Below are 57,671 nucleotides of genomic sequence, written 5' to 3' on the forward strand. Positions count from 1 at the left end.
TCATGCATGTTAGCTAACTCTTCAAAGTGATAGATGGGCACCCCTTCTATGGTTTTCCCAACCACCTCAGGGTCAACATCAAAGGCAGCAACCACTTTCAGACCAAACTGCTTCAGGCCATGATCATGCAACAATGCTTTTCCCAAACTTCCAACTCCAAACAAATACGCTTCGTCAACCACTGTAAAGCCAAGAAAATTCTCCAGAACCTCTATAAGTGGCTCTACCTCATACCCCACACGGGTTTTACCAACAATACTTGTGTACGATAAATCTTTAGTAACCTGCGTTGGGTCAACCCCCATATCTCTGGCGATAAGTGTGGAGGAGATGTGTTTTAGACCTTCTTTTTGTGCTAGCTTGAGATAAGCCAAATAACAAGGCATACGTCGCAAAGCTGGCTCTGGTACCAGGTTATTTTTTTTACGATTTGTTAGCGGCATGGTGATTTTTGATCAATTTAACAATCATACAAAATTAATTAAGTTTTTGAATGTTAAGCTATTCATTAATTAAAAATGATACAATATCTTACTTTCAATCTCAATTAACAGTGTGGTAAAATATAAAAATCAATTCAAACACCATTTTAAGATGCCATCTTTTTTAAATCTTTTTCAAGTAGCCCATCCCGATTTTTACTATTAATCATATGATAATCAAAATAATAAAACACTGAACTATCGGCACCAATTAATATTTTATAGCAGCGGGCCTTATATTTGGTTCCTTCTGGACCTACTTTATGCATAAACACAACCGTATCGTCTTTTCGTCCGATGGCATCTTCGACTTCCTCCTGAGTCACAATTTGCACCTTATAAGGATAAGTCTTTTTTAATTTAGCCAGGGTGTTAATTTCTGGTGTTAAATCCTCCTTTACCAGGTACAAGGTTTTATCCTCCAGACTCTTAACATTCTTATTGTAATACTTAAATGCATTGGCTTTAATGAGTTCGGGACGCTCTGACATCAGATGCACATGATCCTGAATAAACCGGATAAATGCCTCTAACTTATAGGCATACCTGGTATCATCCACACGCAGGTAGGAAAGCGGTAACGAACACAAATCGGGCAAATCTTTGACCTCAGTATTTGGCTGACCGAGCAACAGGCTTAAGAAATTATAACGTGCTTTAGTTCTATCTGCACTAAAAGTTGCCACAGTTGTTAGTAAAAACGAATAGGACGGGTTATGTTTTTTAGCTTCAAACTCCTTATTGGTAATAAACTCAAAATCGGTAAGTGTCCACACAGACTCCATCACCTCTTTAATTTTAAAATTAAAATCACTCATAGGGTTAGCATCCATCACCACCAGTGTTTTTGTTTTTAACAAAGCCTGATAGTCATGTGCCGCTGGCAAATGTTCTTTTGCAAAAGCCAGGTGCACCAGTAATAGGCAGCAAACAGTCATCAATATCGTTTTCATCATATCATTTTTTGTATTCTTACGCTTTTAAACCTACAAACGGTTACATCAAATTGCATATATTTGTTCTATAAAGCTAAAACTAAAAGAATGCGCACACAGGTAAGCTGTTCATTTGTTACGACTTACACCTTACCTTGAAATTCAAGCTCTTAAAACATAAATACCATCAGCGAATAGATAAGCTATTGCAGGAGCCAGAAGGGTTTAGCTGAGCTTAAAGCGCGTTTTTTTACAGGTGGTCAAATAAAAGGTTTTGACCAGGCGAAAGGTGCTTTTGTTTAATTTGAAATTAAAAAAATACTCATAGATGAAATTATTAAACACATTTCTCACTTTGTTTAAAATTGACAATAGGGATAAAGTTGATGATGAAGGCCAAAACTCACTTTTAATCAATAACCTCATTAATTTTTTTCTTTTTTGCATTGTCTTTACCGAGGGGATAATCAGTCTGCGAAATGAGAATAATTTTTTCGCATTTCCTCTTCTGTCCTTAAGCCTGGTATTTGCCTTCCACTTTGTGTATTTAACGCGGAATTCCATGGCTAAAGGCATGCAACATTCTCTTTTCTTCTTCTCCAGCGTTACCTTTTTGTATTTTGTAACTTTTGGCAGCAGCACAGGCATTGACATCATTTGGTCCGCTCTGTTTCCCCCTTTTATCATTTCACTGATCGGAATGAAAAGAGGTACAATGCTATCGTTTATTTATCTGCTCATTATAGCAGTTGTTGTTTTGCTGATTAATGAATATGAGTTAATCCCGTTCGCCAGGAAGTATACCTTAACGGAGAAAGTCGTATTTCTGACCTTTTATCTGGTATTTTTTATCACCACCTATGCCATCCACTTTACCTATACCGAAATAATTTTACGCAAGGAGCGTCGCGTGCTGGACTCACAAAATTTCACAAGAACGCAGGAAGAATTAATTTCAAAACTATCGCACCAAATTAGAACACCTTTAAGCAATATTACCGGCATTATTGATATACTGGAAAAAACTTCACTGAGTGACGATCAGCGCGACTACATCAATACCATCCATGCTTCATCAAACAACCTGGTAAACGTTGTTAACAATATGGTAGCCGCCTCCACCACCAACTTCAACCAAATACCGGAAGAAGAAGTTAGCTTTAACCTTTATTCAACCATAAACAATACCATCAAGCTTTTTCAGGACGATCAGGGGAAAAAGAAATTTAGCTTATCACTGTCGGCCGATATACCAAACAACTTAATTGGCAACAGCATCAAAATTAAGCAGGTATTCCTTAACCTTTTAAATAGCCTGCTGAAATACAATAAGGCGGAACTAAAAACCATTACTATTGAGGTGACCCGAAAAGAATTGCTACCTGATAAAATTGTTCTGACATTTAGAATACTCAGCAACACAGTGGTGCCTATTCCTAAATCGGAACTGGGAGAAAATGCTTCGATACACACTTCAGAGGTAATTCACCTAAACCGTTCAAGATACATCAACCTGCTTGACCTGGGCATTACGCAGAAAATTATTGAAATGGATGGCAACACCATTGAAATAATGCCCGATTCTGTTGGAACAACCATTGAGTTTACTGCATCATTTAAGGAAAATAAGAAGAGTCATTCAGTTGAAAGCATAAAACCTCCAACCAAGCAGTCTGAGAGCTATTTTAAGCCCATAGTTGACATCAGAGATGCAAACATCCTGCTGGTAGAAGATAACTTTAGCAACCAGCAGATAATTATTCTATACATTAAAGATGAAGTGAAAAAGATTGAGGTGGCCTTTAATGGGAAAGAAGCGCTTGACAAGTTTGGCAAAGTAAAATACGATTTAATCCTCATGGATGTGCAAATGCCCATTATGGATGGGTTTAAGGCCACCGAAAAAATCAGGCAGATTGAAAAGAGTACCGGCACGCATACGCCAATCATAGCTGTTACCGCCAACGCATTTCCGGAGGACAAAGAAAAATGCCTGGCCTCTGGCATGGACGATTATATCAGCAAACCTTTTCAGCCAGAAGATTTGATTCGAAAAATAAAGAAACACTTAAGCTGATTAATAAAAGTGCCAACGTTTACATTCTGATGGTCTGCACCGGCCATCAGAACAAAATGTTATATTTTCCGACACATCCTTTAGCATTTATTACTTTTTTTCGGCTTTGGGTTAAAAAAAGTCAACCCGCTGTTAATTACTGTTAAAGCGGCTTGCATTTAACGTGAACCCTTGTATGTTTGTACGTTAAGTAATCTAACCAAACAAAATTGAATAAGATGGAAATGAAGAAGGAAACGGATATAACTCTAAAACTAAAACGCAAAATATTAATTTACTCAATTATTGAAGTGGCACTGATTATTACACTGCTGGGCTTTATTATGTTTCTCATAATTGTTCTGATGAGCTAAGCTTTATAAAACCAATGTAAGCACTTTATCGGCCAGAATTTTTCCACCCATTTTTGTTATTAGCCTCCATTGGCCAGCCTTATCAGCATAAGGTTCCCACACAGTATCACCGAGAAAAAACTCATAATCATTTGAGTTGACATAGTACTCGCCTTCAAATGCAGGTTCAATTTCCCCTTTATCGTTTTTAAAAGGCGGATGTTCGATCCTGTACTCAACAACCTGTCCCTTAGCTCCTTTAATTTTTAAAACATATCCGAATTCGACATCAGGCTTAATCTGAATGATATCGGTAATATTCTGCAGTTTTGGCAAGTCTTTTGAGCCCCTTTCCCAATTACTATACTCGCCATAACTATACAGTTCCCAGCTTATTTTTTTCTTTGCCATGTCACTCCCTGCACTACTAATTTTCAAGCGAATACCTAATCTGGTCAAGCATCAAAGGAATATCTCCGGAGTCAATCCCATGCTTTTTTAGATAAGGAATATCGGCATTAAAGGTTTCGAGAAATTGGTTAAACGAATGCCCCGCGAGCTGAATACTCTTTTGGTAATAAGATAATGCCTCTTTCCGTTTTTTACGACACCAAAGCGTGTGCCCCAGATTAATCAGGTCGTGTTTATTTTTTTCCGCCACAATCAGTTGATGATAGTATTTTTCGGCCTGTTCAAATTTCCCCTCAACAAATGAACACCAGGCAATAGGCCTCCACACCTTGTTGTTTCCCGGATCGAGGTATTCTACCTTAAAATAGTACTTCAGAGCTTCTTTAAAATCTTCCATTTCTAACAAGCAATGCCCAATAGAGACTTGCGTATGCAGGTTATCCGGCCCCAGTTTCTCTGCCTCCTTGTAATACTCAAGTGCTTTTTGAGGGTTTTTAAGGTGACGGTAGCACAGGGCAATCTTCTTTTTATTCCAGAGACTTTCTGCGCCGGTAAGCTCGGCCTGCAGGTAATAATGTAAGGCTTTCTCGTAATTATTTAGCTGCTGATGGCAGTAGGCTACTTTTTGAGTGATGTCATTAACACCAGTTTGCTTTTCATTCACTTTAATAAAAATCTCGAGAGCATCCTCAAAATAGTTCTTTTTAAAGAAGTATTCGCCAATCTCTCTCAAAGAGTTAGCATCATCCATCAATTGCCTGAAGAACCAACGGTTATGGAAATCCATCTTTTGATCAAAAATATCTGCAAACTGGTGTTTTTGCGGATGCACTTTTAGCAGGCGGTATAAATCCTGAATAAACTGATTACTCGCCACCAATTTCTTTTGATTAGCCTGCAACAGCTTTTCATCCTTCTCAATATCCACCATCTGTTCTATCTCAGCCGAAAACATTTGTGCCATCATTTCCTTTTGCATACCCGGCATGTGCGGAATACTCAATATCAAAGAGTACTTATCTGAATTGCATAAAAAGCGCGATGTGGCGAGTCCGCTGAGTAAGGTTTCATTGGCAAACACAGCATCCTCCTTATACAAGGCATTTTGCACATCGGGCTGAGTTGGATAGAAAGGGAGCAACCAATTGGCTATTTCATTAAAAAATGAGAAATGTTTAAGGTGCTTAAACGTGGTCAGAAACACATCGGCACCTTCCATTTGCCATTGTGTCAGCTCCTCCATTTTATTTAATAAATTAGGCGAGTCTTTAAATACATCCTCCCAATCGGGATTTTTTCCTTCTGCCAGATTATCACTAATCAGATTATCTAAATCCAGCTTATCATTCAGCTTTGGATGCAGCTTTACGACTTCGGGTATAATTTCATCATTCAGCTTTTGCGAAATCCGCTCCGTTTCCCTGGTTCGGATGAGCTGGATGGCAATACTCTGAATAAGGGCCTGATGATTCCCCTCCTCAATCATCATGAATAACTGAGTATACAACTCGGGATACAATGGCAGACGCGCATCGTATTGATTCAGCGCCAGTAAAAGTGACGTTAAAGCACGTGCATTAACCTCATCTTCAGGATGATTACTCAACTCTATCAGCAACTGAATGTAGTCGTAGGAAAATCCATTCATCAACGATAGATTGACAGCCCCAACGAGCATCGCCTTATAATGTAACGGAATTGAACTTTCGAACAGCAGCCCTTTGAGCATACTTTTATTGTTTCGTCCTATTGCCGATGATGACCAAACAAGGTTGAAGAGCTTATCGATCAGCTGCCGAAACTCCTGCTTATTCTCCGCCGCTGCATCCACAACTTTTTGCAATTCAATGGTACTCCACTCAGCAGTAATATCATTTATTACTTTCTGAAAACTGTTCTCATTGTTTTGCTTTCGGTATTCATAAATCAGATCATTGGAATATTTACTCAACAAAAGCTCGCTCACCTTATCGGCCAACTGGTAAACATCGCGCACTAAATGGTTGTAAATCTTTTGGCGCTCCGGGTCGGAAATCCCCTCAACGGTATATTTAAGAATGTTTTTATAGGTAAACTCAATGTTATAATGATCGTCAATTAGAGTACTGTTTTGGGACTCGATCACCATCAGGCGGATCATATCCAAACAGTCTTTAATATTTTTCCGAGCCAGAAGCTCACAGATGGTATTATGCTTTGCTTTTATTTCTTTTGCATTCATCATAACTTGACTATTTAGTCGATTCTAATTTCAAAATTACATCAAAACCTGATGATTTGGAAGTTCCTCCCTGCAAACGAATAAACAATAGCTTATTTACTTCGTACTCCAGAGTAATGGTTTCGGGGGTTATTTCATCATCTTCTGTTTCGCCAAAACCTCGCTGATAAATCACAAACAAATCATTGGTTATATACTTGCCTACTACAAATGCGGCACTGGTCCAGTTTTCTGTCGCATTCACCTCAATCATATCCAATTTAAAACGTTGACCAATGGTGGAGTTTAAAGAAGACGTCACCATGTTGGCTAACATATTCGTTCCCACCGACCCAACAATGCCATTTTGCCCGGCATAGCTAAGCTCATCCAATGTTTTACCAAACACCATGATAGAAACAGCATCGGATTGAGAAATTGAACTATCATCTAAAGTAAAACTGATATTTGGTTCTGACAAGCGTTCGGTAACTGATAATTTTAAAGAGTGTTTTTTCCGGTCGCTACCCCTAAACACATATTCTGCAATAATATTAAGGCGGGGATCTGTTTTTTCGCCTCCCATAAAGGTAATAACTCCTTCCTCAATATTAAATTTTCGCCCGTAAAGAATATAGTTGCCACGAATAATTTCCACATCTCCAAAAAGCTCAAAATAGTCGCCATTTTTGGCAATATCAAAATCACCGCCAATTTCGAGATTCATATTATCCCCTTTAATCCAGGTACTTCGTGGAATTTCTATGGTCAATCGCCCTTTTAGTTTTTTCAATAATAGCGGTACTTTATCGGTGTCGATGGGATCTGTTTTTTCAATGGTTGTATCCGATTTTTCGGTGGCTAGAACCAATAATGGAGCGTCCAGTTCATCCACCTTCTTCTGCTCACCATCCATAAGGCCCGGAATATAAAACGACGAACGATTTACCAGCACCTCTCCACCAAACTGCGGATAGCCGGCTGAATCTGTTTTATAGTAAGGGTTACCACTAATGTTAATATCGTAATTCCGGTGATTCACCAGGTGAAAATTATTGATACTTGTTATCACATTTGCAGCGTCTACCCTGCCAGACACGATAGTCGTGTCGAAAAGCAGGTAGCCTTTGCTTGCAAAATACCCCTTATCAGACCCTATGAAAAGGGTATCGATTTTTATTTCTTGCCCATCGAATACTAAAGCAGCTGAAACATTGTTGTAATATAAGCCGGCTTGATGATTAAACACATTACCTTCATGCAATTCCATCTGCCCATAAAACAAAGGCTTACTGAACTGTCCTTTAGCCTCAATACTTCCATTTACTTTTGCGCTTGCCTTCCTATAACTATATTCGGGTATGTCCGGTGTACTCAGCATTAGGGAATCAACTACCAGGGTGGCTTCAAAAGTCTCAGGGTAATCGAGAGCAAAGCTATTGGTAGAATCGAGACGAATTTTTGCAGGCAGGCTCATACGGGCATGCACACTGCTATCCAGCTGAGGCAACCAGGTGCTTACACTGAACGTATCAGCTTTATAGCCCAACTCTCCAGTGACCGTTGGCAAAGCCATATCCCCAAAAACCGGATCCTGAACACGATAAGTACCTTTTAAAAAGAGGTTCTCAGGATTACCCAGCAGAGAAGTATGAATGGACAAAACTCCTTTTACAGAATCTTTTTGATTCAACAACCCATTTAACTGTTGCAGGTTGAAATGCTCAATCCCCAATTCAAAATTGAGCGAATCAGTGAGACCAAGAGTTCCATGTGCCATCATCCTGAATGCACTATCCTGCTCATCTCTTATGGAGAAATTATCGATGGACAAGGTTTTACCATAAAAATGCCCTTGCTGAATGGTATCGGTTAACTGATAATTAGCAAAGGGAGAAGCTAAAGCAGCTGATGATAAACAAACGTGAATGGTATCTCCCAGCATCAGCTCCGATTCGATGGCACCGTCGAGCAAATTGGCTTTGCTAAAGCTTACAGACGACCACAAACGTCGATTGAGAAAATTGAAATCACAACTCACTGAATCCAGCAAAGGCGATTCGCCAACTATGTTTGTCACAAATAAATGTCCCGCTGCGGCAAGCGAGTCGTTTTGGCTGTAAGCGCCTTCAAAAACACCTTTTATTGTATCCACTGCGACTGACTGGTATAAAACATCATCAAAGTGCAATAGGCCTGAGTAGTTAAACGCTTCGGGCGAACCATTGAGAGAAACCTTTGCAAATCCGTTGGTGAAATCGAAAGGTGGCAGTCCATATTTATCCAAGGCAGATAAGTCAGTAGTGCTCAATGCCGCGTCAACTGAGAACGCCTGGGTGGCAAGAGCATAACGACCGGTTGCAAACACCTTGTTGTATTTATCAACTAACAAGCAGGTATCAACCTGTAAAATAGAATCTATAAGCGTTGAAATGAGCCGAAGGGAGTCAATCTCATAATCAAAGAGACGACTTTTTGTCAGTGATGCTTGGGCACTTATTTTCGGATGCGCATTAAGAATATTGGTTCCGGACATTACTAGATTTCCGTTTAGAACCGTATTTTTTAAACTCGGATTAATCGCTCCCAGCAGCAGGCTTTTGGTGTCAAAGCTTGCTTCATAAAGAGGCTCATTGAATAAGTCTCTCACCCTAAGATGCCCTTCACTCCGGCTTCCCAGGAAGGTAATCAACACATCAGCAGCACCATTATTATTGAGCTGAGTAGCCACCACCTCTAAAGTGTCGAATACAATGTTGTTATATGCTGATTTATTGAGTTTGGCTTTAATTCTTGCCCCTATCTCTGGATTAAACACATCGTCTCCCATGGCCTCAAGAGCCCCATTAATAGTTACTCCCGTGCTATCAATCACTAACCAGTCTTCTGGCACAACCTCTTTTGAGACCACCCCCAGCTGATAACGCAAACCACTTTTCCGCGCTAAAATTAACCTTACAGAATCGCTGATAAGACCATTCACTTCGAAACCGTTCCTACGGTCGTTAAGGAGCTCAAGGTATCCGCTTAATTCTCCACCAGCCGCCACCACCTGAAGTGATAATTCTGGAATGGTACGAACGGGTAATTTGGGCAGAAATGCCTGCATCTCCTCCCGGCTAATCGGACTACCAATAATGTTGACACTAAAACTGTCAATTGTAACAAATTGTCCCTTTGCATGTATTAGCGATTTAGCCGAACGCAAAAATAGACTATCTAACTGCAGGCTACTACCCTCTTTATTAAAGCGAATATGTCCTTGCTTAATAGATAATGAAGGATTGTGTGTGTCCAGCGCCGCCTCCTCAATGACCAATCCCAAATCGTTCTCGGCCAATGAAGCACTAACAAGGAGTTCAATGTTGTTGAATAAAACGGATGGGCTGCCATATTCTGGCTGATAGCTTCCTTGTCCATCCACCAGTTTTGCTGCTGCAACATTAATTTTCCATGAAAAACCTGAGGACTTTTCTGTTGCAGAAGCCCCAAGTTTATTAAAGACATAGGCAAGTTGCAGGGTGGCACTATCTTTATAAAAACTTTTAACCTCTGGTGAATAAATAATTAATGAATCGATGGTTAGCTTCTTTTTTCGTAGCTGGCGCAGATCATACTTCAAATGCACTGAATCAATGGCTATCAATACCGAATCATTTTCAGTAAGTGCAACATCATATAACTTTAAGCTATTAAAAAAGTTACCGTCAATTCGCCCCAGCTCAAGGTCCCCATTAATCATGGCACTGGTTACGCTCACCACCTTTTTTCGCACCAGCTCTTTAAACAGGTTAGTTTGCATAAGCACCAAGAGGCTCAGGGCTACCAGAAGAATAGCAGCAATGAGTACAAGGGTGTATTTTATAAGCTTTTTAGCCATTTTAGAAGGGGTTTCCAATATTAAAATGTACCTGCCAGGTATTTTCCTGCTCAAATACCGGCCGCGCAAAATCGAGCCCTACGGGCCCTATAGGCGTTTTAAATCTTACACTAAAGCCTGCGGCATAATGTAAATCGTTCAAGCGATAATCGAAAGAGCTCTTCCACACATTACCGGCATCGGAAAACACGGCCAGTACAATTTTGGGGGTTAGCAGATAACGAGCCTCCACACTGCCTTCCAACAAACTATTGCCTCCAAGAGGCTGTCCGCTAGCATCTTTAGGCCCCAATTGTGCACGTCCCCAACCTCTGACGGAATAACTACCTCCTGCATAAAAACGCTCTTCAAGCGGCACTAAATCATCACTCTGCGACATAAAGGCCAAGCCCATTTTTACTTTATAAGCGAATGTTAGCCCTTGTTTTAGCCCTAAGTAATTTTTAAACTCTACCAGGCTTCGATAAAACGGTATTGACTCTTCAATGAGTGTTCCATTGCGCTTAATATTAATCGCCAGCGAATACCCCGTAACAGGATCCAGGCGGGGCATTCCATTGGAAAAAACAAAACCAACTGCCACCCCCGACTTACTATAATTACTTGACTCACTGTCACCCCCCAACGCCATTTTTTGTGGAGAAACCAAGGTGGAGTCCGAACTCACATCCTCATAATAAAAGTTAATGGATGAATTAAAGCGCTCGGTGAAATGCTGTAAAAAAGTAAAATTAACCCCTTGCCTGACGGCTGTATAAGCCGGCTCATCCTGCTTCCTTAGAAACGGATTCACACTAAATGAGTTAAAGGGAAACACCACGGCTGGCTGAGTAAAATTTAACTGAAAATTATAGGGCTCGAGTGCCGAATGCTTAGCAAGCACGTTGACGCGACCTGTTTTGGTAATGATACTCATGTATTGTGCTTCGCCAAATACTCTGAATTTATCCTCCCGACCATAACCAACACCGAAACGAGAGGTTAAACGCGGGGCCTCTTTTAATACCACCAACGTTGATAAAGTGTCGGGTTTATCATCACTCATCAGAGATTTAATCGATGCGACTCTAAACATTCCCAGGTTATAGATTTGCTTTTGAGATTCGTCGATGGCAAATTTCGACCATGCATCCCCCGCTTTGAAGCGCAACTGCTTCATTACTTTTTTTGTCGGCACTCGCTCGTTACCTTGCACCTCTATTTCACCAAAATAAGTTGGCTTATCTTTTATGATTAACCACGTGAGAAATGCTTTATTACTTAAGGTATCTACATGCAACTTATAGTTAACCTGTGCATACGCATACCCCAGATTATTAACCTCTTCATTAATAAAACTCTTGTCGGCATAAAACCACTCATCGCGGAAGCGCTTATTAATTTTCAAGTGCGATTGCAATCGTACTTTTCGTTGCAATTTTTTATCAAAAAAATGTTGATAGCCTTCAATCGAATCTACCTGATAATTGACTTCTTCAAGCTTAACGGGTGGGCCTTCGTCTATATGGAAAGTTAATTTAAGCCGGTTACTGGCGGTAACTTTAAGGGTAGGTTTACCAAAGGTTACATTGAGAAATCCCTCCTTTTGATAGATACTCCTAAGCCTTTCGAGATTTTCTTCGTAAACGGGCATGGTAAACCTGTCGGCCTCTTTACCAAAGTAACGCTCACCCAGTTTCCCAGCTGATTTAATGGTCAATTCTTCCTCCAGTTTGGAGGAACTGATTGTAGAATTGCCCTTGAAAGTCACCTTCCGGATTTTGAGCAGCTCCTGTGCTACAGCACCGGGCAGTACAAAGCAAATAAGTATGATTAGTGTTAGCGTTCTCAACTAATAGAGATAGTTAAAAGCATTTAAAATAACAATCAAGCGGTGCCTGTGAATACTCACAAGCCTATCTTACCCTTTATCACTGTACTGCCCACTCCACCTCAGGAGCACCATCTCAAAACATCATGTCGTAAGGCCTTTTAATGGCCTCTCTGAGCTGTCCTATAGATACATTTCTCGCAAAGCGATAATACTCTTTACCTTCAAAAAAAATCAGAATTGTAGGCACTGTAAACACCTGATGACTGGCCGCCACTGCTGGTTCTTGTTCAATATTTATGTATTGCAGCCCCATTGATGGAAACTCCTCACTTAAAAGCTGTTGTATTTTTGGCAACAGCACTTTACAAACATTACAGTTCTGATGAGAGAAATATTTTAATGTCGCCATTTCCATTGTTTTACCTCCTCTTTTCGATTAAAACGGTCGCATAAGCTGCTATACCTTCCTGCGTACCAACAAAACCTAATTTTTCGGTAGTGGTTGCCTTTATTGCCACATCACCTACTTCCACTGCCAGTACTTTAGCTAAAACCTGCTGCATTTGGGGTATTAAGTGCTTAAGTTTTGGTTGCTCCAATGCAATGGTTGAATCAATATTTCCAAGCTCATACCCTTCATTACGCAACAGCTGCATGGTCTTATCCAATAAAATTTTGCTATCAACACCCTTTAGTGCGGGGTCGGTATCGGGAAAATGAAACCCAATATCGCGCCTATTAGCAGCCCCCAAAAGTGCATCGCATATGGCATGTATCAGCACATCCCCATCTGAATGTCCGATACTTCCTTTATGATGTTCGACCTTGATACCGCCAATCCATAACTCCTCTCCTTCACCTAACTTGTGAACGTCGTAACCAAAACCAACTCTTATCTTCATATATCTTATTAAATAAAAAGACCTTAAGGAAAACTCCTTAAGGTCTTTTCAAATATAATGAATAAAGTTGTTATAGCATATCGCTTAAATCAAATGATAATGAAAATCGCATGGTATTGGCCAAAGGATTATTCTGCACCATCGGTATGATATAAGAAGCATCCAAAGTGAAGATATTAAACTTCAATCCAAAACCAGCCGATGCAAACTTTCTGTTACCCTGGTTTTCATGCTCATGAAAATAACCAGCTCTAATAGCAAACTGCTTATTGTACCAGTATTCGGCACCCAAGGAAAAAGAAATTTCTTGCAACTCTTGCTCAAAGCCACCTGGCGCATCGTTAAACGAACCAAAAATAGCCGCGGGAACCGATTTATCATCATTGGGATCCTTCCAATCATCACCAGCATCATCAGGCTTAATTTGATTTGAGGGTACCAGCAACTTATTAAGGTCTAAAGCAAAAGCAATAGAATTATATTTATCCAGCTCCATAGCATACCCAACTCCCAATTTCAGATTTGTTGGAATGAACTCTTTACTGACGCCATCATAACTAATTTTTGAGCCGATATTTGAAATATTGATACCCGCACTGAACTCCGCATCGTTGCGATTCACCCGCATTGGCTGCTTAAAATAAAAGCCCAGGTCAGCCGCAAAAGCATTGCCGGCCTTTAAGTCGCCCGATTCGGAATAGCCATTGGTTAAATCGGAGCGAATATATCGGAATGCCACAGCACCGGAAAACTTATCCGATAAAACCCTTGAGTAGGCGGCATCAATAGCAAACTCATTGGGCTTACCACTGTATTGAAATTTGCCACTGTTATCGGTGAAATCGATAGAACCCATCGAAAAATACCTTAAAGAGGCACTTACTGCTTGCATCTTATCAAGGCGGTAGTAAAAAGTAGCTGTTGACATGTTAATATCATCCACCAGTTTCCTTAACCAGGGTGTAAATGAGACAGACACGCCCATTTGCTCCTTCATAAAAGCATATTTAGCCGGGTTGAGAAACTGGGAATTCAAATCGGGTGAGGTGGCCACTCCCGCATCAGCCATACCTGCAGCTCTGGAATCTGGATTAATAGTTAGAAATGGTGCTGCTGTTGTTATGGAATTATTCCGATCTGATTGTGCACTGAGTGTGCCCCAATTCAAAAATAAAGCAAAAGCAACAAGGCTCACTTTAACGACTATTTGTTTCATATAATAATTCATAATTATTTACTTCCCCCAAATACACTGCCTTATCTCTCGCGAAAGGCAGACACTTAAAGAACTATAAAATTGAGCTTTTATTATTTAACCACCAGAATTTTTTTAGAGAATTTCCCCGTTTTATTGTCCGACGAACTTATTTCACACTGCAGAATATAAAGCCCTCTGCTTAAAAAACCGGGCTGCCACTCAATGGGTTTAACCGAGATGGCCTCTGCAGGCTGCTTAGTTTCATAACGTTCTATTAAACGTCCTCCAATACTATAAATGCTGCAAACAACATCTAGTAACATATTGGGAGCATCGTGATTAAACCTTACATATAAAGTACCTCCCTCTGGTAATGGATTAGGGTAAACAGAAACATTGTCGAGATGAAGGGTTCCTCCTTGTTGCACTTCAAAATTGAGGCTTGCTAAAGAGGAGTTATTTACATTGTCCCAGGCTCTCAGCTCAAGCGAATGCAATCCCTCTTCGAGAGGCGGCAGCTGATAAGATAAACCTCCACTTGTAAAGCTATTTTTATCTGTTGCGTAGTAATTATTCAAATTAATTGGCAAGCTTTTATTACCATCAAGCACAAGCGTTATATCGTGACCGATGCCAACACCACTCGTGTTGATACCACTGGCATCACTAAAACGTGCAAACAGCAAAGGACGTGTACCAGTAACATCGCCGCTTTGAAAGGAAGGATCGTTCAACCAGAGCTGAATCTCAGGCCCCTGTGAATCATCAGGCGGATTATCCGACACTCCTCCAATTATCACTGTATTATCGGCTCCAAAGGCTTCAGTGCCGTTTTCGTCAAAGGAGTAATAACTGATACGCCCTTTTCCAATATTATATCGAATATCCTTTGGTATGATAAAAGATGATTGAAAAACAGCCCCCTCTGCATCAATCCTGCCGTTATAAATCCGGTTCTGGTAGACTTGATACTCAAATGGCACATTTCCTTTATTACCTAATGTTTTAACTTTAATCGGCTTATCAAACACTTGCATGGTCACAAGGGACTTTGCATCGGGCGAGTGGGTATGCTCCCCAGTAATGGTTGCCATTGTTAATGCCTTTAGCGTATCCCGTTCTTGCGGCTTTACTTTGCCATTAATGCTTTGTGTTTGTATTTCCCTGTCCGGGTATACCAGCTGCAAAGCCGGATCTCCCAAAAGAGTGAAATTAAGACGATTTGTAGAACCTACCAACTCGTTCTTAGTCTTCATAATCACCTCACCCAAACGCAATTTTGAACCGTTTTCATTCTTCCGGAAAATATGCTTGTAAAAGCTTTCATTTAACCTCATATTGCCGTTTGACCAAGCTATACGGGTAGTTGTAAACAATGCCACACCGCCTCCTAATGGTGATAATACCACCCACTCTCCAGCGGATGTGTTATGATAATCATCATAACGGCTAAACTCACAGGTAGCGGTCATAAAAATTGGCAGACGATCAATATTGGTAAATTGTTTAATCGTTGTAATATCCAAAACATTCTCGTGCGCAAGATTTCGCTCGTTGCCATGGCCCGTATAATTAAATATTAAGCAGCCGCCTTCAATGGCCTCTTTTATTCCTTCATTTACTTCAGGGTATCGGTCGCCCGATGAAGTAGTTACCTGCGGATAGGCATCAAAAAATATCTTTTTGTGATTAAAGGCCGGATAATTGGTATAAACTTGTTGCGACAACTGTTCGGCCTGAATCATATGTGTATTATCGTCCCCATCATCACCAACAAATGTGATTTCTGTTTTCCACGCTCCAGGCTCACTGCTGTTCAGATAATGGTCTACTCGATCCACCAGTATCTTGGCCTCTTCGGTACTACCTACCGGAAAACGACCAATACCAATGTCAAGCTTATCAAATAGGATATTTTCTCCTTCTCCATTATCGAGGCAACCAAAAAAGTCATCAGATACATATGAGAATTGCACATTGATAGAGTTCTCGGACTGATAGGTTAAAATATAATTCGTATTTGCATCGGTATACGAGCGGTTATCGAAAGAACCATCGCCAAAAAGCAATAAGTATTTAAACTTGCCACTACGTTCGTACAGGTACTTTGCAAAATCTCTGATAGCACTTACATCGGGTGAACCTGATGAAAATTCGTTATAGATCTGATAAGGAAACACCACTTCGCATTGCAAACCGGAATGACGCGCATGTAGCTCTGCTAAACGTTCTGCCTCACTTTCAAACAAAGGGTGAGCAACAATAAGCATATCAGGCACACTCATCCCCTTGATATTTTGATTCGCTACCGTTTCTTCAAACTCTGGCTGAGGTAATGCTGCTGATTTGTCAAACACAACAAATTCCCTTAACTGCTCTGTTTTATAGGTAAACCCATCGCGATCTCCATATTGCTCAATAGCGATCGACTGAGGACTCACATAGTCGGTAATGTCCCATAAAACCATCGAGGCATTTATTCCCCCCAGGTAAAAGCGTGTTGCCGCTAAATCACCAACCAAATCAGCATTTCGAAACATTAGCTGCTCATCAACCTGCAAACTCTCTTTGGCATTTATTAATAAATAATTTAGCCAACCACTGGCAATGGACGACTCTGATTCATACCTCAACTTGACATCAACAATATTATCGCTCACTCTAAAACTTGAGACCCGGCTTCCTGAACTGGCAAAAGCGCCTTCTACCCGACTATAATCAACGACAGAAATACCTATTGATTGAATAACCTGCTCACCGACCGAAACACTAAACTGTGATGACTTATCGGATCGTGCAATCACATCGGTTTTAATTTTTATGTCTTTTGTTTTAACTAAATGCTCAAAGTTAAATGAGTAATTACGTTCCTGCCCGGGATCGTAACGCAAGCCATACCATTCGGCACCAGACTTTAACAAATTCTGATTCTCAAGCTCATAAAACTGATAACTATCGTACTCATCAGTTTCTTGGGTAAAATTATCGGCCACTTCCAGGCTTGGGGAAATGCGCCTGCCTGAGCCATGCTCATCAGTAAGAAAGTAATAGGCTACATCTGTAAAATCATGCATCTGATGCTCAAACAGTTTTGTACTCTCATTATAAGTCCACGCAATTGGCCCTTGAGCGAAGAAGTAGATAGCATTATCTTCATGCAGAACAGCATTTTCAGTAAGATCATTGTAACGAAATTTACTGTTGGATTTAGGCAACATTTGCCCTCCGTTACCAAATACATTTACTTTCGATGGATTACTAAAGCCCCAGGCAGAAAGTTGTGAATAGGAAATTTTATGAATGCCCGTCTGCTGCACCTTTACCTTTACCCACCGGCCATTAGAAAGAATCGAATTAACAGCGGCTCCCGTGGTTTTCAATTGTGAATCCATCACAGTCTCAGGAATAGTAAGCTCATATTGCAAGGACTCAAGGGACAGGTAGGCCTGCTCAACATCATCAAAAATAATCGGAAGAAAGCTAAGTTGAATAAAGTAGTCGCCTCTTTGGCAAACAAGTCTTTTACTAACCAAGTTCAGCTGTTCTTTATCCACCCCTTTGAGGCGATCTACCCAAACGGTATCAGATATTACTGAAGCTTCGAATGAAAGATTTACGTCAATGGAATCGGGATGCACATAAGCCGGTAGAGCAATCTCAACATTCTTAACAGGTAATTGTGTTGGCTCATGCCAGGCATTTGCCTCCTTAAACGAAACAAAATATTGTTCTTGGTCACCCCGAACATCGTCCCATGAAAAGTGTAGTTCACCCGTGTAAACCTGTGCCTTTACAAGAGTAGCACTTAATAAAATCAATACAACCAGAATCTTTCTCATTCGTTCCTATTACTATCAACACCTTTACTTAATCTCTCTATATCTTTAATCTGTATGGAGGCTAACCTATTAAAAAACACACAAAAATAGAGATAACTGCACAAGATTTTTCTATTTTTAACGTTTCCAATAGTGAAAAATTGTATAAAGCACTTCTACTGTTAATTTAAAAAAAGCGATTGAAAAAGAAGTTCGGCTATAACCTTTTTTTATTTTTGCAGTATAAGGAAGTCAGTTGTGCTATTATTCGAGTACAACATAATGATTCGCAAATAATTGATAATTAGAATACAATATCAAGTGCTATGAGATTAAATACCACAGTTATATTAGCTGTCTTGGCTTTTAGCTTAGTAGGCTTATCGTCATGTAGTAAAAGTGGTGGAAACAAAACCGTTTCTTCTGCAACAGGTTGGGAGTACAACAATCCCGACTTTGGTGGTTTTGAATACAAATCTGGCTATGAACAAGAAACCGGCCCTGGATTAGTTTTTATTGAAGGAGGTACCTTTATTATGGGACGCGTTGAGCAAGATGTTCTATATGAATGGAATAATGCTCCACGCAGAGTCACTGTACCATCGTTCTATATGGATGAAACAGAAGTAAGAAACATTGACTATTTAGAGTACCTCTTCTGGATTAACCGGGTTTATGTTGATTACCCAGAGGTTTATCGCAAAGCTCTGCCTGACACCCTTGTATGGCGTCGTCCGATGGCATATAACGAGCCAATGGTAGAAAACTACCTTCGCCACCCGGCTTATGCAGAATATCCGGTTGTTGGTGTTAGTCACATTCAGGCACAAGACTATTGTAAGTGGCGTACGGACCGCGTTAACGAAATGATATTGGTTGATGAGGGCATTTTAGAGCTGGATGTGAACCAAATGGGAGAAAACAACTTCAATACAGAAGCCTATCTTTACGGACAATACGAAGGTATTCAAGGTAAAAATCCAGTAGAAGACTTAAACCCCAATAACGACACACGTCGCGTAAGATGGGATGATGGTATCTTACTACCTCGCTACCGCCTCCCCACCGAAGCCGAATGGGAATATGCAGCACTAGGACTGATTGGTAACTCATATGATGAGCGAATGACCAACCGCCGCATCTACCCTTGGGATGGTCACATTACCCGTAACTCCAGTAAAAAAGAACGTGGCCGAATGATGGCTAACTTTGTGAGAGGAACTGGTGACATGATGGGTATGGCCGGAGACCTGAATGACGGAGGAGACATTACTGTTGATGTGAAATCATACTACCCGAACGACTATGGTTTATATTGCATGGCCGGTAATGTAAATGAGTGGGTAGGCGATGTATACCGCCCATTATCTTTCGAGGACATGGATGAGTTCAGTCCTTTCCGTGGAAACGTATTCCAGCAAAAAGTATTAGATGAAGAAGGCTTCATTGTTGAAAAAGATAGCTTAGGACGTATTCGTTACCGCAACGAAGAAGATAAAGACATCCTAAACAGAAAGAATTACCGCACTGCTGACAACCGCAACTATGCCGATGGAGATGCCATATCAAATGCGGCCATTGGTACAGACTGGAACAGCCTTGACGCCAACACCAACTCTATGTATGCTGGCTCTCCAAACAGCAGTCTGGGAAGTTTGGTATCAGACCGCTCAAGAGTCTACAAAGGAGGCGGCTGGAGAGACCGCGCCTATTGGTTATCTCCTGGTACACGTCGTTACCTGGATGAAAGAGAAAGCCGTGATGACTTAGGATTCCGATGTGCCATGACACGAGTAGGAAGCCCGATAAGTGGAAAGAAATAGTTCTTATAGCAGAATAATATCAAGAGGCCAGCCAATTTAGGTTGGCCTTTTTTTATATTTTTGCTTATCAGAAAAAATCAAATATACATTCCTGCAATGAGTCAAATAGCATCTATCTACCAGGCCTTTTTATCTACTAAAGGCGCCTCTACCGACAGCAGAAGTGACAACAAAGACCGCATGTTTTTTGCCCTTAAAGGAGCTAACTTTAACGGCAATAAATATGTAAAAGATGTGCTGAAGACCGGAGCTGCCTATGCGGTGGCAGATGACCCAATGCTGCAAGATACAAGGAATGTTTTTATTGTAGAGGATGTATTATCCACCCTACAAGCCTTAGCCCGGTTTCACCGCCGGCAACTTAACATCCCCATTTTAGCCATTACAGGCACTAATGGTAAAACTACTACAAAAGAGCTGGTAGCTGCCGTTTTATCCCAAAAATACCAAATAGCAGCAACGGCAGGGAATTTTAACAACCACATTGGGGTTCCTCTAACGCTTTTAAGCATGGATAAATCAGTTGAACTGGGTGTAGTCGAAATGGGAGCTAATCACATTGGTGAAATCGACGCATTGTGCCAAATTGCTGAACCAAACTATGGCCTCATTACCAATGTGGGTAAAGCGCACCTGGAAGGTTTTGGTTCATTTGAAGGGGTAAAAACAGCCAAAGGAGAATTGTATCACTACCTTAAAAAGAATAATGGACTTGTTTTTATAAATAACGATAATCCCCATCTGACTCAAATGGCCCAGGGTGTTACAAACACTATCGAATATGGCATTTCGCAAGGAATGGTTACCGGCCATTTGACTTCAGAACATCCATTCATAAGCGTTAAATGGCAGATTGACCAACTGACGGAAATAAACACACCTACTCAATTAATTGGCGCTTATAATCTGGAAAACATCCTCTCCGCCATTTGCATTGGACACCAACTGGGTGTTGATACCACTGCCATCCATCAAGCCATTGCCACCTACACCCCCACCAATAACCGTTCGCAATTTATTCAGTCGGCACGCAACCAAATTATTATGGATGCCTATAACGCGAATCCTTCCAGCATGCAGGTAGCTCTGCTTAACTTTGCGAATATCGATACAACTAACAAAGTTTTGATACTGGGCGGCATGAAAGAACTTGGCAGCGATAGTGAAACGGAACACCAGAAACTAATTAAAAACATTGAAAGCTTGCCTGTTTCGAAGGTGCTGCTGGTGGGTGATGAATTTAAGAACATGCTTCCTCAGAAAAGCATTTTTCAGCACTTTAGCTCAACCGACCAGCTTATTGCAGCATTAAAATCGGCTCCATTAGAAAATGCCTGCATATTAATTAAAGGATCGCGCAGCAATAAACTCGAAAGTCTGCTGCCTTACCTCTAGTTGATGTGAAAATGCTTTAACTGACTGAATTTACGCAAGCCTTTTAGGTAGAAAGCCCATATAATGCTTTGCGGATACACCTCATGATGTTTTGTTTTTACAATGCCTGCGGCCAGTTCCTTGCGTCGCCTGATAACGTCAGGCAATCTCCTGTAAAAATCGAGATGCGCCCGCAAAACAGCCATAAAAAAGCTAAATTCCCCTTTAAACAGAAAATGCAAGCCGGCAACACCATCTAAAACCATTCGTCCCAGCAGAACCGGGAAAAGGCGTTTACCTCGCAGGTTTTTCACCAGCATTATCAGGTTATTCCTAAAGTTGAGAAAAGCTTTACGGGCACTTTGCTGGCTGAGTGTGGCCCCACCTACATGTTGCACCTCCGACGCCGGGTATACATATATTTGATGCCCCATATTCTTTAAACGCCAGCACAGGTCAATCTCCTCCATATGCGCAAAAAAGGACTCATCCAATCCCCCAGCAGATAAATAAAGCTCAGAACGAATCATGAGTGCTGCCCCAGTGGCCCAAAATACGGGTAAGGGTTGGTCATACTGTCCATCATCCTTTTCGATACTATTCAGGATGCGCCCCCTACAAAAAGGATAGCCAAACAGGTCGATATAACCTCCCGCCGCCCCAGCATACTCAAACATTTCGGGCTCATTAAAGGCTCTTACTTTTGGCATGCAAGCGCCTAATTCAGGCCGTTGATTCATGGCTTCAATTAAAGGAATCAACCAATTGGTCTGAGGTGCAACATCACTGTTTAGCAACACAAAGTAATCGGCTTTAATTTGTTGCAAGGCTTTATTATAGCCGCCTGCGAAACCGTAATTTTTATCCAACTGAATGAGCGATATCTTCGGGAAGTGGTTTTTCAGAAATGCCACACTATCGTCTGTAGAAGCATTATCTGCAACAATCACTTCGACACCTTCGTGCTGTGAGTTTTCAATAACTACAGGTAAAAACTTTTCAAGCAGGGCATGCCCATTCCAGTTTAGTATAACAACAGCGGTTTTAATCATTAGCCTACTTATTTCTTAGTTTTCAATCACTCTGGTTTCTGAATACTTCCACCGTTTATGCGACCACAACCAGTCTTCCGGCTTTTCATTGATGATGTCCTCCAGGCATTTTAGATGCATTTCGGTGATTTCATACTCTTTTGTGAGCTCCGCCTGATCTGCTAAAGGAATAACATCAACCCGATAGTAACCGCGCTTTACTCGTGTCATTTTCAGAAAAACGACAGTGGCCTTAAATGCCTTTGCCATTTTCTCAGGACCCAAAAGAACAGCTGTATTCTGGTTCAAAAACTTTGTCCAGTATTGAATGGTTTTTCGGTCGGGCGACTGATCGGCTATCAGACCAATAATAAAGTTTTTATTTTGTCGCTTTATTTTAACAATTTCACGCATGGTGTTGCGCATGGTAAAATTTAAACTTCCCCAACGACTTCTGAGTTTCAGCATGTACTTGTCAAACTCTTTATTCTTAAGCGGGCGATAGGTGGCACACGAAACAGCATCGGAGTATAAGGAGAGAGCAGGTATCCACTCCCAACAGCAATAATGCCCCATAATGGCAACAACATCTTTGTTTTCTTTTGCCTTCTGGTTGACATAGTCCATATTGGTAAAAACAACACGCTTTCGTATTTGCCTCTCACTCATGGACTGCAGCTTAATTGTTTCGATAAGAATATCGCAAAAGCCACGGTAAAACTTAAGTCGGATTTCGCGCAGCTCATCCCTTGTTTTCTCTGGAAAAGCATAACGCAGGTTTTCATTAATCACATGTCGCCGGTAACCTATCAGGCGAATGATTTGGTAAAGAAGATCGGAATATAAGTAAAGTATAAAAAAAGGTTGTAAGCTAAACAACCACAAAAAACCTAAAGCAAAATAGTTTCCAAGCTTTTTCATTCTTATCTGACAATATGATTAACGATTTGCTTAAACTCTCTGAATGTTGCGGCATTAGTTGCAATTATCTCCTTCCCGAAAATATAATCACTCCCTCCTTCAAAATCGCATACTTTGCCTCCGGCTTGCTGCACCAAAAAAGCACCTGCTGCCACATCCCATGCTTTAAGGTTATACTCATAAAACGAATCGAAACGACCGCAAGCAACATAAGCCAGATCGGTGGCTGCCGAACCCAGGCGTCTTAATCCTCTGGAGTGTTCCATAAAATAGCGAACCGAATTCATAAACCCATCTAAACGCGAGTAATCAGAATAAGGAAAACCAGTAGCAATTAAACTGTCTTTCACACTTGGAGTATCGGACACACGCACTTCTTTTCCATTTAAAAACACCGGTGCCCCTTTGTAGGAATAAAAGCACTCGTCCAAGCCTATTTCGTAAATAACACCAAGCACCAGCTGCTGCCCTTCCATTAATGCAATACTTATGGCATAAGGTGTTAATCCGTGAATAAAATTCGTTGTCCCATCAATGGGATCGATTACCCAGTTATACACCTCACCTCTTTCAGAGGATGTGCCTTCCTCAGCAATGAATCCGCTTTGCGGCAATAGCTCTTTAAGGGCAGATACAATGCGCTGTTCCGATGCTTTATCAACCTGCGTCACAAAGTCATTACTCCCTTTTACCTCAACATCAACAGCATTGATTTGGCGTTGTTTTTTGATATACTCTCCTGTTTGTTTGGCAATTTCACAAACACGGCTGCATATTTCCTGATAGTTCATAATGATTATTTTAGTTGACCAGCCATACAAAAGGTATCAAATGAAAGATGCTTCAGCTCAACCTGTTTGATTTGGTTAGTCAAACCAGCATCAAAGGGCACCTCCACCTTTATATAATTGGGAGTAAAGCCATTGATCATCCCTCCATTATCACTCCCTTCGAACAACACGGGCATATCTGCTCCGATAAATTGTTTATAAAAGTGACGGGTCTTCTTTTCTGATAATTCGTGCAATATTTTGCTGCGCTCTTTTCGGGTAGCTACCGGCACCACCTCCTCAATCTTTAAGGCTTGCGTATTGGGCCTTTCAGAATAGGTGAAAACATGCAACTGTGCAACATCTAAATCGGCAAGAAACTGGTGAGTCGTCATAAAATCTTCGTCAGACTCTCCCCTAACGCCCACAATCACATCCACACCAATAAATGCTTGTGGAATAAGGCTATTGATTTGCGTTATTTTGGAACGAAACAGCTCGGTATCATACTTGCGCTTCATCAGCTTCAGCACCTTATCGGAGCCCGATTGCAAAGGAATATGAAAATGTGGCATAAACTTTTTTGAACTGGCCACAAACCTGATAATTTCATCTGTCAGTAAGTTCGGTTCAATGGACGATATTCGGTACCGCTCAATACCTTCAACTTGCTCAAGCTGCTGGATAAGCTGTAAAAACGTCTCGCCATTGGCACTTCCAAAATCACCAATATTAACTCCGGTCAGAATAATCTCTTTAGCTCCGCCAGCTGCGGCTTTCCGGGCCTGCTCCATGGTATTCGCAATGGTATCGCTCCGACTTCGTCCACGTGCAAACGGAATGGTGCAGTAACTGCAAAAATAGTCACATCCATCTTGCACCTTCAGGAAGCATCGCGTACGATCGCCAAAGGAATAAGAAGGCTTAAACTCCTTATTTTTCCCAATTTGTCCGGCATGAACAGTGGCTTTTTCGCCCTTTTTAAAATCTTCAATATAACTGAGTATATCAAACTTTTCATTGGAACCTAAAACCAGATCCACCCCTTCAATCTTGGCCACATCTTCCGGTTTTAACTGCGCAAAACAGCCAGTAACCACAATAAAAGCGTTCGGATTTTGCTTTATTGCCTTTCGTATAACCTGCTTACATTTCTTATCCGCCAGTTCTGTCACCGAGCAGGTGTTAAACAAATACACGTCGGCCGGTTCCGATATATCCACCTTCGCAAACCCAGCCTCCACCATGGCACGAGCCACCGTTGAGGTTTCACTAAAATTCAGCTTACAGCCAAATGTGTGAAATGCTACCTTCTTATTTTCAAATACCGAATTATCAATCATTGCTCTATAAAGAAAGCTGCAAAGGTAGCAAAAATGACTTTAGACCATAGCTATTTACCTTCTGTTCGTATGCAGATAAGCATTCTGAAACCAATAACAGACTGACAAGAGATATCTGTAGTCCTACAAGAGGTCTGAAGCCAGCTCGGCCAGATAACTACGCTCGCCTTTCATCAAGTTAACATGTGCAAAAATTTCCTGCCCCTTCATCTTATCTGTCAGATAGGCTAAGCCATTGGACTGCATATCCAGATACGGTGAGTCAATCTGCTGCACATCCCCTGTAAACACCATCTTAGTGCCTTCCCCGGCACGGGTGATAATCGTCTTCACTTCATGAGGTGTCAGGTTTTGTGCTTCATCAATTATAAAAAATGCATCGGATAAGCTGCGCCCACGGATATAAGCTAAAGGTGTAATCACCAGCTGCTCATTTTTCAACATGTCATCCACAGTATGCACTTCTTTACTCGTGGCCTTAAATCTGCTTTTTATTACTCCCAAATTATCAAATAAAGGTTGCATGTAAGGCCCAATCTTCTCGCTAATGTCACCAGGCAAAAAACCTAAGTCGCGGTTAGCAAGAGGCACAATCGGACGGGCTAAAAGAATTTGATTGTACTGCTGATGCTGCTGCAGCGCTGCCGCCAGAGCCAACAAAGTTTTCCCGGTTCCAGCCTTACCTGTTAATGAAACTAGTTTAATATCGGGATTTAAGAGGGCATTCAGTGAAAAGGTTTGCTCTGCATTGCGAGGCTCAATTCCGTAGGCTCCATGCTTTTCAACCCGACGAATCAATCCAGAGATGGCATCATGTTGAGCCAACACAGATTGGGTCCCATTTCTCAGCACAAAATACTGATTAGCTGGCAGTTTATCTTTAATCGGAAAATCACTCACTGGAATACCCTGATTCTGATATAATGCTTCTATAAGTGCACTGTCAAAATCCTCATGAATTTCCACCCCTTTATCAAGTATATCAATATTCTTAACCTTATCATTCTCATAATCCTCCGCCTTTACCCCTAAGGATTTCGCTTTGAGACGTAGGTTAATATCTTTGGTAATTAGCACTGTTAGCCGCTTCGGAAATGTGGATTTCACATGAAGGGTGATTGCCAGTATGCGATGATCGGCCGTATTTTCACTAAAAGATTCTTTCATCACTTCGGGAATAGGTTTCCCCGTTGCCACAAAAAGTTTACCTTTTTTAGCACCGAGTGGGATGCCTTCTTTAAAAACCTTCTCCCCCGCCATTTTATCCATTTCCCGGGCAAACTCGCGTGCCTGAAAATTAATTAGATCATTGCCCTTTTTAAAACGATCGAGCTCTTCCAATACAACAATCGGAATAATCACATCATTTTCCTCAAAGTTGTATATACATTTGTGGTCGTGCAAAAGCACGTTTGTATCAAGTATAAAAAGTTTTTTAGCCATACTATAAGGTTTTGTTTCTCTTAAAGATAAAGAAAAAAAGGCCGCTAGAAGGAGAATAAGCAATATTTTTGCCGTATGAATTACAAAGAAACTCTCGACTTTTTATTTGCCCAACTACCAATGTATCAACGAGTGGGCAAAGCTGCATATAAAGCTGACTTAACAACTACACAGGCTTTGGATAGTTATTTTAAGCATCCGCACAAAGCCTACAAAACCATACACATTGCCGGCACCAACGGGAAGGGTTCTGTTTCGCACAGTGTGGCATCCGTATTGCAAGAAGCCGGTTACAAGGTCGGACTTTACACTTCGCCTCACCTGAAAGATTTTCGTGAGCGCATTCGTATTAACGGACAAATGCTTCCGGAACAGGAAGTCGTAGACTTTGTAGCGAAGCACAAAAAGATGATTGAGCAACTTCAACCCTCTTTCTTTGAAATGACCGTAGCAATGGCATTCGAATATTTTAGGCAGGAAGCCGTTGATGTGGCAGTTATTGAGGTAGGCATGGGAGGACGTCTTGACTCGACCAACATCATCACCCCAGAAGTAGCAGCTATCACAAATATAGGCCTGGATCACACGGCCTTTTTAGGTGATTCTCTTGACAAAATTGCCGCAGAAAAGGGAGGAATCATCAAAAAGAACGTCCCCCTTATTATTGGCCAGACTCAAGCTGAAACAGCCACCGTATTCGAGGCGATTGCCAGGGATAAAGGCACCAAAATCACCTTTGCAGATCAACTGTTGAAAGTAGCTACCGCCACGCTCTCTATCGATGAAAGGCAGGTTTTCCAAATTTACAAAAACGAGGCGCCTGCCTATGATGATTTAAAACTTGACTTGCTTGGCGCCTATCAGCAAAAAAATATTCTAACCACATTAGCCATCATCGAACAACTACAAAAAGGCACGTTCTCCATTTCGCGTGATAACATTTACGCGGGACTGAATAAGGTGGTATCCAATACAGGATTGCTCGGACGCTGGCAGTATTTGGGTTATAACCCACGCATCATATGCGACACGGGGCATAACCTGGATGGGATGCAAATGTTGGTTGAACAAATGATGAGCACGCCCCACAAACAGCTTCATATTGTACTCGGGATGGTGAACGATAAAGATCACGCTGCAGTATTGAGCATATTACCGAAACAGGCCCAATATTACTTTACCAAGGCAGCCATTCCCCGAAGCCTCAACGAAGATTTATTAAAAGATTTGGCAGAAAAAATGCAGTTATCGGGTTGTAGCTACCCAAATGTTCATCTGGCACTCAATGCTGCAAAAAAAAATGCAGGTGCCAACGATTTGATTTTCATCGGTGGAAGCACATTTATAGTAGCCGATGCACTAGAAAAGTATTAAATAAATTTGGAGGTAATGAAAAAGAGCCATACATTTGCATCGCTTTTCTAAGGAGACAGGCACTGGGGCGATTAGCTCAGTTGGTTTAGAGCACTTGGTTTACACCCAAGGGGTCGGGGGTTCGACTCCCTCATCGCCCACCAACTAATGATTGAACGAAATCATTAACGTAATTTACTGGATTACCTGAAAATATTCAGGGCGATTAGCTCAGTTGGTTTAGAGCACTTGGTTTACACCCAAGGGGTCGGGGGTTCGACTCCCTCATCGCCCACCATTATTAAAAGCAACATATATTTCAGGGCGATTAGCTCAGTTGGTTTAGAGCACTTGGTTTACACCCAAGGGGTCGGGGGTTCGACTCCCTCATCGCCCACTTTAGAAGGAGAAGCAGTTATTGTTTCTCCTTTTTTGTTTATACTGCTTTTCTTTATCAAGAGCTCTTCCTTTGTTCTTTTCTTATCGCTACTTTTGCAATAAAATCAAAAAGTAAAAAACATGTCTGACGATAAAAAAATCATATTCAGTATGGTTGGGGTAAGTAAAACCTTCCCTCCTCAAAAAAAAGTACTGAATAACATCTACTTGTCGTTCTTTTACGGTGCCAAAATTGGTATCATCGGTTTGAACGGCTCTGGTAAATCAACCCTGTTAAAGATTATTGCTGGTGTTGAAAAAAACTACCAGGGCGATGTAGTTTTCTCTCCCGGCTATTCAGTTGGCTACCTGGAGCAGGAGCCTCAGCTGGATGAAAATAAAACTGTTCGACAGGTGGTTGAAGAAGGCGTTCAGGAAGTGGTTGACACACTTAAAGCCTATGAGGCCGTTAACGAAAAATTTGCTGATCCAGAAGTACTGGAAAATCCGGATAAGATGCAGGCCTTAATGGATGAGCAAGCCAAGTTACAGGAACTGATTGATCAGCACGATGCCTGGAACCTTGACACCAAGCTTAACCGTGCCATGGATGCACTACGCTGCCCACCAGAAGACCAACCCATTAAAGTTCTTTCGGGTGGTGAAAAACGCCGTGTAGCTCTTTGCCGTCTGCTTCTTCAAGAACCTGACATCCTGCTGCTCGATGAGCCTACTAACCACCTTGATGCCGAATCGGTGCAGTGGCTGGAGCAACACCTGCAGCAGTACAAAGGAACGGTTATTGGCATTACCCACGACCGCTACTTTCTGGACAATGTAGCTGGCTGGATACTGGAACTTGATCGCGGAGAAGGTATTCCTTGGGAAGGCAACTACTCATCGTGGTTGGATCAGAAAACCAAACGCATGGCCAATGAAGAGAAACAAGCTTCGAAACGCCGTAAGACACTGGAGCGAGAGCTGGAATGGGTTCGTATGGCACCTAAGGCCCGTCATGCCAAGAATAAGGCACGTTTAAGTGCTTACGACAGCTTACTCAAAGAAGATGTTAAAGAGAAAGAGGAAAAACTGGAGATATTTATCCCGAACGGTCCTCGCCTAGGCGAAAAGGTGATTGAGGCCCATGGGGTGGCAAAAGCGTTTGGTGACAAGCTCCTGTTTGAAGATCTCGAATTTACCCTCCCAAAAAACGGCATTGTTGGTGTAATTGGTCCCAATGGAGCTGGTAAAACAACTCTCTTCCGCCTGATAATGGGGCTTGAAAAAGCGGATGCCGGAACTTTTGAGGTGGGTGAAACTGTTAAAGTGGCGTATGTGGATCAATCGCACGACGACATCATCCCGGGAAAAACTGTTTATGAAGTCGTCTCTCAAGGCGATGAACTGCTGCGCATGGGTAACAAAGAGGTGAATGCCCGCGCCTACCTGTCGCGTTTTAACTTTGCAGGGAATGACCAGCAGAAGAAATGTGAAGTACTCTCGGGTGGTGAGCGTAATCGCCTTCATCTGGCCATGGCTCTGAAAGAAGAAGGCAACGTACTGCTTCTGGATGAGCCGACCAACGACATTGATGTGAACACGCTTCGTGCACTGGAAGAAGGTCTGGAGGATTTTGCCGGCTGTGCAGTAGTAATATCTCACGACCGCTGGTTCCTGGACCGTGTAGCAACACATATTTTAGCATTCGAAGGCGAGTCGAAGGTATACTTTTTCGAAGGTTCGTACTCAGAGTATGAAGAGAATAAGAAACGACGACTGGGTGATACCACCCCACACCGTATTCGCTACAAGAAACTTATCAAATAGCATTAAAACATTACAGCGCGGAGGAGACTGTTTCTACAACAGCCTCCTCTGTATTGTATTCCCCAATAGACCGATGAATGTAATACATCGGCACAGCTCCCTTCTTTCCTTTCACCTTGCGTGGCACACGTGTTACCAGCTTATAGGCTTTTGATAAAGGCTTACTTAAACTTTCTGAAACATTTATTTGCATGGGCTCACACATACTCTGAAAACGGGAGGCCATGTTAACCGTTTCTCCAAATATATCGAAGTTAAGATTACTCTTACTTACCGAACTGCCAATGATATCGCCATTATAAAGGCCAATCTTTAACTCCCATTGTATTTCATTCGTCCTGTTGCGCTCCATCACATACTCCCTGATTTTCACAGCTGCCGAAGCCGCTTCAATCTCAATATTATCAGGTGTATAAAACATTCCACATACTGCAATATAAGCATCACCAACTGTTTTAATACGCGTACAAAAGTGCTGATCCACTACTGCATCGAAGCCATTAAACAATTCGTGCAACTCTTTTAACAGAACGGCTGGCGACATTCTACCTGTTTTAACGGTAAAGTCTACCATATCAACAAAAATAGCGACACAATCTTTATAGCGTCGGGGAGGAATCGAGCCATACTCTTTTATTTGCATAAGAATAGGCAGTGGCAAAATGGATTTTAGAATACGTTCGTTTTGTTGGTTGGCCAGGTTTAAATGGTTGGCATGGTCTTTAAGCGATTTATAATTGGAGTAATTTCGCAGCACCGCTTCACTACGGGCCACCAGCTCTTCCTGATGAATTGGCTTTTTAATAAAGTCGGCTGCTCCTTCTCCAAAGGCCTGCTCTATCTTATCTGAAAAGCTCACCCCGGAGACTAAAATAACCGGAAGCTCTTTGGTGATATTGTTTTTCTTTAATGTCCTAAGCACCTCCAGGCCTGTCATATCGGGCATCTCCCAATCAAGCAGAATCAAATCAGGCTGATGGAGTGCCGCTTGCCTGCAGGCGTCCACTCCGTCGTTGGCTACCAGAATATTCCTGAACGGCTCATGCCTGGTCAAAGCTATTCGCAGCAATTCGCTTTCAAGCAGCGAATCATCAACTATTAAAATTGTAATACCCATTTTAATTCAACTAATCAAACCTAATTATTTTTACGCGCAAGCAGCCAAAAGTTAACAGCTGAATGACTAATGAAGTGTTTTAATTGATAAACTTTGTATTTTTACCAGTAAAGCCATAAAACACATACCATGCTCATTGACGACGCACTGTTAAATACCTTATCGCAAAACGCTAAAAATTCGCCGCGCAAAAGAGTGAATCATAACATTCACACATCAGAAGATGATCTGTTGCAAAGGATGATTAACGTATTGCAACCAGGAAGCTACGTCAGGCCGCACAAACATGAACAGCCTGCCAAACGTGAGGCTTTCATTATACTAAGCGGCAGCCTGTTGGTGGTTCTATTTGACGAATCAGGGGAGTTGGCAAATAGCTATGTTCTAAGCCGGGACAAGGGGAACTATGGTATTGAGATACCTCCAGGCACCTACCATACAATTATTGCTTTGGAAGCCAACACGGGTGTTTATGAGCTAAAGGATGGTCCCTATGATCCGGTTAGCGATAAACACTTTGCCAGTTGGGCACCACCAGAAACGGATGACGCTGCTGCCGATTACCTAAGACTGATAATTAAAAAAGCTACTCTCTCATAGGGAATTGAGAGAGTAGCTAGAATGTTTGAATCGGGAAACCATAAAGGATTAACTATTACAAAAGTATCCGGTACGGCCATCATTTTAAAAAAAACCACTGGTAGGATTGTGGTACTTCTGGTCTTTTTGAGTTAAATTTGTTTATCTGAATCATTTTATGTTAAAATGAGATATTTAGGAACCTCCATAAATACGCTAAAAGATAACGAAGCAATTATCGTTGCTAAGCTCAACGGTCAAATCGTTGCGGTTAATGATGCGGCTGTTGCCATGTATCAGTATCCCTCTATACAGGCGTTTAAAAAGCAGAACCTGAGAGACCTGATGCCTGAGGATTTTAACCAGTTCTTTCCTGAGATAATGACCTCTGAACACCTAAATATCAAAAGCTACAAAACCCATGTAAACCGGCGGTGCAACGGCGACCTGTTTGCCTGCAAACTGCATACCCACTACAAAACCATTAAAGATACCAAGTATCTTGTTGGGCATGTGATTGAGATTAAAGAGGAGGTGGATCTGGAAAAAATCCGACTCGAACAAAACATCATCGTCTTACAACGCGAACTCGAAGCCGAGCGGAATAAAAACTTTCAGCGTAGCTACCACGAAACGAGCACTCTGCTGGCTAAAGCACATCCCATATTGAGTGCCAACGATATTAAAGTTTGCCATTTCTTACTGCAAAACTATAACACAAAGGCAATTGCTAATGAGCTGAATATTACTGTAGATGGCGTATTTGCCGCCCGCAAACGCATCCGAAAAAAACTACAGCTGAGCCCCGGTGATGAGCTTAATAAGGTTCTGTTGCAATCAATTAGTGCAGTAGAATCCAACAACTAACACCCACAAAGCGTTATAAATTAAAGGGGATTAAGATGCACCTTAACCCCCTTTTAAAAATTCAACTTCAACTATTTGGCCGGTTCCCAGAAACAGCGCTTGGGTGAAATAATTTTATTTTCGGCCTTTAGTTGCTTCATTGCTTTTTCAACTTCTTTTCGTTCCAGACCCGATAAGTCGACAATATCGCCTGTTCGAACAGGTTTGTCAGCTTTTTTCATGGCGTCCAGCACAGTTACTTCATTTGACATTTTTCTGGTTTTAAAATGAATACTAGTTCGTCGATATATTGACAAAATCACCTGATACTTTGTTTCAGAAAAATTAAATATGCTGGCTTGTTGCATAAGCTCTGTATTCCCTAGAGACGCATCCTTTCCGCATTAGACATCTTGCAATAAAAATGCAGACTGCGAAACAGAACGTCATAATATGAACTATTGAGAAACATCCACACGGTAATCAGTCTCTGAAAAACCACAATAAGCCATGAACAAACATTAACCACAACCTGGAAAGAGCTAATAAGGCACGACCAAGGAGTAATAATGATGTGCAAGTTGGCAAGAAGGCACAATCAGTAAGTAATAACGATGTGGAAAGAAGCAAGAAGGCAGGGACAACGAGCAATAACGATGTAGAAATCGGTAAGCAGGCACAAACAATGGGCAATAACGTCGTGAAAAGACGCAAGAAGCGCGAGCAAGTAGCGAGTTGCTTTGCTGGTGGATCAATTTCAACAAACTGGGTCCTCCCGTTCCGATTTGTATCATAAACATAAGACCTGGTGAAACAAAAAGCTTATTTTAGCAGTCACTAATTTAAGTGAAAAGGACGATGAACTCTTCGCTATTTCAGGTTCCCTGGAAGAAATTTCTTTTGTGAACAAAAAGGCCCTGCTGGCCATCTGATTGTTTTTTTAATCAACTGCGGCAGGTTATTGATAACTTGACATCAAAATAAAATGCAGCACTTTTTTGTGGCTATTTTAGCGCTGGTTTCAATTTCTAATGAACAAGCTTTTACAGCGAAGCCTATAATACCTGACGCGGTTAAGAAAATAACAATTACTGATGATTATTCGCTGCTGTATGCTTTAAAAATAGCTCCTTCAAGCTGTTCCGAAACATTGTCGCATGGGCCAATAACCATTACCGACAGTTTAATTATTAACAACCTGGTAGCCTTAGCAAACAAGAGTGTTGCAACAAAAAAAGAAGAAGTACAGGACATTTGTTTTAAAGTCACTTTTCACTTACCGGATGAAACTTTAAAATTATGCATGAATTGTGGCGATTCGGCTCAAATGTATATCGAGGGAAAAGCCTACGAGTATAATGCTGCCGTTTATAACTGTATTACAAATATAATCGAGGCCTCTGGAGTTAGCGCGCCAAATAAAAGCATATTGCCACCCGGTTTTTACGCCAGGGTTGTGGTGAATGGGATGATAAGAAGCGAAGAGCTCACAAAAAGTCATTCGGACATTATGGTTAGGATATCCACCACGAGTTATTCTAATGGCCATTTTATAAAGGAAACAAAGGAATTAAAGGTGAATCAGCAGGGTGGGTTTCGCGTTGAATTCGATGTGGCCAATAAAGTTGAAGTCGCCTACCTTCGAAATAATTCGGTACTCAAGCACGAAACATATGTTCTCAGCTCCAACATGCTGCAAATTGATACTGAATTATGAGTTAGCCGGTAACGCAAAACAATTTGTTTCGACCTAATCTGATTAACTCAGTAGATAAAAATCCATACTAATGCAGCTCGTTGTGGCATTATAATTGTCAATTTACCCAATCAAAAAACTGACCATTTTTTTAAAAAGCTAAATACGAAATCGCTTACCTTTACATAAAAAAGGAACGTTGCATGATAACTGCTGTTTTGTTAGTTATAACAGGGTTTGTCGCCTTAATATTTGGGGCGAACTGGCTGGTGGACGGAGCATCAGCCTTAGCCAAAAAATACAAAATACCGGATTTGGTGATTGGCTTAACGATTGTGGCGTTTGGCACCTCAGCTCCCGAATTAGTTGTTAACAGCATTGCCTCTGTAAAGGGCTACTCCGACATTGTACTGGGCAACATTATTGGAAGCAACAACTTCAACTTGTTTATTATTCTCGGATTAGCCGGATTAATTTTCCCTATTAAGGTGCAATCTTCAACAGCCTGGAAAGAAATCCCTATTTCTTTGATGGCCTCAATAGGAATATTGCTACTGCTTAATGATTTTCATTTATCAGGACCAAGCTATTCGAGCCGGATAGATGGCTTAATAATGCTGCTCTTTTTTTGTTTTTTCATGTATTACGTGTTTAAACAGATGAAAAATGATCCTCAAACGATTACTCCCGAAAATCAAAAATCTACACTGAAAATCTGGAGTTTGATTGTTATTGGCTTAGTAGGATTAATAGCAGGAGGCCAACTGGTGGTGACCAACAGTGTAGTGATTGCCCAAGACCTGGGAGTTAGCGAAAAAATAATAGGTCTAACCATTGTTGCTGCCGGAACATCATTGCCCGAACTGGTAACATCCATTGTTGCCGCCACCAAAAAAAACAGCGACATCGCCATAGGGAATGTTATTGGCTCCAACGTTTTCAATCTACTTCTGATCTTATCAATCAGTTCCATCATACATCCAATTGAATATAACCCAAAGTTTAATTTGGACTTGGGGATTTTGATTGGAGGAACCATTTTTTTATTGACGTCAATGCTCACCGGACAAAAGAAAAAATTGGATCGATGGGAAGCCGGAATCCTGTTCGCTTTTTACTTCGGATATACAGCCTATTTAGTTTTAATAGAGCTATAACAATTCGCAAATTATCCATTATTAAAGAGTCCCTTATTGATTTTGCCTCCGGCAAGGCCAGTTATTAACACCACATAAGGTAATCGGAGCCTTTCAATAATGCGTTACAAACGCTCTATTTACTTCAAGACATACTCGGCCGCAAAACAATCGCCTCTTTGTCCTAATCACCAACACTACGCACTCTCTACACTTTTTAGTATCTTTGCCCCGGTTTATTCAAACCTAGTTAATACGAATAGCAAAACAAAAGTTAGATATGGCTCAAAAACCAAGCATTCCAAAGGGAACCAGGGATTTTTCACCCGTAGAAATGGTGAAACGCAATTACATTTTTGATACGGTTAAAGGCGTATTTCAAAAGTATGGCTACCTGCCGATTGAAACGCCGGCCATGGAAAACCTGAGCACCCTGCTTGGAAAATACGGTGAAGAAGGTGATAAGCTCTTATTCAAAATCCTTAATTCGGGCGATTACTTAAAAAAGGCAGATGCCGGTTTACTGGCCGAAAAAGCCTCCAACAAAGTAATGTCGCAAATAAGTGAAAAAGGCTTACGCTACGATTTAACGGTGCCGTTTGCACGCTTTGTGGTGCAGCACCAAAACGAAATCAGCTTTCCGTTTAAACGCTACCAGATACAGCCTGTTTGGCGGGCCGATCGCCCCCAGAAAGGACGCTACCGCGAATTTTTCCAGTGCGATGTAGATGTGGTGGGCAGTAATTCGCTGCTTAACGAGGTGGAGCTGATACAAATTGTTGACGAAGTATATCGTTTGCTGAATATTAATGTGGTGCTGAAACTCAATAACCGCAAGATTCTTTCTGGTATTGCAGAAATCATCGATGCATCAGATAAGATTGTGGACATTACTGTAGCCATCGATAAACTGGATAAGATAGGCCTGGAAAAAGTCAATGAAGAACTGGCTTCGAAAGGACTATCAACCGAAGCTATTGATACCATACAGCCCATTATCATGCTCAGCGGATCCAACCGCGAAAAAGTAGCTAAACTGCGTGAAGTACTTGGCTCCTCTGAAATTGGTTTAAAAGGGGTGGATGAACTGGAAGTTGTCCTGGACTATCTAGACGTACTCCAGTTAGATTTAGAAGTTGAACTGGACCTGACACTGGCGCGTGGTCTTAACTACTACACCGGTGCCATTTTTGAAGTAAAAGCGAAAGATGTAGCCATTGGCAGCATCACCGGCGGTGGACGCTATGACGACCTGACCGGCATCTTCGGCTTGAAAGATGTATCTGGCGTGGGTATCTCCTTTGGAGCTGACCGCATCTACGATGTGATGAACCAGCTGGAGCTGTTCCCTAAAGCCGATGGGGCTAAAACACGGGCCATGTTTGTTAACTTTGGAGGTGAAGATGAATTGTATGCCTTGCAAATGCTCAATGAGGTGCGCAAAGCAGGCATTAACGCCGAGCTGTTTCCCGATGCAGTTAAAATGAAAAAGCAGATGAACTACGCCAACAAAAAGGAGATCCCATTTGTACTGTTGGCCGGCGAGGAAGAAAGAAACGCCAAAACCATCACTGTCAAAAACATGGAAAGTGGCGAGCAAAGCCAGCTTACTGTTGACGAATTGATCAAAGTCATCAGCATTTAATAAAGAAATTATCTATGTTTGCGGGTAAGGTATAATATTACTTTACCCGCTTTTTTATGGGCCGAATTTTAAAAAACAGAACACAACTCTTTATCTCCTTTGGCGGCGATATCCGCTGCCCCTGAGGTCGCAGACCTTTTTGTTATGAGGCAATAATCGCAGCAGGCTATGCCTGTGATGACGCCATGCCGCATTCCCCCTCTGCCTGCGGCATCTCCCCAAGCGGAGAATTAATGTACATGACATAAAGAAAGCAGGAAATTCTTCCCTTGGGAAAGTGCCTGAGAGGCGATGGGAGAATCACCCACGCTAGCGAATAATCCAATTAAACAACCAGGCTGACAATAGCTACCAGCTAATAATCAGCATCTAGAAGCTAAAAACCATGCAAAAGACATTTGAAATATCACCAGCCCCTCTTTCTTTCGAAATAATCGAAACAATTCTGAAAGAAGGCTATCACCTTGCATTATCAGACGAAGCGATAAAGCGCATTGAGCATTGCAAGCAGTACCTCGACAATAAAGTAGCCAACCACGATGGCCCCGTTTATGGCATCAACACGGGTTTTGGTGCTCTGCACAACATCTCCATTTCAACCGATGACTTAAGTAAACTGCAGGAAAACCTGGTGATGAGCCATGCTTGCGGCATAGGTCGGGAAGTACCACGTGATGTGGTAAAACTGATGCTGATGCTTAAAATTCATGCACTTAGTTTGGGTAATTCGGGCGTTCAGCTACAAACCGTACAACGCCTCTGCGATTTCTTTAATAATGGCATATACCCAATCGTATTTGAGCAAGGCTCACTGGGAGCATCGGGCGATTTGGCGCCTTTAGCTCACTTGTTTTTGCCATTAATAGGACATGGCGAAGTGCATTACAAAGGTGAACTGCGACAAGCCGCCGACGTACTGGCCGAAAATAACTGGGAACCTATTAAGCTGGGAGCAAAAGAAGGACTCGCTTTGCTTAATGGAACGCAGTTTATGAGCTCACACGCCGTGTATACGCTTCTTAAAGCCTTCCGCCTGTCGAAATACGCCGATATTATTGCCGCTACTTCGCTGGACGCCTTTGACGGTCGCATTGAGCCTTTCTTCCCGCAGTTACATGCTGTGCGCCCGCACCCCGGACAAATCGAAACGGCTCGTAACATTAAAGCTCTGCTCGAAGGCAGTGAGCTCATTAGACGCGAAAAGAAACACGTACAGGACCCCTACTCCTTCCGTTGTGTGCCGCAGGTACATGGTGCCATTAAAGACGCCATTAATTACGTAGCCAACGTAGTACTTACCGAAATTAACTCGGTAACCGATAACCCAATGGTATTTCCTGAAGACGATATGATTGTTTCGGGAGGAAACTTCCACGGTGAACCACTGGCTTTGGCCATGGATTTTCTGTCCATCGCCATGAGTGAAATAGGCAGTATCTCTGAGCGACGCACCTATCGATTAATATCAGGTGAACGTGGCCTGCCTGAGTTCCTGGTGGCGAATCCCGGTCTGAATAGTGGCTTTATGATTCCGCAGTATTCCGCAGCATCCATTGTGAGCCTGAATAAGCAAATGGCCACCCCATCATCGGTTGATAGCATTCCGTCATCTAACGAGCAGGAAGATCACGTGAGTATGGGAGGTAACGCCGCCACCAAAGCGCTGAAAATAGCTGATAATGTGGAACGCGTATTGGCCATTGAGCTATTTAACGCATCGCAGGCCATGGACTTCCGTCGCCCAGCCAAAACTTCGCCTTTCCTAGAAGACTTTTTGGCGCAATACCGTCAGCGCGTCGATTTCGTGAAAGAAGACAAAATCATGTACAAAGAAATTGAGAAGAGTGTTGAGTTCTTGCAAAACGGCGAATTTGGAGAGTTTGGTGAATAATACAGCTGACCTCCAGAGCTTATTAGTTGCCATCAAGTAAGACCCCCTCATTGCCTGATGGCACCCCAATAACGAGGACCTGCATACCAAGCATAGCAAGGAAAGAACAAAAAGGATCGCATTATTCACGTGCGATCCTTTTTTTATGACAGTTTACGTACCGGCATCTTATCGATGCCAAGGAAGTTATTAAAAAAACCACTACTTTTGCAGCTCAAAACAAAAGAGTAAACAATTAAGACTTAATATAATGGCATTACAGTGCGGAATCGTTGGTTTACCCAACGTTGGAAAATCAACCCTATTCAATTGTTTATCGAATGCCAAAGCGCAATCGGCAAACTTCCCTTTTTGTACCATTGAACCCAATGTGGGTGTTATTACTGTACCTGATGAGCGATTGGTGAAACTGGAAGAGCTGGTTAAGCCCCAGCGCGTGGTTCCTACAACCGTAGAAATTGTTGACATTGCCGGATTGGTAAAAGGTGCCAGCAAGGGTGAAGGACTGGGCAATAAATTCCTGGCCAACATCCGCGAAACAGATGCCATCATCCATGTATTACGTTGCTTCGATGATGATAATGTAACGCATGTAGACGGAAGCATTGACCCAGTGAGAGACAAAGAAATTATCGATCTGGAACTACAGTTCAAAGACCTTGAAACGGTTGAAGCACGTCTTCAGAAAACAGAAAAAGCAGCCAAGGCATCGAAAGACCAGGACGCTAAAAAGCTGGTTGAAGTTCTTTATCGCTATAAAGAAGCTTTTGAGAACGGCAAGTCGGCCCGCACAGTTGAGCTAAGCGAACATGAGCAGAAAGTCACTAAAGACCTGTATTTGCTCACCAACAAGCCAGTAATGTATGTGTGTAATGTGGATGAATCGTCGGTAGTTGATGGCAACCAACACGTAGAAGCTGTTCGCGAAGCGGTTAAAGATGAAAACGCTGAAATACTAATTATCGCCGCTAAAACTGAGTCGGAAATTGCGGAGCTGGAAACCTTTGAAGAGCGTCAGGAATTTTTGGAAGACATGGGACTGAAAGAATCGGGTGTATCCAAACTGATTCGCTCAGCATACAAATTACTGAATCTCCAAACCTACTTTACTGCAGGTGTTAAAGAAGTGCGTGCCTGGACCTTCCACAAAGGCTTTTGTGCGCCACAAGCTGCCGGAGTTATTCACAGTGATTTTGAAAAAGGATTTATCCGGGCAGAGGTGATTAAATACGAAACATTTGTTGAGTTGGGCTCAGAATTAGCCTGTAAAGAAGCCGGCAAAATGAGTGTTGAGGGAAAAGACTACGTGGTGCAGGATGGCGACATAATGCACTTCCGTTTCAATGTATAAATAGATACAAGACTCTATACGCGATTAAGTTCGCTTATAGAAATAGGATAAAATGCAAAGAAAGCCTGGCGATTGCCAGGCTTTTGTTTTATCAATTCTTCAAATTACCAATTCAACAGCTAATAGCTTACAGCCGGAAGCCCATCAACAGGATATCATCTACCTGCTCATATTCGGTACCCATCCAATCCTCCATCTTTTGATGCAGAATGGCCTTTTGGTCATCAATAGGCAGCTTATGAATATTCAGCAACAAGTGGCGAAAACGACGGTATTTAAACTTCTTTCCTTCCGGTCCACCAAACTGGTCGGCAAAACCATCGGAAAACAGGTAGATAACATCATTTGGATACACCGGAATTTCCTGCCGTGAATATGACAACTCCTTACTATCGTCGGAATAACCAATGGGGAAACGATCCCCTTTAAAGGTCATTATCTCATTATCGCGGATAATATACAACGGACTCATCGCCCCGGCGAAGTGCAATACTTGTTTCTGCTCATCCAGCATTACCAATGCGATATCCATTCCATCGCTGACACTCTGTTTGTTGAGTCGGCCATCCTGTCCGTTCTTCTGAAAAGTACTGGCCACTTCGTGGCTCAAACTGTTTAAGATACGAGCTGGACAATATTCCTCTTGTATCTCCACTATTTTCTTGAGTAAATCATAGCCAATAATTGACATAAAAGCACCCGGCACCCCATGCCCCGTGCAATCCACTGCGGCCAGAAAAACCTTACTTTCGTTTCGATAGACCCAATAAAAATCACCACTAACAATGTCCTTAGGCCGAAAATAAATAAATGACTCGGGCAATACTTCCTTCACCATTTCCTCAGATGGAATCATGGCCTCCTGAATGCGCTTGGCATAGCTAATACTATCGGTCAGGCTCTGATGAATGCGTGTTAACGATTCTTTCTGAATCTCAATTTTCTTTTTATCCTGCGCTTTTTCATTTAAGGCCTTGTAAGCCTTTCGATAGTTTCGAATGCGATAGTTTATCAGCGTTTGAATTAAAAGCACGCCAAAGATAATGTAGAAGGCATAGGCATAGCCCGACATCCACAGAGGGGTTATCACAATTATATCCAATTCTGCCTGCTCATCGGAAGGAACGCCATCATTATTCGCACCTTTTACCTTTAGGGTATAATTACCAGGCGACAGGTTAGAGAAGTTAACAAAATTTTCAAACGTTACATCCCGCCAATCTTCATCATGACCTTCCAGTTTTACCCGGTAGGTGTTCGCCTGAGGATAGGTAAACTCAAGGGCTGCAAAAGATACCTGAACCATCATGTTTCGCTTATAACGCAACTCAATTTCAGTTCTTACACCTTCATACACCTCATTAACCTTCCCTTTATGAAACACCTTTACCCGGTTAATCACCATTTTGGGCTTATTATTATTTATTGGAACCTCCTCGGTATTAATAATAGTCAGTCCTTTATCACCCCCAAAAAACAGCTCATTTTTGCCAAACTTACAGGAGGCGCCCACATTAAAGTTGTAATCAGGAACTCCGTCATTTTTATTGTAGTTAAAAGGCGGCGTCCCGGGAATTATGGATGATATGCCCTCCCCGGTACTGATCCATATCCGATTATAGTCATCCACTTCAACCGTATAGATTTTGCCACTGACCAACTCATCGTAATCCCAAAAGGAGGTTGTTTTGCTGTACTTATCGAAGTAAGAAAGTCCGGAATAGGTACCTATTATCACCCGGTCATGATCCTCAGCAAAGGCAGAAATAAAATTATGGCTCAATTGCTTTTGTGCACCTTCAGCATTTCTTATACAATTAAATGCTTTGGACACAATATTGTAAATACTAATGCCATTGTTAGTACCTATCCATATTAATCCATCCTTGTCCTCAAACAGCACGTTTACTTCATCCCCACACAGACCATATTCCTCATCACTATCGGCCCAATAACTTGTTATCTTCTCCCCATCAAAACGGTAAAGTCCAAAATTTGTAGCCAACCAAATATGCCCTAATCGGTCCTCAATAATATCATTAATCGTATTGGTCTTGAGCAAATAGCGGAAGTCCTCGCTTTGGGTATAGTCAAATTCTTTGATGCGCCTGCCCCCATCATTTAAAACGAAAACACCTTCGTCGGTACCAAACCACAAGTGCCCTTTGGAATCTTTAAAAATCACATTAACAGAAGGATCGTCAGCGGCAACGTAAGGTGGATAAATCGTATAGTTTTTAAACTGTCGGGTATTTCGGTTTATTCGATAAATACCCTTGTGGGCGGTTCCTAACCAAAGATTATTTTCTTCATCAACATATACCGACTGGAAATCGTAGCAATCCATTGGATACTCAATGTTCTCGTTAATGGTCATAGAAGAAAACTTTGAGGGCTTCCGATCGACTTTAAATAAGCCATCCTGCACAGTGCCGACCCATAAAAGTCCACTGGCATCTTCCAGGATGGTTGATATATTTTTAAAAGACTGCAGCAATTGGTTGTTCACCTCAAAGTGCTGATACTCGGTATAGGGCGGATTTGAATACATCAACCCCTGTGAGGTAGCGATCCAAACAATTTCGTTCGTTCCTTTTAAAAGAGCAGAAACATTTTGACGCACATTAGGGTTGTTAATTTTATAGATGGGGTTAACAGCCCCACTGTTTATCTGGTACTTCCACAAGCCGCTTTCAGCACCTGCCAACACCATTGTGTCATTCGCCATTACCAAACTACTGACTTCGACCTGCTGTTCACCCCTGGACGGCTCAATGCGCTTCAGTACTTCATCTTTACGATCGATATACTGAATACCATCTTTCGACCCGAACCACACCCTACCCAAACCAGCTACTATCGGATAAGTGTTGCAGGACCCCTTTTTCAGCACGGATGAATAATGATCAAATTTTGAAAAATGTCTGGTTCGGTAATTGACCTTGGCAATGGCATTTCTTGTTTTTACCCAAACATTATCACCATCGGTTCGTAATCCATAAACACCACATTCTCGCAGTTCACGAAATAACTCCGACTCTTTACCAAGGTTTAGGAATTTGCCATTCTTCTTTTGCCAGATTGCAATCCCACTATTGCGGGTTCCTATCCAAATATTCCCATCAGGTGTTTCTGTAATGGCCTGGATATAGTTCCCAACAATGGTACTATCTGACAAAGGATGGTGCCGATAGACAACAAAACCATAGCCATCATAGCGATTCAACCCGTCTGTTGTACCTACCCAAATATAACCTCGGCTGTCCTGAAACAAGGCGGTGACATGACTATTTGACAATCCATCCTTAATAGTAAATTGTTCGATTGCCAGATGAGTGCTTTGCGCGCTTGATGAAACCAAACAAAAAAAGGCAAAGGCCAAAACGCAAACATAACGACAACAACGACTTATATCCATAGAATTAAAGAATATCCTTTGAATCAACACACTCATTGCTGATAAAAGTACTAAATTCCTCTCATCTTTTACATAAACAATCAAAGAAAGAAAAACGGAGGAATTATTTCTACCCAACTCCTTTTGAAATAAAAAAGAGAGGTGACTGACCTCTCTTTATCTTAAATGTTATTTTCGAATCAAGGCTGATAATTCACTTTATCAATAAACCATTGAAGATTTTGCGATTTTGGCCTTTCAATTGGCAGGCTGTACAACCTGTCCCAAATTAGCTGAGTAAGCACTCCTAACGCCCTGGATACCCCAAATAGAACTGTATAAATAGGGTATTCTGTTATGCCGAAAGTGGATAACAAGGAGCCACTGATGGCATCAACATTGGGCCATGGATTTTTAACTTTGCCGGTTTTAGACAGTACATCGGGCACCACCTGGTATATTTTATCAACTAATTGAATCAATTGGGCATCGGGCGCATACTTTTTAGCAAACTCCAGCTGCACCGTGAAACGCGGATCGGTTTTACGAAGCACAGCATGTCCGTATCCTGGAATTACCTGACCGTTACGCAGTGTCATTTCTGCATATTCCCTTATCTGCTCAACGCTCGGATTCTCAACGCCAATCTCGCGCAGCATCTTATTTATCCAGTGCATCACATTTTGGTTGGCCATGCCATGCAGTGGTCCCGCCAGTCCATTCATACCTGCCGAGAAACTATAATAGGGATTGGACAAGGCCGACCCAACTAAATGCGTTGCGTGAGCCGATACATTGCCGCCTTCATGATCAGCATGTATGACCATATACAAGCGCATCAAGCGTTGCACTTCCAAACTGTCATACCCCATCATGTGTGAAAGATTGGCGGCCCAATCCAGACTAGGATCGATATCGATATATTGCTCATTATGAAAGACACGACGATAAATATAAGCTGCTATCACCGGCAAACGAGAAATCAAGTCCATCACCCCCTCATAGGTCGGTCCCCAATAATCCTTCTTATCCATACCTGTTAGATAGGCTTTTCTGAACTGCGATTCGGTTGACATCGCCAAAATAGCGGTATTGAACTGAATCATCGGGTGAGCATCTTTTGGCAAGGCGTTTATTACATCATACACATGTGCAGGAATACCCTGCGCCCTAAGCGCCCATTGCTCACTGATATGATTAACATCTTCTTTTGTCGGCAGCTCACCGGTCAGCATTAGGTAGAAGAGCCCCTCGGGCAGCGGCTCACCGCCCTGGTGTACTTTTGGCAATAGCTCCTGCAACTGTGGAATTGAGTAACCTCTGAACCGTATCCCCTCTTCCGGATCTAACTTAGAGGTACATGTTAACAAGGACACCATGCCTTTCATCCCTGTTAATACCTGCCCCAGGGTAACATCCTGAATAACATCGTCGCCATGCTTTTTAATTAAATCTTTAACCATTTCAGCCTTTGGGCGACCTATTTCGATAATACGTTCTTTGATATAATCCATATTGAGTAAGCTGATAGAATTAATACTGTGCCTCAGTGTGTGCTTTAGGCTCTTTTTAAACAGTTTTATAAAACAATTGTTCTACCAGCTACCGCATCGAAATAAAAAAGGCCAGCCTAATGGCCAGCCTTCATTATTATAGCAAAAATTAATTGCTTATTTTTTCTGAACTTTTGCATATCCGTAAACAGCACGCTCACCTAATTCTTCTTCAATACGAAGTAATTGGTTGTACTTAGCCATACGGTCTGAACGGCTCAATGAACCAGTCTTAATCTGACCAGAGTTAGTAGCCACAGCGATGTCTGCAATAGTAGCATCTTCAGTTTCACCTGAACGGTGAGAAGTTACTGAAGTATAACCAGCGCGGTGTGCCATTTCAATAGCGTTTAACGTTTCAGTTAAAGAGCCAATTTGGTTTACTTTAATCAGAATTGAGTTAGCAGCGCCAAGCTCAATACCTTTCTTCAAGTAATCAACGTTAGTTACAAACAAGTCGTCACCAACCAACTGACACTTATCACCGATAGCAGTATTTAAAGCTACCCATCCGTCCCAGTCATTCTCATCCATACCATCCTCGATTGAATCGATTGGGTATTTAGCAACCAATTCAGCCAGGTAAGCAGCTTGCTCTTGTGAGTTACGCTTAACACCGTTTGGTTCGAAAATGCTGTAATCGTAAACACCATCTTTGAAGAACTCAGATGAAGCACAATCCATAGCAATAGATACATCACCGCCATCTTCTTTACGACCGGCTTTATAACCAGCGTTTTCAATAGCAGTAAGGATGCAATCGATAGCTTCTTCAGTTCCACCTAACATTGGTGCGAAACCACCTTCGTCACCAACAGCAGTTGACAAGCCTTTACCTTTCAGCACCTTAGCTAATGCATGGAATACTTCAGCACCCATACGTAAACCTTCGCGGAAGGAAGTAGCACCTACAGGACGAATCATGAATTCCTGGAAAGCGATAGTAGCATCAGAGTGAGAACCACCGTTGATGATGTTCATCATAGGAACAGGTAAAGTAACCGCATTTGTACCACCAATGTAACGATACAACGGCATGCCAAGGTATTCGGCAGCGGCTTTTGCTGCAGCAAGAGATACACCTAAGATAGCATTAGCACCTAATTTGCTCTTTGTTTTAGTTCCATCAAGCTCAATCATTTTGTTATCGATAGCTACTTGCTCTAATACGCTCATACCTATCAACTCAGGAGCAATTACTTCGTTTACGTTTTTAACAGCGCCTAAAACCCCTTTACCGAGGTAACGACCTTTATCGCCATCACGTAATTCTAAAGCTTCATGTTCACCTGTTGAAGCACCTGATGGTACAGCAGCACGGCCAACAAAACCGCTCTCTAATGTTACTTCAACTTCAATTGTAGGATTTCCACGAGAATCAAGGATCTCACGTGCATGAATGTTTGCAATTTGTCCCATAATACGATTTGTTTATGTATTGATTGATAATTTTCCAAAAAAAAAGGATAATGCAATTTCATCATTATCCCCTTTTAAGCAATTTCAAGAAAAAAAAGGAAAAACGAAAGTCTTTCCTTCTTACTCATTGATTTATTCTTTAGTTTCAGCATCGGCAGATTCAGAAGCCTGCTCTGCGGCAGTTTCTTCCTTAGCAGGAGCTTCAGCAGCAACAGCGCTATCGGCGCTTGCCTTTCTACGTCCGCGTCTTGTTCTTTTACCAGCTGAAGAGGACTTCGTAGTCTCTAACATATTTTCATTGTAGTCCACCAACTCGATTAAACACATTTCTGCGTTATCACCCAGACGATTTCCTAATTTCAAAATACGAGTATATCCTCCTGGTCGATCAGCAACCTTAGCGGCTATATCACCAAATAGTTCTTTAACAGCATACTTATCTTTTAAGTAAGCGAAAACAGTTCTTTGGGCGTGGGTACGCTCTTCAACTGTGTTTAAGTCTTTTGTTTTGGTGATAAGAGGCTCCACATACATACGTAAAGCTTTGGCCTTAGCTACCGTTGTTTTAATTCTTTTGTGAAGAATCAAAGAGGAAGCCATGTTCGCTAACATCGCTTTGCGATGCGCGCTCTTACGACCTAAATGATTAAATTTCTTTCTATGTCTCATCGCTATTATTCCTTGTCTAATTTATACTTTGCGGTATCCATTCCGAAAGTAAGTCCCATATTGAGTAGCAGATCGTCTAGCTCAGTAAGCGACTTCTTACCGAAGTTACGGAATTTAAGTAAGTCGTTACGGTTAAATGTTACAAGCTCACCAAGTGTTTCAACATCGGCAGCTTTTAAGCAGTTAAGCGCACGCACTGATAAATCCATATCAACCAGCTTGGTTTTAAGAAGCTGACGCATATGTAGTACTTCTTCATCAAACTCTTCATTGCCAAATTTCTCATCTGAGTCAAGAGTAATCTTCTCGTCTGAGAATAACATGAAGTGATAAATCAATATTTTTGCGGCTTCTTTTAAGGCCTCTTTTGGATGAATAGAACCATCTGATTCGATTTCTAAAACGAGCTTTTCGTAGTCGGTTTTTTGTTCTACACGATAGTTTTCAATCGCGAATTTAACGTTACGAATTGGCGTAAAAATAGAATCGATAGCAATTAAACCAAATTCTGCCTCTGCTGGCTTATTTTCCTCTGAAGGAACGTAACCTCTTCCCTTCTCAATGGTCAACACCATTTGCAGATTTACTTCCGGGTTCATCTTGGCAATGACGTGCTCTGGGTTCAACACCTCAAATCCCGTCATAAATTGGTTAAGATCGCCGGCTGTAAACTCTTCTTTACCTGAGATACTAACAGTCACAGTTTCCTGATCTGTTTCTTCTACCAGATTTTTGAAGCGCACCTGCTTAAGATTAAGAACGATTTCGGTGACATCATTAATCACACCAGGGATGCTGGTGAATTCATGATCAACGCCTTCGATCTTGACAGTGGTAATTGCGTATCCCTCTAATGAGGACAACAATATTCTTCTTAAGGCATTTCCAACGGTAATACCATATCCTGGTTCCAACGGACGAAATTCAAACTTGCCGAATTTTTCGTCGGCCTCCAGCATAATTACTTTATCTGGTTTTTGGAATGCTAAAATTGCCATAAGAATTAATTATTTAGAATACAATTCAACTATCAACTGTTCTTTAATATTTTCAGGAATATCACTTCTTTCAGGTACATTTAAAAATTTACCTGCAAATGAATCTTGATCCCATTCTAACCAGGAATATTTATGCACACCTGTATTAGCCAACGACGATGAAATAACTTCAAGCGATTTTGACTTTTCGCGAACACCTACGATCTGATCAGCTTTCACCTGATAAGATGCGATATTCACAATAGCACCATCAACTGTAATGTGACGGTGAGATACAAGTTGTCTGGCAGCTGCTCGGGTTGGAGCAATTCCTAAACGGTAAACAACGTTATCTAAACGTGATTCAAGAAGACCAAGTAACACCTCACCAGTAATACCTTTACTGCGTGATGCTTTTTTAAATAAGTTACGGAATTGCTTTTCCAGCACGCCGTAAGTGTACTTAGCTTTTTGCTTTTCTTTTAACTGTAGACCGTATTCACTTGTTTTACGTCTACGGTTATTTCCGTGTTGTCCAGGAGGAAAATTTCTTCTTTCGAAATTTTTATCCGGACCATAAATCGCTTCACCGAATTTACGGGCGATTCGTGTTTTTGGACCAATATATCTAGCCATTCTTCTAAATTTTTGACTTTAAATTTTTGATTTTAAATATTGAATATGGCAGCCGCTAGATTATAGAGAGGAGAAATAATCATATAACCAATTCTTATTCAAAATTTGCCATCAAAAACCTATGGTTAATAACTAGTTGAGCTATTAAACTCTTCTTCTTTTTGGAGGACGACATCCGTTGTGTGGTAGTGGTGTAACATCAACAATTTCTGTTACTTCAATACCTGCCGCATGGATTGAACGAATCGCAGACTCACGACCGTTTCCAGGCCCTTTCACATGCACTTTTACCTTTCTTAGTCCTAAATCGAAGGCTACCTTTGAACAATCAGTAGCAGCCATCTGTGCAGCATAGGGTGTGTTCTTTTTAGAACCACGGAAACCCATTTTACCTGCACTTGACCAAGAAATCACCTGACCATTTTGATTGGCCAATGAGATAATAATGTTATTGAAAGACGAATGGATACTAGCTTGTCCAACAGCCTCCACTTTAACAACTCTCTTTTTCTGAGATCCTGACTTCTTTGCCATATCTTACTTATTATTTAGTGGCTTTCTTTTTATTTGCAACAGTCTTCTTCTTACCCTTACGCGTACGCGCATTGTTTTTAGTCGATTGGCCACGCAATGGTAAGCCGATACGGTGACGAATACCACGGTAACATCCAATGTCCATCAATCGCTTGATGTTCAATTGAACTTCAGAACGCAATTCACCTTCAATTTTGAAATTGTCTGAGATATTGTCACGAACAGCTTTAATTTGTTCGTCGGTCCACTCTGAAACTTTGATATTAGCGTCAACGCCAACATTCTGAAGAATCTTTTGTGCTCTACTTCGCCCTATACCGAAGATATAAGTCAAAGCAATTTCTCCTCTTTTATTTGAGGGTATATCAACTCCAGCAATCCTTGCCATAATCTTATAATTTATCCTTGACGTTGTTTAAACTTTGGATTCTTTTTATTAATCACGTACAAGCGCCCTTTACGTTTTACGATTTTGCACTCAGCGCTTCTTTTCTTTACAGATGCTCTAACCTTCATGATCGGTCACTTTATTATTTGTATCTATAGGAAATTCTTCCTTTTGTCAAATCATACGGCGACATCTCTACTTTCACCTTATCTCCTGGTAAAATTTTAATGTAATGCATACGCATCTTACCCGAGATATGTGCAGTAATAATGTGGCCGTTTTCCAACTCCACTCTAAACATGGCATTGGATAAGGCTTCAATGATTGTTCCGTCTTGTTCTATAGAGGCTTGTTTCGCCATAACTTCTATAACTTTTTATTTTTCAGACTGCAAATGTAATACTTCTTCTACAAATTTAAAACTGGAAAGAATATCAGCTTTACCTTTTCTTACCGCAACAGTATGTTCATAATGAGCAGAAACCTTCTTATCAATGGTTCTAATGGTCCATCCATCGCTTTCCTGAACGATTTGTCTTTTACCAAGATTTATCATCGGTTCGATGGCGATAACCATACCAGATTTAAGTTTTGTACCGTTTCCTTTACGTCCATAGTTTGCCACTTCAGGGGCCTCGTGTAAGTTCCGCCCAATTCCATGTCCTACCATTTCGCGCACTACTGAGTAGCCACGCTCTTCGGTATAACTTTGAATGGCCTGTCCTATATCTCCTAAACGATTATTTTCAATCGCTTGTTCAATACCACGATAAAGAGACTCTTTGGTTGCGTCTAAAAGCGCTTTTACATCGGCAGCGACTTCACCAATTGGGAAAGTATATGCCGAATCACCATAAAATCCATTTAACAACACGCCACAGTCCACAGAAACTACATCTCCTTCGTTCAAAGGGGTATCGTTCGGTATACCGTGCACCACCTGCTCGTTAACAGATGTACATAGCGTATTAGGAAATCCCTGATAGTTTAAAAAGGCAGGAGTACCTCCATTATCTCTAATGAAGGCCTCCGCTATTTTATCCAGCTCTAACGTAGAAACTCCTGGCCTGATGGCCTTAGCCACTTCACCCAGCGTTTTAGCCACCAATTGGTTGCTTTCACGCATTAATTCTATTTCTTCGTCAGTCTTTAAATAAATCATGTCAATGATCGTTCCTTAATTAATAAATTGCAGCTCCACCGCCAGATCTTCCCATAATACGGCCAGACTTAGTTAATCCATCGTAATGACGCATTAACAAGTGGCTTTCGATTTGCTGCAAAGTATCCAGCACAACACCTACTAAAATCAGTAGCGATGTACCTCCAAAAAATTGAGCAAATCCGCGATCAACACCAGCCATCATAGCAAAAGCAGGCAAAATAGCTACTAATGCCAGAAACACTGAACCTGGTAGTGTAATTTTAGACATAATTGAGTCGAGGAACTCAACGGTCTTTCTACCTGGCTTAACCCCGGGGATGAATCCACCATTACGCTTCATATCCTCAGCCATTTGCGTTGGATTAATCGTAATAGCTGTATAGAAATAGGTGAATGCAATAATCATCAGAGCGAATATTACATTGTACCACACGCCGGTAAAGTCAGCAAAAATAGCTGCAAATCCGCTGGCTGATTCGCTATCAACAAAACCTGCAAAAGTAACAGGAATGAACATGATAGCTTGCGCAAAAATGATTGGCATAACACCAGCAGCATTTACCTTAAGTGGAATGTATTGACGAACTCCTCCGTATTGTTTATTACCAACAATTCGTTTGGCATACTGAACAGGTATACGACGTGTTCCTTGCACCAAAGCAATTGAACCGGCAAATACGAAGAATAACACAACAAACTCGATTAGCAACATAACCAAACCTCCGCTTCCACTAGCAGCCTCCATGCGTGATACAAACTCTGCAAACAACGATTGTGGTAAGCGAGCAATGATACCAATCATAATGATTAGTGAAATACCATTACCGATTCCTTTATCAGTAATACGCTCACCCAACCACATTACAAACATTGTACCTGCAGTTAGGATGATTGTACTGGTAACAGTAAATGACCAACCTGTAGCTACGAACGCCGCGTCTGGCAACTGATTAAAAAGGTTTGTTAAATAACCTGGTGCTTGAACTACCAAAATCAAAACAGTCAAATAACGTGTTATTTGATTGATCTTTCGACGTCCGCTTTCACCTTCCCTTTGTAGACGTTGAAAGTAAGGTACGGCAATCCCCATTAATTGAATAACGATAGACGCCGAGATGTATGGCATAATCCCTAATGCAAAGATGGATGCGTTCGAAAACGCTCCTCCTGAAAACATATCAAGCAGGCCAAGTACACCTTCCCTTGTTTGACTTTTTAAAGCACTCAATTGCGTCGGATCAATCCCGGGTAGCACAACAAAAGAACCCAGTCGATAAATCAACAATAGGCCTAATGTTGTTGTAATTCGGGATCTCAGATCCTCAATTTTCCAGATGTTGCGGATGGTTTCGAATAGTTTCATTCAATTACAGTTTTACTACGGTTCCTTCAGCTGCTTCAATAGCTTTCGTGGCAGATGCCGAAAATGCGTGAGCTTTTACCTCTAATTTAGCTTTTAACTCACCATTTCCTAAAATCTTAACTAAGTCGTTTTTGCTAACTAAACCAGCGTTTCTTAAAACTTCAGGATCAATTACTGTTACGTTGTTTTTTTCAGCAATCGCTTGCAACAACTCAATGTTTACAGCTTTATACTCAACGCGGTTAACATTCTTGAATCCGAACTTAGGAACACGTCTCTGCAAAGGCATCTGACCACCCTCAAAACCAAACTTACGTGAGTAACCAGAACGTGATTTAGCACCTTTGTGACCGCGGGTGGATGTTCCACCGCGACCTGATCCTTGACCACGACCGATACGCTTTGAGGCTTTTACTGAACCTTTTGCAGGTCTTAAGTTATTTAAATTCATAATTAATATCCTCTAATTCGTTCGACCAAATTATCTTTCTACTGCCACTAAGTGCAGTACTTTTTCAACCATTCCTTCAATTTGAGGGGTGGCTTCATGTTCAACGGTTTGCTGAAGTTTCTTCAGCCCAAGGGCAGCCAAGGTGTTTTTTTGCCTTGCAGTGGCCCCGATTTTACTCTTAACCTGAGTGATTTTTATCTTAGCCATGTTGTCCTTATTTATCCGTTAAAAACTTTATCCATTGTAACCCCTCTTTGTTGAGCAATAGAAGCGGCATCACGCAACTCAGTCAGTGCTTCGATGGTTGCTTTAACCAGGTTGTGAGGGTTTGAAGACCCTTTAGACTTGGCTAATACATCCGTTACACCAACACTCTCCAACACAGCACGCATCGCACCACCCGCTTTAACTCCTGTACCGTGTGAAGCTGGTTTCATAAAAACGCTTGCTCCACCGTAACGTGCTAATTGCTCGTGAGGAATAGTACCATTGATAATTGGCACTTTAACTAGATTCTTTTTGGCAGCTTCAACGCCTTTAGCAATAGCGGTTGTTACTTCACCTGCTTTACCCAGGCCCCAGCCAACAACGCCATTCTCGTTTCCAACCACTACAATGGCAGAAAAACTAAAGGTTCTACCACCTTTGGTTACTTTAGTTACCCTGTTGATAGCAACCAAACGATCTTTAAGTTCAAGATCGTTATTGTTTCTGATTCTTTTGTTATTTCCAGCCATCGTTTGTTAGAATTTAAGCCCTGCTTCTCGCGCAGCTTCGGCTAATTGTTTAACTCTACCATGATATAGGTATCCATTTCTATCGAACACAACAGCAGTAATACCAGCCTTTTGTGCTACTTCGGCGATATTCTTACCTACCATAGCAGCTACTTCCGACTTAGTACCTTTCTGATCTGCAATTTCTTTTAACAAAGAAGTTGATGCAGCTAATGTTTTACCATTAACATCATCAATTAACTGAACAGAAATTTGCTTGTTGCTCCTAAATACTGACATACGTGGACGCTCTGCGGTTCCGCTAATACTTTTGCGAACTCGCATTTTAATTTTTCGTCTTCTCTCTATTTTCGAAAAAGCCATAATTCCTAATTTAATTCAGATTAAACTTTAGCAGATTTTCCGGCCTTACGACGAATTTCTTCGCCTTTGAAACGTACACCTTTACCTTTATAAGGCTCTGGTTTACGCAATGACCTGATTTTGGCACACACTTGGCCAAGTAATTGCTTATCTGCTGATTCAAGTGTAATAATAGGATTGCTCTTTCTGTCAGTAACAGCTTCCACTTTGATTTCAGTTGGTAACATGAAGTGAATTGGGTGAGAATAACCCAAAGACAATTCAAGTAACTGCCCCTGGTTTGTAGCGCGGTAACCCACACCAACCAATTCGAGTTGCTTTTTGTAACCTTCTGAAACTCCTACCACCATGTTGTTGATCAACGAGCGGTACAATCCGTGCATGGCACGTGTTTCTTTTTCATCGTTAGGACGAACAATTGTTAATGTGCCCTCCTCAATGTTCACTTCTAATTCAGGGTGAATCTGTTGTGACAATTCGCCTTTTGCACCTTTTACGGTCACGATACTGTCTTTTACGGTTACGTTCACTCCTGAAGGTATGCTAATCGGTGCTTTTCCTATCCTAGACATAATTCTTCTTTTTTAATAAACGTAACACAATACTTCACCACCAATCTTTTGAGCTCGGGCTTCTTTATCTGTCATTACACCATGCGATGTTGACACGATAGCAATACCTAAGCCATTCAGTACTCGTGGAAGACTACGATACCCGGCATACGAGCGTAAACCAGGTGTACTCACTCTCTTAAGCGCCTTGATGGCTGGAGTTTTGGTTTGTGGATCGTACTTCAGTGCGATTTTCACCACTCCTTGCTTGTCATCATCGATGAATTTGTAATTTAAGATGTACCCTTTCTCAAAAAGAATTTTGGTCATCTCTCTCTTAAGGTTCGAAGCAGGAACTTCTACAACCCTATGACCCGCCATAATGGCGTTCCTGATTCGTGTCAGGAAATCTGCTATTGGATCTGTCATTTTATAAAGATTAAATTGATCCCGGCAAAATTACCGGGACAATATTTAACACTCTTACCAACTTGCTTTTTTAACACCAGGTATTAAACCAGCTGAAGCCATTTCACGGAACTGAATCCTTGAAAGGCCAAACTGTCGCATATAACCTTTCGGACGTCCGGTTATTTTGCAACGGTTGTGCATGCGTACTGGTGAAGCGTTACGTGGAAGCTTTTGCAAGCCCACGTAATCTCCTTCTGCCAATAATTTGGCACGCTTTTCAGCATATTTGGCAACAAGTTTAGCCCTTTTTACCTCACGGGCTTTCATTGATTCCTTTGCCATATAACTAGTTCTTTTTCACGTTTTTAAATGGTAACCCAAACTCTTTTAACAGAGCATAAGCTTCCTCATCAGTTTTTCCCGAAGTTACAAAGGTAATATTCATACCCAATATTTTTGACACATTGTCAATATTTATTTCAGGAAAAATGATTTGTTCTTCAATACCTAAGGTATAGTTTCCACGTCCGTCAAGCTTACTGCTGATACCTTTGAAGTCACGAATACGAGGCAGAGCCACGCGAATCAGACGCTCCAAAAATTCATACATGTTCTCACGACGTAAGGTTACTCGTACCCCAATTGGCATTTTTTTACGAAGCTTAAAATTCGAAATATCTTTTTTCGAAAGTGTAGCCACAGCCTTTTGACCGGTGATCGTTGTTAGCTCTTTGATTGCATTTTCAATCATTTTCTTGTCAGCTGTTGCTGAACCCAGACCCTGATTGATAACAATCTTTTCTAACTTAGGAACCTCCATGATTGATTTAAACCCGAATTCTTTCATCAAGTTTGGTACAATCTCGTCCTTATACTGTTTTCTTAAACTAGGTGTATAACTCATTACTTGATCTCCTCCCCTGATTTTTTAGCAATTCGAACCAGTTTTCCATCATCATTCAACTTACGGCCAATACGTGTTGGCTTTCCGGTTGAAGGATCTTTCACATTCAAATTTGAAATGTGAATAGGAGCCTCTTTCTTCACTATACCTCCTTGCGGACTTTCAGCATTAGGCTTTGTGTGCTTGCTCACCATGTTAACACCTTCTACAATGGCCCTTTGTTTAGCAGGAAATACTTCTAGTACTTTCCCTTCCTGGCCTTTGTTTACACCGGCATTAACAATAACGATGTCGCCTTTTTTAATATGCAATTTACCCATTGTTCTAATCTCTTTGATGATTAAAGTACTTCAGGCGCCAAGGATACGATCTTCATATAGCCATCCCTTACCTCACGGGCTACGGGGCCGAAAATACGTGTTCCTCTCATTTCTCCGGCCTGGTTCAAGAGAACACAAGCATTTTCATCAAAGCGGATGTAGGAACCATCTTGACGTCTAACTTCTTTTTTAGTGCGCACCACAACGGCCTTGGTCACGGTACCTTTTTTAAGGTCACCCCCAGGGATTGCGCTTTTTACAGTTACCACGATACGATCGCCTACTCCGGCATAACGTTTCCTTGTTCCTCCCAGAACACGGATACATAATACTTCTTTGGCTCCACTGTTATCAGCAACTGCAAGTCTAGATTCTTGTTGTATCATGATTACTTAGCTCTTTCTAGAATTTCAACTAATCTCCAACGTTTAGTCTTGCTCAAGGGGCGTGTTTCCATAATTTTCACAGTATCCCCGATATTGCAGGTGTTGTCTTCATCGTGCGCGTGAAACTTCTTGGTCTTTTTCACGAACTTACCGTAGATGGGGTGCTTTTCGCGGACCTCTACAGAAACAACGATAGACTTATCCATCTTGTTGCTTGCCACAACACCGATACGCTCTTTTCTAAGATTTCTATCCATCTGCTAAATTATTTTTCAGTTTGTTGCTTTTGACTCAAAATGGTCTTCAAGCGCGCAATGTTTCTACGAGTATGTCTAATCTGCATTGGGTTCTCCAATGGCGAAGTAGCGTGGTTTAACTCTAACTGCTGTAAAGCGGCAGTTTCAGTTTCAATACGCTCAGCAATTTCGCTAACACTTAATTCTCTGATTTCTTCTACTTTCATGTCATTAAGCATTTGATGATTCAACATAGTCTCTTCTCACAACGAATTTAGTAGTTACCGGAAGCTTTTGAGCGGCAAGGCGCAATGCTTCTTTAGCTACTTCGTAAGGTACTCCTTCACACTCTAAAATGATGCGTCCTGGAGTAACAGGGGCCACAAATCCTTCCGGACTACCTTTACCTTTACCCATACGAACTTCGGCTGGCTTCTTAGTAATCGGCTTGTCGGGAAATATTCTAATCCAGATCTGTCCCTGACGCTGCATGTAGCGTGTTACCGCAACCCTGGCAGCCTCAATCTGACGACCTGTAATCCATTTGCTTTGTAAGGCTTTGATACCGAAAGATCCGAACGCTAGTTCCTGCCCGCGTTGAGCTTCACCTTTCATCCGGCCTTTCTGCCTTCTTCTAAA

General features: G+C 41.6%; 55 protein-coding genes and 3 tRNA genes (2 of these 58 cut by a window edge). 16 read left to right on the forward strand and 42 right to left on the reverse strand.

Translation table 11 applies throughout. The annotated features are described in order from the left end of the window. On the reverse strand, window positions 1-443 hold the 5' portion of the coding sequence (locus ACSX1H_RS00270; protein WP_439181520.1) for a redox-sensing transcriptional repressor Rex. It extends 199 nt beyond the left edge of the window; 443 of the gene's 642 nt are visible here — the first part of the coding sequence; its start codon is at window positions 441-443; its stop codon lies off the left edge, out of view. A gap of 146 nt (window positions 444-589) precedes the next feature. Further along, on the reverse strand, window positions 590-1,438 hold the full coding sequence (locus ACSX1H_RS00275) for a hypothetical protein (RefSeq protein WP_439181521.1): 849 nt from the start codon (window positions 1,436-1,438) through the stop codon (window positions 590-592). Window positions 1,439-1,745: 307 nt separating this feature from the next. Here ACSX1H_RS00275 and ACSX1H_RS00280 point away from each other — a divergent pair, with 307 nt between their 5' ends. Beyond that, window positions 1,746-3,494: a response regulator gene (locus tag ACSX1H_RS00280; protein ID WP_439181522.1), complete on the forward strand. Its 1,749-nt coding sequence runs from the start codon at window positions 1,746-1,748 to the stop codon at window positions 3,492-3,494. Window positions 3,495-3,712: 218 nt separating this feature from the next. Then, window positions 3,713-3,847 (forward strand): hypothetical protein, encoded by a 135-nt coding sequence (locus ACSX1H_RS00285; RefSeq protein ID WP_439181523.1) that lies wholly within the window; start codon window positions 3,713-3,715, stop codon window positions 3,845-3,847. Window positions 3,848-3,850: 3 nt separating this feature from the next. Here the strand turns inward: ACSX1H_RS00285 and ACSX1H_RS00290 are convergent, their stop codons facing one another. The 8 genes from ACSX1H_RS00290 to porU all read right to left on the reverse strand — a co-directional run bounded on the left by ACSX1H_RS00290 (window position 3,851) and on the right by porU (window position 18,069). Then, window positions 3,851-4,237 (reverse strand): DUF3859 domain-containing protein, encoded by a 387-nt coding sequence (locus tag ACSX1H_RS00290; RefSeq protein WP_439181524.1) that lies wholly within the window; start codon window positions 4,235-4,237, stop codon window positions 3,851-3,853. Window positions 4,238-4,253: 16 nt separating this feature from the next. Continuing rightward, on the reverse strand, window positions 4,254-6,461 hold the full coding sequence (locus tag ACSX1H_RS00295; protein ID WP_439181525.1) for a tetratricopeptide repeat protein: 2,208 nt from the start codon (window positions 6,459-6,461) through the stop codon (window positions 4,254-4,256). Between the two features lie 7 nt (window positions 6,462-6,468). After that, window positions 6,469-10,317: a translocation/assembly module TamB domain-containing protein gene (locus tag ACSX1H_RS00300; RefSeq protein WP_439181526.1), complete on the reverse strand. Its 3,849-nt coding sequence runs from the start codon at window positions 10,315-10,317 to the stop codon at window positions 6,469-6,471. A gap of 1 nt (window position 10,318) precedes the next feature. Next, window positions 10,319-12,148, reverse strand: coding sequence for a BamA/OMP85 family outer membrane protein (locus ACSX1H_RS00305; RefSeq protein WP_439181527.1), 1,830 nt, complete (start codon window positions 12,146-12,148; stop codon window positions 10,319-10,321). Window positions 12,149-12,263: 115 nt separating this feature from the next. Further along, window positions 12,264-12,539 (reverse strand): thioredoxin family protein, encoded by a 276-nt coding sequence (locus ACSX1H_RS00310; RefSeq protein WP_439181528.1) that lies wholly within the window; start codon window positions 12,537-12,539, stop codon window positions 12,264-12,266. Window positions 12,540-12,549: 10 nt separating this feature from the next. Then, entirely contained in the window at window positions 12,550-13,032 is a 483-nt protein-coding gene (ispF, locus tag ACSX1H_RS00315) for a 2-C-methyl-D-erythritol 2,4-cyclodiphosphate synthase (protein ID WP_439181529.1), read from the reverse strand. Window positions 13,033-13,102: 70 nt separating this feature from the next. Further along, window positions 13,103-14,248 (reverse strand): type IX secretion system outer membrane channel protein PorV, encoded by a 1,146-nt coding sequence (porV, locus tag ACSX1H_RS00320; RefSeq protein ID WP_439181530.1) that lies wholly within the window; start codon window positions 14,246-14,248, stop codon window positions 13,103-13,105. 92 nt (window positions 14,249-14,340) lie between these two features. Beyond that, window positions 14,341-18,069: a type IX secretion system sortase PorU gene (porU, locus tag ACSX1H_RS00325; RefSeq protein ID WP_439181531.1), complete on the reverse strand. Its 3,729-nt coding sequence runs from the start codon at window positions 18,067-18,069 to the stop codon at window positions 14,341-14,343. A 305-nt stretch (window positions 18,070-18,374) separates the two neighbouring features. On the opposite strand from porU, the gene gldJ reads away from it, so the two are divergent. Next, a complete protein-coding gene (gldJ, locus tag ACSX1H_RS00330) occupies window positions 18,375-19,871 on the forward strand; it encodes a gliding motility lipoprotein GldJ (protein ID WP_439181532.1) in 1,497 nt (498 codons plus the stop codon). 96 nt (window positions 19,872-19,967) lie between these two features. Beyond that, window positions 19,968-21,266 carry a UDP-N-acetylmuramoyl-tripeptide--D-alanyl-D-alanine ligase gene (locus ACSX1H_RS00335; RefSeq protein WP_439181533.1) on the forward strand — a complete coding sequence of 433 codons (1,299 nt, stop codon included), beginning with the start codon at window positions 19,968-19,970 and terminating at the stop codon, window positions 21,264-21,266. Here the strand turns inward: ACSX1H_RS00335 and ACSX1H_RS00340 are convergent. From ACSX1H_RS00340 to ACSX1H_RS00360, 5 genes are all read right to left on the reverse strand, one after another. Further along, window positions 21,263-22,297: a glycosyltransferase family 2 protein gene (locus ACSX1H_RS00340; RefSeq protein ID WP_439181534.1), complete on the reverse strand. Its 1,035-nt coding sequence runs from the start codon at window positions 22,295-22,297 to the stop codon at window positions 21,263-21,265. The two genes, ACSX1H_RS00335 and ACSX1H_RS00340, sit on opposite strands and share 4 nt — an antisense overlap. Window positions 22,298-22,312: 15 nt before the next feature. Next, window positions 22,313-23,197, reverse strand: a complete 885-nt coding sequence (locus tag ACSX1H_RS00345; protein WP_439181535.1) for a lysophospholipid acyltransferase family protein — start codon at window positions 23,195-23,197, stop codon at window positions 22,313-22,315. A gap of 2 nt (window positions 23,198-23,199) precedes the next feature. Continuing rightward, window positions 23,200-23,988, reverse strand: coding sequence for an inositol monophosphatase family protein (locus ACSX1H_RS00350; protein ID WP_439181536.1), 789 nt, complete (start codon window positions 23,986-23,988; stop codon window positions 23,200-23,202). A gap of 5 nt (window positions 23,989-23,993) precedes the next feature. After that, the gene (gene mtaB, locus ACSX1H_RS00355; protein WP_439181537.1) at window positions 23,994-25,310 is read right to left on the reverse strand and encodes a tRNA (N(6)-L-threonylcarbamoyladenosine(37)-C(2))-methylthiotransferase MtaB; all 1,317 of its coding nucleotides are present in this window, start codon (window positions 25,308-25,310) and stop codon (window positions 23,994-23,996) included. Between the two features lie 123 nt (window positions 25,311-25,433). Continuing rightward, window positions 25,434-26,753 carry a PhoH family protein gene (locus ACSX1H_RS00360; protein WP_439181538.1) on the reverse strand — a complete coding sequence of 440 codons (1,320 nt, stop codon included), beginning with the start codon at window positions 26,751-26,753 and terminating at the stop codon, window positions 25,434-25,436. 75 nt (window positions 26,754-26,828) lie between these two features. Between ACSX1H_RS00360 and ACSX1H_RS00365 the strand changes: the two genes are divergently transcribed. The 5 genes from ACSX1H_RS00365 to ettA all read left to right on the forward strand — a co-directional run bounded on the left by ACSX1H_RS00365 (window position 26,829) and on the right by ettA (window position 30,311). Beyond that, entirely contained in the window at window positions 26,829-28,127 is a 1,299-nt protein-coding gene (locus ACSX1H_RS00365) for a bifunctional folylpolyglutamate synthase/dihydrofolate synthase (protein ID WP_439181539.1), read from the forward strand. 65 nt (window positions 28,128-28,192) lie between these two features. Next, window positions 28,193-28,270: transfer RNA gene (locus ACSX1H_RS00370), tRNA-Val, on the forward strand. Between the two features lie 56 nt (window positions 28,271-28,326). Beyond that, a tRNA-Val gene (locus tag ACSX1H_RS00375) sits at window positions 28,327-28,404 on the forward strand. Between the two features lie 24 nt (window positions 28,405-28,428). Beyond that, window positions 28,429-28,503: transfer RNA gene (locus ACSX1H_RS00380), tRNA-Val, on the forward strand. Window positions 28,504-28,625: 122 nt separating this feature from the next. Beyond that, window positions 28,626-30,311: an energy-dependent translational throttle protein EttA gene (gene ettA / locus ACSX1H_RS00385; protein WP_439181540.1), complete on the forward strand. Its 1,686-nt coding sequence runs from the start codon at window positions 28,626-28,628 to the stop codon at window positions 30,309-30,311. A 10-nt stretch (window positions 30,312-30,321) separates the two neighbouring features. On the opposite strand, the gene ACSX1H_RS00390 is transcribed toward ettA, so the two are convergent. After that, window positions 30,322-31,428 carry an adenylate/guanylate cyclase domain-containing protein gene (locus ACSX1H_RS00390; RefSeq protein ID WP_439181541.1) on the reverse strand — a complete coding sequence of 369 codons (1,107 nt, stop codon included), beginning with the start codon at window positions 31,426-31,428 and terminating at the stop codon, window positions 30,322-30,324. A 129-nt stretch (window positions 31,429-31,557) separates the two neighbouring features. On the opposite strand from ACSX1H_RS00390, the gene ACSX1H_RS00395 reads away from it, so the two are divergent. After that, complete coding sequence (locus tag ACSX1H_RS00395; RefSeq protein WP_439181542.1) at window positions 31,558-32,028, forward strand: WbuC family cupin fold metalloprotein; 471 nt, start codon at window positions 31,558-31,560, stop codon at window positions 32,026-32,028. Between the two features lie 165 nt (window positions 32,029-32,193). Beyond that, the gene (locus ACSX1H_RS00400; RefSeq protein ID WP_439181543.1) at window positions 32,194-32,874 is read left to right on the forward strand and encodes a PAS domain S-box protein; all 681 of its coding nucleotides are present in this window, start codon (window positions 32,194-32,196) and stop codon (window positions 32,872-32,874) included. Window positions 32,875-32,945: 71 nt separating this feature from the next. On the opposite strand, the gene ACSX1H_RS00405 is transcribed toward ACSX1H_RS00400, so the two are convergent. Beyond that, the gene (locus ACSX1H_RS00405) at window positions 32,946-33,125 is read right to left on the reverse strand and encodes a hypothetical protein (protein WP_439181544.1); all 180 of its coding nucleotides are present in this window, start codon (window positions 33,123-33,125) and stop codon (window positions 32,946-32,948) included. Between the two features lie 713 nt (window positions 33,126-33,838). Between ACSX1H_RS00405 and ACSX1H_RS00410 the strand changes: the two genes are divergently transcribed. The 5 genes from ACSX1H_RS00410 to ychF all read left to right on the forward strand — a co-directional run bounded on the left by ACSX1H_RS00410 (window position 33,839) and on the right by ychF (window position 40,572). After that, a complete protein-coding gene (locus tag ACSX1H_RS00410; protein ID WP_439181545.1) occupies window positions 33,839-34,570 on the forward strand; it encodes a hypothetical protein in 732 nt (243 codons plus the stop codon). 182 nt (window positions 34,571-34,752) lie between these two features. Continuing rightward, window positions 34,753-35,706 carry a calcium/sodium antiporter gene (locus ACSX1H_RS00415; protein ID WP_439181546.1) on the forward strand — a complete coding sequence of 318 codons (954 nt, stop codon included), beginning with the start codon at window positions 34,753-34,755 and terminating at the stop codon, window positions 35,704-35,706. Window positions 35,707-35,965: 259 nt separating this feature from the next. After that, on the forward strand, window positions 35,966-37,330 hold the full coding sequence (hisS, locus tag ACSX1H_RS00420) for a histidine--tRNA ligase (RefSeq protein WP_439181547.1): 1,365 nt from the start codon (window positions 35,966-35,968) through the stop codon (window positions 37,328-37,330). A 385-nt stretch (window positions 37,331-37,715) separates the two neighbouring features. Further along, the gene (gene hutH, locus ACSX1H_RS00425) at window positions 37,716-39,221 is read left to right on the forward strand and encodes a histidine ammonia-lyase (RefSeq protein WP_439181548.1); all 1,506 of its coding nucleotides are present in this window, start codon (window positions 37,716-37,718) and stop codon (window positions 39,219-39,221) included. A gap of 250 nt (window positions 39,222-39,471) precedes the next feature. Continuing rightward, on the forward strand, window positions 39,472-40,572 hold the full coding sequence (gene ychF / locus ACSX1H_RS00430; protein WP_439181549.1) for a redox-regulated ATPase YchF: 1,101 nt from the start codon (window positions 39,472-39,474) through the stop codon (window positions 40,570-40,572). Window positions 40,573-40,699: 127 nt separating this feature from the next. Here the strand turns inward: ychF and ACSX1H_RS00435 are convergent, their stop codons facing one another. From ACSX1H_RS00435 to rplP, 25 genes are all read right to left on the reverse strand, one after another. Beyond that, the gene (locus tag ACSX1H_RS00435) at window positions 40,700-43,870 is read right to left on the reverse strand and encodes a ligand-binding sensor domain-containing protein (RefSeq protein ID WP_439181550.1); all 3,171 of its coding nucleotides are present in this window, start codon (window positions 43,868-43,870) and stop codon (window positions 40,700-40,702) included. Window positions 43,871-44,169: 299 nt separating this feature from the next. Then, window positions 44,170-45,483: a citrate (Si)-synthase gene (locus tag ACSX1H_RS00440; protein ID WP_439181551.1), complete on the reverse strand. Its 1,314-nt coding sequence runs from the start codon at window positions 45,481-45,483 to the stop codon at window positions 44,170-44,172. A gap of 156 nt (window positions 45,484-45,639) precedes the next feature. After that, entirely contained in the window at window positions 45,640-46,941 is a 1,302-nt protein-coding gene (gene eno, locus ACSX1H_RS00445; RefSeq protein WP_439181552.1) for a phosphopyruvate hydratase, read from the reverse strand. A 132-nt stretch (window positions 46,942-47,073) separates the two neighbouring features. Beyond that, window positions 47,074-47,610 carry a 50S ribosomal protein L17 gene (gene rplQ, locus ACSX1H_RS00450; protein ID WP_439181553.1) on the reverse strand — a complete coding sequence of 179 codons (537 nt, stop codon included), beginning with the start codon at window positions 47,608-47,610 and terminating at the stop codon, window positions 47,074-47,076. A 5-nt stretch (window positions 47,611-47,615) separates the two neighbouring features. Then, window positions 47,616-48,608 carry a DNA-directed RNA polymerase subunit alpha gene (locus ACSX1H_RS00455; RefSeq protein WP_439181554.1) on the reverse strand — a complete coding sequence of 331 codons (993 nt, stop codon included), beginning with the start codon at window positions 48,606-48,608 and terminating at the stop codon, window positions 47,616-47,618. Window positions 48,609-48,617: 9 nt separating this feature from the next. Next, window positions 48,618-49,223 carry a 30S ribosomal protein S4 gene (rpsD, locus tag ACSX1H_RS00460; protein ID WP_439181555.1) on the reverse strand — a complete coding sequence of 202 codons (606 nt, stop codon included), beginning with the start codon at window positions 49,221-49,223 and terminating at the stop codon, window positions 48,618-48,620. 144 nt (window positions 49,224-49,367) lie between these two features. Beyond that, window positions 49,368-49,757, reverse strand: a complete 390-nt coding sequence (gene rpsK, locus ACSX1H_RS00465) for a 30S ribosomal protein S11 (RefSeq protein ID WP_439181556.1) — start codon at window positions 49,755-49,757, stop codon at window positions 49,368-49,370. 10 nt (window positions 49,758-49,767) lie between these two features. Continuing rightward, the gene (gene rpsM / locus ACSX1H_RS00470) at window positions 49,768-50,145 is read right to left on the reverse strand and encodes a 30S ribosomal protein S13 (RefSeq protein WP_439181557.1); all 378 of its coding nucleotides are present in this window, start codon (window positions 50,143-50,145) and stop codon (window positions 49,768-49,770) included. 11 nt (window positions 50,146-50,156) lie between these two features. After that, on the reverse strand, window positions 50,157-50,273 hold the full coding sequence (gene ykgO, locus ACSX1H_RS00475) for a type B 50S ribosomal protein L36 (RefSeq protein WP_212191465.1): 117 nt from the start codon (window positions 50,271-50,273) through the stop codon (window positions 50,157-50,159). 14 nt (window positions 50,274-50,287) lie between these two features. Continuing rightward, a complete protein-coding gene (gene infA / locus ACSX1H_RS00480; RefSeq protein WP_143303625.1) occupies window positions 50,288-50,506 on the reverse strand; it encodes a translation initiation factor IF-1 in 219 nt (72 codons plus the stop codon). A gap of 15 nt (window positions 50,507-50,521) precedes the next feature. Beyond that, window positions 50,522-51,307, reverse strand: coding sequence for a type I methionyl aminopeptidase (map, locus tag ACSX1H_RS00485; RefSeq protein WP_439181558.1), 786 nt, complete (start codon window positions 51,305-51,307; stop codon window positions 50,522-50,524). Between the two features lie 19 nt (window positions 51,308-51,326). Then, window positions 51,327-52,673, reverse strand: coding sequence for a preprotein translocase subunit SecY (gene secY, locus ACSX1H_RS00490; RefSeq protein WP_439181559.1), 1,347 nt, complete (start codon window positions 52,671-52,673; stop codon window positions 51,327-51,329). A gap of 4 nt (window positions 52,674-52,677) precedes the next feature. Continuing rightward, on the reverse strand, window positions 52,678-53,124 hold the full coding sequence (gene rplO, locus ACSX1H_RS00495; RefSeq protein ID WP_439181560.1) for a 50S ribosomal protein L15: 447 nt from the start codon (window positions 53,122-53,124) through the stop codon (window positions 52,678-52,680). Window positions 53,125-53,154: 30 nt separating this feature from the next. Beyond that, complete coding sequence (rpmD, locus tag ACSX1H_RS00500) at window positions 53,155-53,331, reverse strand: 50S ribosomal protein L30 (protein WP_439181561.1); 177 nt, start codon at window positions 53,329-53,331, stop codon at window positions 53,155-53,157. An 11-nt stretch (window positions 53,332-53,342) separates the two neighbouring features. After that, window positions 53,343-53,861 (reverse strand): 30S ribosomal protein S5, encoded by a 519-nt coding sequence (rpsE, locus tag ACSX1H_RS00505; protein WP_439181562.1) that lies wholly within the window; start codon window positions 53,859-53,861, stop codon window positions 53,343-53,345. A 6-nt stretch (window positions 53,862-53,867) separates the two neighbouring features. Beyond that, window positions 53,868-54,224 (reverse strand): 50S ribosomal protein L18, encoded by a 357-nt coding sequence (rplR, locus tag ACSX1H_RS00510; RefSeq protein ID WP_439181563.1) that lies wholly within the window; start codon window positions 54,222-54,224, stop codon window positions 53,868-53,870. 20 nt (window positions 54,225-54,244) lie between these two features. Beyond that, entirely contained in the window at window positions 54,245-54,796 is a 552-nt protein-coding gene (rplF, locus tag ACSX1H_RS00515; RefSeq protein WP_439181564.1) for a 50S ribosomal protein L6, read from the reverse strand. 12 nt (window positions 54,797-54,808) lie between these two features. Further along, complete coding sequence (rpsH, locus tag ACSX1H_RS00520; RefSeq protein ID WP_439181565.1) at window positions 54,809-55,204, reverse strand: 30S ribosomal protein S8; 396 nt, start codon at window positions 55,202-55,204, stop codon at window positions 54,809-54,811. 54 nt (window positions 55,205-55,258) lie between these two features. Beyond that, window positions 55,259-55,528, reverse strand: coding sequence for a 30S ribosomal protein S14 (gene rpsN / locus ACSX1H_RS00525; protein ID WP_439181566.1), 270 nt, complete (start codon window positions 55,526-55,528; stop codon window positions 55,259-55,261). Between the two features lie 4 nt (window positions 55,529-55,532). Further along, the gene (gene rplE / locus ACSX1H_RS00530; protein ID WP_439181567.1) at window positions 55,533-56,090 is read right to left on the reverse strand and encodes a 50S ribosomal protein L5; all 558 of its coding nucleotides are present in this window, start codon (window positions 56,088-56,090) and stop codon (window positions 55,533-55,535) included. Then, a complete protein-coding gene (gene rplX / locus ACSX1H_RS00535; protein ID WP_410053432.1) occupies window positions 56,090-56,410 on the reverse strand; it encodes a 50S ribosomal protein L24 in 321 nt (106 codons plus the stop codon). The genes rplE and rplX overlap by 1 nt, the downstream gene beginning before the upstream one ends. Before the next feature lie 20 nt (window positions 56,411-56,430). Beyond that, a complete protein-coding gene (gene rplN / locus ACSX1H_RS00540; protein WP_439181568.1) occupies window positions 56,431-56,796 on the reverse strand; it encodes a 50S ribosomal protein L14 in 366 nt (121 codons plus the stop codon). A gap of 2 nt (window positions 56,797-56,798) precedes the next feature. Then, window positions 56,799-57,053, reverse strand: coding sequence for a 30S ribosomal protein S17 (gene rpsQ / locus ACSX1H_RS00545; RefSeq protein WP_439181569.1), 255 nt, complete (start codon window positions 57,051-57,053; stop codon window positions 56,799-56,801). 8 nt (window positions 57,054-57,061) lie between these two features. Beyond that, window positions 57,062-57,259 (reverse strand): 50S ribosomal protein L29, encoded by a 198-nt coding sequence (gene rpmC / locus ACSX1H_RS00550; protein WP_439181570.1) that lies wholly within the window; start codon window positions 57,257-57,259, stop codon window positions 57,062-57,064. Between the two features lie 4 nt (window positions 57,260-57,263). Beyond that, window positions 57,264-57,671: the 3' portion of a 50S ribosomal protein L16 gene (rplP, locus tag ACSX1H_RS00555; protein ID WP_439181571.1), read on the reverse strand. 24 nt of this gene lie beyond the right edge of the window; 408 of the gene's 432 nt are visible here — the last part of the coding sequence; its start codon lies beyond the right edge, outside the window; it ends in the stop codon at window positions 57,264-57,266.

It is taken from the genome of Carboxylicivirga taeanensis (genome assembly GCF_051851475.1).
Classification (GTDB): Bacteria; Bacteroidota; Bacteroidia; order Bacteroidales; family Marinilabiliaceae; genus Carboxylicivirga; species Carboxylicivirga taeanensis.

Excerpts from the sequence above, each read along its gene's own strand:
- ACSX1H_RS00275 (WP_439181521.1), bottom strand. The coding sequence starts at position 1,438 with ATGATGAAAACGATATTGATGACTGTTTGCTGCCTATTACTGGTGCAC.
- ACSX1H_RS00280 (WP_439181522.1), top strand. The coding sequence starts at position 1,746 with ATGAAATTATTAAACACATTTCTCACTTTGTTTAAAATTGACAATAGG.
- ACSX1H_RS00285 (WP_439181523.1), top strand. The coding sequence starts at position 3,713 with ATGGAAATGAAGAAGGAAACGGATATAACTCTAAAACTAAAACGCAAA.
- ACSX1H_RS00290 (WP_439181524.1), bottom strand. The coding sequence starts at position 4,237 with ATGGCAAAGAAAAAAATAAGCTGGGAACTGTATAGTTATGGCGAGTAT.
- ACSX1H_RS00295 (WP_439181525.1), bottom strand. The coding sequence starts at position 6,461 with ATGATGAATGCAAAAGAAATAAAAGCAAAGCATAATACCATCTGTGAG.
- ACSX1H_RS00300 (WP_439181526.1), bottom strand. The coding sequence starts at position 10,317 with ATGGCTAAAAAGCTTATAAAATACACCCTTGTACTCATTGCTGCTATT.
- ACSX1H_RS00310 (WP_439181528.1), bottom strand. The coding sequence starts at position 12,539 with ATGGCGACATTAAAATATTTCTCTCATCAGAACTGTAATGTTTGTAAA.
- ispF (WP_439181529.1), bottom strand. The coding sequence starts at position 13,032 with ATGAAGATAAGAGTTGGTTTTGGTTACGACGTTCACAAGTTAGGTGAA.
- porV (WP_439181530.1), bottom strand. The coding sequence starts at position 14,248 with ATGAAACAAATAGTCGTTAAAGTGAGCCTTGTTGCTTTTGCTTTATTT.
- porU (WP_439181531.1), bottom strand. The coding sequence starts at position 18,069 with ATGAGAAAGATTCTGGTTGTATTGATTTTATTAAGTGCTACTCTTGTA.
- gldJ (WP_439181532.1), top strand. The coding sequence starts at position 18,375 with ATGAGATTAAATACCACAGTTATATTAGCTGTCTTGGCTTTTAGCTTA.
- ACSX1H_RS00335 (WP_439181533.1), top strand. The coding sequence starts at position 19,968 with ATGAGTCAAATAGCATCTATCTACCAGGCCTTTTTATCTACTAAAGGC.
- ACSX1H_RS00340 (WP_439181534.1), bottom strand. The coding sequence starts at position 22,297 with ATGATTAAAACCGCTGTTGTTATACTAAACTGGAATGGGCATGCCCTG.
- ACSX1H_RS00345 (WP_439181535.1), bottom strand. The coding sequence starts at position 23,197 with ATGAAAAAGCTTGGAAACTATTTTGCTTTAGGTTTTTTGTGGTTGTTT.
- ACSX1H_RS00350 (WP_439181536.1), bottom strand. The coding sequence starts at position 23,988 with ATGAACTATCAGGAAATATGCAGCCGTGTTTGTGAAATTGCCAAACAA.
- mtaB (WP_439181537.1), bottom strand. The coding sequence starts at position 25,310 with ATGATTGATAATTCGGTATTTGAAAATAAGAAGGTAGCATTTCACACA.
- ACSX1H_RS00360 (WP_439181538.1), bottom strand. The coding sequence starts at position 26,753 with ATGGCTAAAAAACTTTTTATACTTGATACAAACGTGCTTTTGCACGAC.
- ACSX1H_RS00365 (WP_439181539.1), top strand. The coding sequence starts at position 26,829 with ATGAATTACAAAGAAACTCTCGACTTTTTATTTGCCCAACTACCAATG.
- ettA (WP_439181540.1), top strand. The coding sequence starts at position 28,626 with ATGTCTGACGATAAAAAAATCATATTCAGTATGGTTGGGGTAAGTAAA.
- ACSX1H_RS00390 (WP_439181541.1), bottom strand. The coding sequence starts at position 31,428 with ATGGGTATTACAATTTTAATAGTTGATGATTCGCTGCTTGAAAGCGAA.
- ACSX1H_RS00395 (WP_439181542.1), top strand. The coding sequence starts at position 31,558 with ATGCTCATTGACGACGCACTGTTAAATACCTTATCGCAAAACGCTAAA.
- ACSX1H_RS00400 (WP_439181543.1), top strand. The coding sequence starts at position 32,194 with ATGAGATATTTAGGAACCTCCATAAATACGCTAAAAGATAACGAAGCA.
- ACSX1H_RS00405 (WP_439181544.1), bottom strand. The coding sequence starts at position 33,125 with ATGTCAAATGAAGTAACTGTGCTGGACGCCATGAAAAAAGCTGACAAA.
- ACSX1H_RS00410 (WP_439181545.1), top strand. The coding sequence starts at position 33,839 with ATGCAGCACTTTTTTGTGGCTATTTTAGCGCTGGTTTCAATTTCTAAT.
- ACSX1H_RS00415 (WP_439181546.1), top strand. The coding sequence starts at position 34,753 with ATGATAACTGCTGTTTTGTTAGTTATAACAGGGTTTGTCGCCTTAATA.
- hisS (WP_439181547.1), top strand. The coding sequence starts at position 35,966 with ATGGCTCAAAAACCAAGCATTCCAAAGGGAACCAGGGATTTTTCACCC.
- hutH (WP_439181548.1), top strand. The coding sequence starts at position 37,716 with ATGCAAAAGACATTTGAAATATCACCAGCCCCTCTTTCTTTCGAAATA.
- ychF (WP_439181549.1), top strand. The coding sequence starts at position 39,472 with ATGGCATTACAGTGCGGAATCGTTGGTTTACCCAACGTTGGAAAATCA.
- ACSX1H_RS00440 (WP_439181551.1), bottom strand. The coding sequence starts at position 45,483 with ATGGATTATATCAAAGAACGTATTATCGAAATAGGTCGCCCAAAGGCT.
- eno (WP_439181552.1), bottom strand. The coding sequence starts at position 46,941 with ATGGGACAAATTGCAAACATTCATGCACGTGAGATCCTTGATTCTCGT.
- rplQ (WP_439181553.1), bottom strand. The coding sequence starts at position 47,610 with ATGAGACATAGAAAGAAATTTAATCATTTAGGTCGTAAGAGCGCGCAT.
- ACSX1H_RS00455 (WP_439181554.1), bottom strand. The coding sequence starts at position 48,608 with ATGGCAATTTTAGCATTCCAAAAACCAGATAAAGTAATTATGCTGGAG.
- rpsD (WP_439181555.1), bottom strand. The coding sequence starts at position 49,223 with ATGGCTAGATATATTGGTCCAAAAACACGAATCGCCCGTAAATTCGGT.
- rpsK (WP_439181556.1), bottom strand. The coding sequence starts at position 49,757 with ATGGCAAAGAAGTCAGGATCTCAGAAAAAGAGAGTTGTTAAAGTGGAG.
- rpsM (WP_439181557.1), bottom strand. The coding sequence starts at position 50,145 with ATGGCAAGGATTGCTGGAGTTGATATACCCTCAAATAAAAGAGGAGAA.
- ykgO (WP_212191465.1), bottom strand. The coding sequence starts at position 50,273 with ATGAAGGTTAGAGCATCTGTAAAGAAAAGAAGCGCTGAGTGCAAAATC.
- infA (WP_143303625.1), bottom strand. The coding sequence starts at position 50,506 with ATGGCGAAACAAGCCTCTATAGAACAAGACGGAACAATCATTGAAGCC.
- map (WP_439181558.1), bottom strand. The coding sequence starts at position 51,307 with ATGATTTATTTAAAGACTGACGAAGAAATAGAATTAATGCGTGAAAGC.
- secY (WP_439181559.1), bottom strand. The coding sequence starts at position 52,673 with ATGAAACTATTCGAAACCATCCGCAACATCTGGAAAATTGAGGATCTG.
- rplO (WP_439181560.1), bottom strand. The coding sequence starts at position 53,124 with ATGAATTTAAATAACTTAAGACCTGCAAAAGGTTCAGTAAAAGCCTCA.
- rpmD (WP_439181561.1), bottom strand. The coding sequence starts at position 53,331 with ATGGCTAAGATAAAAATCACTCAGGTTAAGAGTAAAATCGGGGCCACT.
- rpsE (WP_439181562.1), bottom strand. The coding sequence starts at position 53,861 with ATGGCTGGAAATAACAAAAGAATCAGAAACAATAACGATCTTGAACTT.
- rplR (WP_439181563.1), bottom strand. The coding sequence starts at position 54,224 with ATGGCTTTTTCGAAAATAGAGAGAAGACGAAAAATTAAAATGCGAGTT.
- rplF (WP_439181564.1), bottom strand. The coding sequence starts at position 54,796 with ATGTCTAGGATAGGAAAAGCACCGATTAGCATACCTTCAGGAGTGAAC.
- rpsH (WP_439181565.1), bottom strand. The coding sequence starts at position 55,204 with ATGACAGATCCAATAGCAGATTTCCTGACACGAATCAGGAACGCCATT.
- rpsN (WP_439181566.1), bottom strand. The coding sequence starts at position 55,528 with ATGGCAAAGGAATCAATGAAAGCCCGTGAGGTAAAAAGGGCTAAACTT.
- rplE (WP_439181567.1), bottom strand. The coding sequence starts at position 56,090 with ATGAGTTATACACCTAGTTTAAGAAAACAGTATAAGGACGAGATTGTA.
- rplX (WP_410053432.1), bottom strand. The coding sequence starts at position 56,410 with ATGGGTAAATTGCATATTAAAAAAGGCGACATCGTTATTGTTAATGCC.
- rplN (WP_439181568.1), bottom strand. The coding sequence starts at position 56,796 with ATGATACAACAAGAATCTAGACTTGCAGTTGCTGATAACAGTGGAGCC.
- rpsQ (WP_439181569.1), bottom strand. The coding sequence starts at position 57,053 with ATGGATAGAAATCTTAGAAAAGAGCGTATCGGTGTTGTGGCAAGCAAC.
- rpmC (WP_439181570.1), bottom strand. The coding sequence starts at position 57,259 with ATGAAAGTAGAAGAAATCAGAGAATTAAGTGTTAGCGAAATTGCTGAG.